The organism is Ulvibacter sp. 2305UL32-6, from assembly GCF_058148545.1.
On the sequence record NZ_JBYVKA010000002.1, the window covers coordinates 57,672 to 115,342 of the forward strand.

Annotated in this window: 48 protein-coding genes, 3 tRNA genes and 1 pseudogene (2 of these 52 cut by a window edge); 23 read left to right on the plus strand and 29 right to left on the minus strand. The window is 38.3% G+C overall.

Translation table 11 applies throughout. The features are described 5' to 3' along the window. Nucleotides 1-355: the 5' portion of a hypothetical protein gene (locus ACY2RU_RS06035; RefSeq protein WP_490137533.1), read on the minus strand. It extends 308 nt beyond the left edge of the window; 355 of the gene's 663 nt are visible here — the first part of the coding sequence; it begins with the start codon at nucleotides 353-355; its stop codon lies beyond the left edge, outside the window. A 144-nt stretch (nucleotides 356-499) separates the two neighbouring features. On the opposite strand from ACY2RU_RS06035, the gene ACY2RU_RS06040 reads away from it, so the two are divergent. The 6 genes and pseudogenes from ACY2RU_RS06040 (at nucleotide 500) to ACY2RU_RS06065 (ending at nucleotide 6,416) form a co-directional block, all read left to right on the plus strand. Beyond that, entirely contained in the window at nucleotides 500-1,927 is a 1,428-nt protein-coding gene (locus ACY2RU_RS06040; RefSeq protein ID WP_490137534.1) for an ATP-dependent DNA helicase, read from the plus strand. Between the two features lie 3 nt (nucleotides 1,928-1,930). Beyond that, a complete protein-coding gene (locus tag ACY2RU_RS06045; RefSeq protein ID WP_490137535.1) occupies nucleotides 1,931-2,509 on the plus strand; it encodes a DUF4126 domain-containing protein in 579 nt (192 codons plus the stop codon). Nucleotides 2,510-2,566: 57 nt separating this feature from the next. Beyond that, a pseudogene (gene kdsB / locus ACY2RU_RS06050) lies at nucleotides 2,567-3,277 on the plus strand (3-deoxy-manno-octulosonate cytidylyltransferase); the annotation flags it as partial. 45 nt (nucleotides 3,278-3,322) lie between these two features. Then, nucleotides 3,323-4,381, plus strand: coding sequence for an iron-containing alcohol dehydrogenase family protein (locus ACY2RU_RS06055; protein ID WP_490138275.1), 1,059 nt, complete (start codon nucleotides 3,323-3,325; stop codon nucleotides 4,379-4,381). Nucleotides 4,382-4,405: 24 nt separating this feature from the next. Next, entirely contained in the window at nucleotides 4,406-4,942 is a 537-nt protein-coding gene (locus tag ACY2RU_RS06060; protein ID WP_490137536.1) for a 1-acyl-sn-glycerol-3-phosphate acyltransferase, read from the plus strand. A gap of 58 nt (nucleotides 4,943-5,000) precedes the next feature. Further along, nucleotides 5,001-6,416: a choice-of-anchor B family protein gene (locus ACY2RU_RS06065; protein ID WP_490137537.1), complete on the plus strand. Its 1,416-nt coding sequence runs from the start codon at nucleotides 5,001-5,003 to the stop codon at nucleotides 6,414-6,416. A gap of 61 nt (nucleotides 6,417-6,477) precedes the next feature. Here the strand turns inward: ACY2RU_RS06065 and ACY2RU_RS06070 are convergent, their stop codons facing one another. From ACY2RU_RS06070 to gcvT, 5 genes are all read right to left on the minus strand, one after another. Beyond that, a complete protein-coding gene (locus tag ACY2RU_RS06070; RefSeq protein ID WP_490137538.1) occupies nucleotides 6,478-7,200 on the minus strand; it encodes a YebC/PmpR family DNA-binding transcriptional regulator in 723 nt (240 codons plus the stop codon). Between the two features lie 153 nt (nucleotides 7,201-7,353). Then, on the minus strand, nucleotides 7,354-7,638 hold the full coding sequence (locus ACY2RU_RS06075; protein WP_490137539.1) for a 4a-hydroxytetrahydrobiopterin dehydratase: 285 nt from the start codon (nucleotides 7,636-7,638) through the stop codon (nucleotides 7,354-7,356). Further along, entirely contained in the window at nucleotides 7,635-8,495 is an 861-nt protein-coding gene (locus ACY2RU_RS06080) for a sugar nucleotide-binding protein (protein WP_490137540.1), read from the minus strand. Before ACY2RU_RS06080 ends, ACY2RU_RS06075 begins: the two co-directional genes overlap by 4 nt. Before the next feature lie 15 nt (nucleotides 8,496-8,510). Further along, nucleotides 8,511-9,425: a glutaminase gene (locus ACY2RU_RS06085; protein WP_490137541.1), complete on the minus strand. Its 915-nt coding sequence runs from the start codon at nucleotides 9,423-9,425 to the stop codon at nucleotides 8,511-8,513. Between the two features lie 3 nt (nucleotides 9,426-9,428). Beyond that, nucleotides 9,429-10,514: a glycine cleavage system aminomethyltransferase GcvT gene (gene gcvT, locus ACY2RU_RS06090; RefSeq protein ID WP_490137542.1), complete on the minus strand. Its 1,086-nt coding sequence runs from the start codon at nucleotides 10,512-10,514 to the stop codon at nucleotides 9,429-9,431. Nucleotides 10,515-10,733: 219 nt separating this feature from the next. Here gcvT and ACY2RU_RS06095 point away from each other — a divergent pair, with 219 nt between their 5' ends. Further along, on the plus strand, nucleotides 10,734-12,266 hold the full coding sequence (locus ACY2RU_RS06095) for an NAD(P)H-hydrate dehydratase (RefSeq protein WP_490137543.1): 1,533 nt from the start codon (nucleotides 10,734-10,736) through the stop codon (nucleotides 12,264-12,266). Nucleotides 12,267-12,324: 58 nt separating this feature from the next. Here ACY2RU_RS06095 and ACY2RU_RS06100 read toward each other — a convergent pair whose 3' ends face one another. Next, nucleotides 12,325-13,683, minus strand: coding sequence for a TlpA family protein disulfide reductase (locus ACY2RU_RS06100; protein WP_490137544.1), 1,359 nt, complete (start codon nucleotides 13,681-13,683; stop codon nucleotides 12,325-12,327). A gap of 182 nt (nucleotides 13,684-13,865) precedes the next feature. On the opposite strand from ACY2RU_RS06100, the gene hutH reads away from it, so the two are divergent. Both hutH and ACY2RU_RS06110 read left to right on the plus strand, forming a co-directional pair. Continuing rightward, nucleotides 13,866-15,377 (plus strand): histidine ammonia-lyase, encoded by a 1,512-nt coding sequence (gene hutH, locus ACY2RU_RS06105; protein WP_490137545.1) that lies wholly within the window; start codon nucleotides 13,866-13,868, stop codon nucleotides 15,375-15,377. A gap of 9 nt (nucleotides 15,378-15,386) precedes the next feature. Beyond that, nucleotides 15,387-16,274 (plus strand): T9SS type A sorting domain-containing protein, encoded by an 888-nt coding sequence (locus ACY2RU_RS06110; protein WP_490137546.1) that lies wholly within the window; start codon nucleotides 15,387-15,389, stop codon nucleotides 16,272-16,274. On the opposite strand, the gene ACY2RU_RS06115 is transcribed toward ACY2RU_RS06110, so the two are convergent. From ACY2RU_RS06115 to ACY2RU_RS06125, 3 genes are all read right to left on the minus strand, one after another. Beyond that, on the minus strand, nucleotides 16,271-16,597 hold the full coding sequence (locus tag ACY2RU_RS06115) for a TraR/DksA family transcriptional regulator (protein ID WP_490137547.1): 327 nt from the start codon (nucleotides 16,595-16,597) through the stop codon (nucleotides 16,271-16,273). The two genes, ACY2RU_RS06110 and ACY2RU_RS06115, sit on opposite strands and share 4 nt — an antisense overlap. 3 nt (nucleotides 16,598-16,600) lie before the next feature. Next, a complete protein-coding gene (locus tag ACY2RU_RS06120; RefSeq protein ID WP_490137548.1) occupies nucleotides 16,601-16,984 on the minus strand; it encodes a hypothetical protein in 384 nt (127 codons plus the stop codon). Nucleotides 16,985-17,082: 98 nt separating this feature from the next. Then, on the minus strand, nucleotides 17,083-19,638 hold the full coding sequence (locus ACY2RU_RS06125; protein ID WP_490137549.1) for an ATP-dependent Clp protease ATP-binding subunit: 2,556 nt from the start codon (nucleotides 19,636-19,638) through the stop codon (nucleotides 17,083-17,085). Between the two features lie 259 nt (nucleotides 19,639-19,897). Between ACY2RU_RS06125 and gyrA the strand changes: the two genes are divergently transcribed. Next, nucleotides 19,898-22,456, plus strand: coding sequence for a DNA gyrase subunit A (gyrA, locus tag ACY2RU_RS06130; protein ID WP_490137550.1), 2,559 nt, complete (start codon nucleotides 19,898-19,900; stop codon nucleotides 22,454-22,456). A 14-nt stretch (nucleotides 22,457-22,470) separates the two neighbouring features. After that, nucleotides 22,471-23,739 carry a tetratricopeptide repeat protein gene (locus ACY2RU_RS06135; RefSeq protein ID WP_490137551.1) on the plus strand — a complete coding sequence of 423 codons (1,269 nt, stop codon included), beginning with the start codon at nucleotides 22,471-22,473 and terminating at the stop codon, nucleotides 23,737-23,739. A 103-nt stretch (nucleotides 23,740-23,842) separates the two neighbouring features. Here ACY2RU_RS06135 and ACY2RU_RS06140 read toward each other — a convergent pair whose 3' ends face one another. From ACY2RU_RS06140 to ACY2RU_RS06150, 3 genes are all read right to left on the minus strand, one after another. Continuing rightward, nucleotides 23,843-25,465, minus strand: a complete 1,623-nt coding sequence (locus tag ACY2RU_RS06140; protein WP_490137552.1) for a T9SS type A sorting domain-containing protein — start codon at nucleotides 25,463-25,465, stop codon at nucleotides 23,843-23,845. A gap of 239 nt (nucleotides 25,466-25,704) precedes the next feature. Beyond that, a complete protein-coding gene (locus ACY2RU_RS06145; RefSeq protein WP_490137553.1) occupies nucleotides 25,705-26,454 on the minus strand; it encodes a C40 family peptidase in 750 nt (249 codons plus the stop codon). 21 nt (nucleotides 26,455-26,475) lie between these two features. Continuing rightward, a complete protein-coding gene (locus ACY2RU_RS06150) occupies nucleotides 26,476-27,654 on the minus strand; it encodes an acetyl-CoA C-acyltransferase (protein ID WP_490137554.1) in 1,179 nt (392 codons plus the stop codon). 131 nt (nucleotides 27,655-27,785) lie between these two features. On the opposite strand from ACY2RU_RS06150, the gene ACY2RU_RS06155 reads away from it, so the two are divergent. The 6 genes from ACY2RU_RS06155 (at nucleotide 27,786) to ACY2RU_RS06180 (ending at nucleotide 32,423) form a co-directional block, all read left to right on the plus strand. Then, complete coding sequence (locus tag ACY2RU_RS06155) at nucleotides 27,786-29,831, plus strand: HD family phosphohydrolase (RefSeq protein WP_490137555.1); 2,046 nt, start codon at nucleotides 27,786-27,788, stop codon at nucleotides 29,829-29,831. 2 nt (nucleotides 29,832-29,833) lie between these two features. Then, a complete protein-coding gene (locus ACY2RU_RS06160) occupies nucleotides 29,834-30,076 on the plus strand; it encodes a CDGSH iron-sulfur domain-containing protein (protein ID WP_490137556.1) in 243 nt (80 codons plus the stop codon). 99 nt (nucleotides 30,077-30,175) lie between these two features. Next, on the plus strand, nucleotides 30,176-30,523 hold the full coding sequence (locus tag ACY2RU_RS06165) for a hypothetical protein (protein ID WP_490137557.1): 348 nt from the start codon (nucleotides 30,176-30,178) through the stop codon (nucleotides 30,521-30,523). Nucleotides 30,524-30,920: 397 nt separating this feature from the next. Then, complete coding sequence (locus ACY2RU_RS06170) at nucleotides 30,921-31,478, plus strand: REP-associated tyrosine transposase (protein ID WP_490137558.1); 558 nt, start codon at nucleotides 30,921-30,923, stop codon at nucleotides 31,476-31,478. Nucleotides 31,479-31,611: 133 nt separating this feature from the next. Beyond that, nucleotides 31,612-32,082, plus strand: coding sequence for a hypothetical protein (locus ACY2RU_RS06175; RefSeq protein WP_490137559.1), 471 nt, complete (start codon nucleotides 31,612-31,614; stop codon nucleotides 32,080-32,082). A gap of 2 nt (nucleotides 32,083-32,084) precedes the next feature. Then, nucleotides 32,085-32,423, plus strand: coding sequence for a hypothetical protein (locus ACY2RU_RS06180; RefSeq protein ID WP_490137560.1), 339 nt, complete (start codon nucleotides 32,085-32,087; stop codon nucleotides 32,421-32,423). A gap of 461 nt (nucleotides 32,424-32,884) precedes the next feature. Here the strand turns inward: ACY2RU_RS06180 and ACY2RU_RS06185 are convergent, their stop codons facing one another. The 8 genes from ACY2RU_RS06185 to ACY2RU_RS06220 form a co-directional block, all read right to left on the minus strand. Next, nucleotides 32,885-34,510, minus strand: coding sequence for a phage tail-like protein (locus ACY2RU_RS06185; protein ID WP_490137561.1), 1,626 nt, complete (start codon nucleotides 34,508-34,510; stop codon nucleotides 32,885-32,887). Nucleotides 34,511-34,514: 4 nt separating this feature from the next. Next, nucleotides 34,515-34,667 (minus strand): hypothetical protein, encoded by a 153-nt coding sequence (locus tag ACY2RU_RS06190; RefSeq protein WP_490137562.1) that lies wholly within the window; start codon nucleotides 34,665-34,667, stop codon nucleotides 34,515-34,517. Between the two features lie 119 nt (nucleotides 34,668-34,786). Beyond that, nucleotides 34,787-38,722: a hybrid sensor histidine kinase/response regulator transcription factor gene (locus ACY2RU_RS06195; protein WP_490137563.1), complete on the minus strand. Its 3,936-nt coding sequence runs from the start codon at nucleotides 38,720-38,722 to the stop codon at nucleotides 34,787-34,789. Between the two features lie 727 nt (nucleotides 38,723-39,449). Beyond that, nucleotides 39,450-39,523 (minus strand) — tRNA-Arg (locus ACY2RU_RS06200). An 81-nt stretch (nucleotides 39,524-39,604) separates the two neighbouring features. Beyond that, a tRNA-Pro gene (locus ACY2RU_RS06205) sits at nucleotides 39,605-39,679 on the minus strand. Between the two features lie 72 nt (nucleotides 39,680-39,751). Further along, nucleotides 39,752-39,835, minus strand: a tRNA-Ser gene (locus tag ACY2RU_RS06210). Between the two features lie 133 nt (nucleotides 39,836-39,968). Continuing rightward, a complete protein-coding gene (locus ACY2RU_RS06215) occupies nucleotides 39,969-41,171 on the minus strand; it encodes a class I SAM-dependent methyltransferase (protein ID WP_490137564.1) in 1,203 nt (400 codons plus the stop codon). Beyond that, on the minus strand, nucleotides 41,143-42,237 hold the full coding sequence (locus tag ACY2RU_RS06220) for an AI-2E family transporter (RefSeq protein ID WP_490137565.1): 1,095 nt from the start codon (nucleotides 42,235-42,237) through the stop codon (nucleotides 41,143-41,145). Before ACY2RU_RS06220 ends, ACY2RU_RS06215 begins: the two co-directional genes overlap by 29 nt. A gap of 159 nt (nucleotides 42,238-42,396) precedes the next feature. Between ACY2RU_RS06220 and ACY2RU_RS06225 the strand changes: the two genes are divergently transcribed. Beyond that, entirely contained in the window at nucleotides 42,397-42,549 is a 153-nt protein-coding gene (locus tag ACY2RU_RS06225; protein ID WP_490137566.1) for a hypothetical protein, read from the plus strand. A 3-nt stretch (nucleotides 42,550-42,552) separates the two neighbouring features. Here the strand turns inward: ACY2RU_RS06225 and ACY2RU_RS06230 are convergent, their stop codons facing one another. The 6 genes from ACY2RU_RS06230 to tsaD all read right to left on the minus strand — a co-directional run bounded on the left by ACY2RU_RS06230 (nucleotide 42,553) and on the right by tsaD (nucleotide 46,289). Further along, entirely contained in the window at nucleotides 42,553-43,050 is a 498-nt protein-coding gene (locus tag ACY2RU_RS06230; protein ID WP_490137567.1) for a TrmH family RNA methyltransferase, read from the minus strand. Then, the gene (locus ACY2RU_RS06235) at nucleotides 43,047-43,409 is read right to left on the minus strand and encodes a hypothetical protein (protein ID WP_490137568.1); all 363 of its coding nucleotides are present in this window, start codon (nucleotides 43,407-43,409) and stop codon (nucleotides 43,047-43,049) included. The genes ACY2RU_RS06230 and ACY2RU_RS06235 overlap by 4 nt, the downstream gene beginning before the upstream one ends. Continuing rightward, on the minus strand, nucleotides 43,399-44,043 hold the full coding sequence (locus ACY2RU_RS06240; RefSeq protein ID WP_490137569.1) for a DUF4159 domain-containing protein: 645 nt from the start codon (nucleotides 44,041-44,043) through the stop codon (nucleotides 43,399-43,401). The genes ACY2RU_RS06235 and ACY2RU_RS06240 overlap by 11 nt, the downstream gene beginning before the upstream one ends. Nucleotides 44,044-44,089: 46 nt before the next feature. Beyond that, nucleotides 44,090-44,371: a hypothetical protein gene (locus ACY2RU_RS06245; protein WP_490137570.1), complete on the minus strand. Its 282-nt coding sequence runs from the start codon at nucleotides 44,369-44,371 to the stop codon at nucleotides 44,090-44,092. A 123-nt stretch (nucleotides 44,372-44,494) separates the two neighbouring features. Then, nucleotides 44,495-45,214, minus strand: a complete 720-nt coding sequence (locus ACY2RU_RS06250) for a 16S rRNA (uracil(1498)-N(3))-methyltransferase (RefSeq protein ID WP_490137571.1) — start codon at nucleotides 45,212-45,214, stop codon at nucleotides 44,495-44,497. Between the two features lie 52 nt (nucleotides 45,215-45,266). Next, nucleotides 45,267-46,289, minus strand: coding sequence for a tRNA (adenosine(37)-N6)-threonylcarbamoyltransferase complex transferase subunit TsaD (tsaD, locus tag ACY2RU_RS06255; RefSeq protein ID WP_490137572.1), 1,023 nt, complete (start codon nucleotides 46,287-46,289; stop codon nucleotides 45,267-45,269). Nucleotides 46,290-46,401: 112 nt separating this feature from the next. Between tsaD and ACY2RU_RS06260 the strand changes: the two genes are divergently transcribed. Further along, complete coding sequence (locus ACY2RU_RS06260) at nucleotides 46,402-50,781, plus strand: translocation/assembly module TamB domain-containing protein (protein ID WP_490137573.1); 4,380 nt, start codon at nucleotides 46,402-46,404, stop codon at nucleotides 50,779-50,781. A gap of 50 nt (nucleotides 50,782-50,831) precedes the next feature. On the opposite strand, the gene ACY2RU_RS06265 is transcribed toward ACY2RU_RS06260, so the two are convergent. Further along, nucleotides 50,832-51,215, minus strand: coding sequence for a RidA family protein (locus tag ACY2RU_RS06265; RefSeq protein ID WP_490137574.1), 384 nt, complete (start codon nucleotides 51,213-51,215; stop codon nucleotides 50,832-50,834). Between the two features lie 21 nt (nucleotides 51,216-51,236). Then, entirely contained in the window at nucleotides 51,237-54,005 is a 2,769-nt protein-coding gene (locus ACY2RU_RS06270) for a putative LPS assembly protein LptD (RefSeq protein ID WP_490137575.1), read from the minus strand. 54 nt (nucleotides 54,006-54,059) lie between these two features. Here ACY2RU_RS06270 and ACY2RU_RS06275 point away from each other — a divergent pair, with 54 nt between their 5' ends. The 4 genes in view from ACY2RU_RS06275 to ACY2RU_RS06290 are tightly spaced (at most 55 nt apart) and all read left to right on the plus strand, a layout consistent with a single transcriptional unit that may run on beyond the window. Then, complete coding sequence (locus tag ACY2RU_RS06275; protein ID WP_490137576.1) at nucleotides 54,060-55,181, plus strand: N-acetylmuramoyl-L-alanine amidase family protein; 1,122 nt, start codon at nucleotides 54,060-54,062, stop codon at nucleotides 55,179-55,181. 55 nt (nucleotides 55,182-55,236) lie between these two features. Further along, nucleotides 55,237-56,187: an MlaD family protein gene (locus tag ACY2RU_RS06280; protein WP_490137577.1), complete on the plus strand. Its 951-nt coding sequence runs from the start codon at nucleotides 55,237-55,239 to the stop codon at nucleotides 56,185-56,187. Between the two features lie 3 nt (nucleotides 56,188-56,190). Beyond that, on the plus strand, nucleotides 56,191-57,513 hold the full coding sequence (locus ACY2RU_RS06285) for a 4Fe-4S dicluster domain-containing protein (protein WP_490137578.1): 1,323 nt from the start codon (nucleotides 56,191-56,193) through the stop codon (nucleotides 57,511-57,513). After that, a protein-coding gene (locus tag ACY2RU_RS06290; RefSeq protein ID WP_490137579.1) for an LNS2 domain-containing protein crosses the window boundary here: on the plus strand, nucleotides 57,513-57,671 show its beginning. 276 nt of this gene lie beyond the right edge of the window; the window shows 159 of its 435 coding nt (coding positions 1-159); the start codon lies at nucleotides 57,513-57,515; its stop codon lies beyond the right edge, outside the window. The genes ACY2RU_RS06285 and ACY2RU_RS06290 overlap by 1 nt, the downstream gene beginning before the upstream one ends.

Here is a 57,671-nt window from a genome sequence, read left to right on the forward strand (position 1 = left end):
CTTTTAGTGGAGTGAAACGCAGGGTATCAACAATAACGGCCTCTGTGATATATCCACCAGTCTGAGGATCTAAACCGTAAGCTTTATTCTTCTCTACGTCCGCATAGAATGTATCACGACGAGATGTAATGGCAAATTCTGCAGTATCTACAAAACGAACCAAACTTTCAAAATCTCCAGCAAAACCACCTACAATTTCCTGATGAGCCAATTGAGCGGCTTTAATATCTTTTAAATTTTTAATAATTTTAGCGTAACGAGCTTCCTTAATCTCATTAAACTTGATAGGCCCTGAAATAGAGTTCCAAAGTTTCCATCCTAAGAAAATGATAAGGATCCAAAGTACAATCTGCAATACAATTTTCATTACGTGAAGTTTATTTAGTGTATAATTCTAAAATTAGGTATATGACAAATCTACAATTTTTTTTTGTTCGTAAAAGTATAATCCGAAAAAATCCTAGCTATATTTAACCGCTAAAGTTTCACACGCCCCCTTATGGATGTTTCTCACTTTTATAGCCTACTCAAAGGCGATTTTCCGCATGTTCTAACCACAAAGCAGGACATAACCCTGCAATTGCTCGCTTCTTTTGTGCTAAGCGAAAAAAAAAATGACCTGTTTTTACTCAAAGGATATGCCGGTACAGGTAAAACTACTATTACAGGAACACTCGTAAAAAACCTTTGGAAAGCGCAACGTTCTTTCTCGCTATTGGCCCCCACAGGTCGCGCGGCTAAAGTGATTAGCAACTACAGCGGAAAAGAAGCTCACACCATTCATAAAAAGATCTACTTTCCGAAGGCAAAAAAAGGAGGAGGAATTTCATTTACACTCCAACCAAACAAGTCGCGAAATAAAATTTTTATTGTTGATGAGGCCTCTATGATCCCAGATATCAACACCGACGCAAAACTATTTGAAAATGGTTCCCTGCTAGATGACCTTATGCAATATGTCTACTCTGGGCACAATTGCAAACTCATGCTTATAGGGGATACTGCACAGCTGCCACCCATTAAATTAGATATTAGCCCCGCATTAGACAAACGTCTTTTAGAAAGTCATTATAACAAAGAAGTAATTGCAATTGAACTAGATGAAGTGGTGCGCCAGCAACAAGACAGTGGAATTCTAGTTAATGCCACCAAACTCCGCGAACAATTAGATTCTGGTTTTTACGATACTTTTTCTTTTTCTTCGGAAGCCTTTGATGATGTGATTCGCCCAGCAGACGGGATGGAGATCATGGATGCGATAACCGATAGCTATAGCGAATCTGGCGATGATGATGCCGTTTTTATCGTCCGCTCCAACAAACGTGCTAACCTATACAATCAAAACATCAGAAGTAGAGTGCTTTATCAAGAAGCCGAATTGGCTCCCGGTGACCGACTCATGGTCGTAAAAAATAACTACCATTGGGTTTCGGCCGAAAGTGAGGCGGGTTTTATCGCCAATGGTGATATTGTTGAAGTCTTAGAGATCTTTAGAATGGTTGAATTATACGGTTTCCGCTTTGCGGAAGTTCGTGTACAAATGGCAGATTATCCACGGATGAAAGCCTTTGAAACGGTTCTACTTTTAGATACGCTGTCTTCCGAAACACCATCCTTATCTTATGACGACTCCAATAAGCTTTATCAAGCCGTAATGGAAGATTATGCGCATGAGAAGTCAAAATATAAAAAGTTCCTTTCTGTAAAGAAAAATCGCTATTTCAATGCGCTACAAGTGAAATTCTCTTACGCAATTACTTGTCATAAGAGTCAGGGAGGCCAATGGAACACTGTATTTGTTGAACAGCCGTATTTACCAAACGGCATTGATAAAGATTATTTAAGATGGCTATATACGGCCATAACGCGCGCCAAAGAAAAGTTATATCTCATTGGATTTAAAGACTCCTTTTTTGTAGATTCGTAAGACATGGATTACGCAGAGATCATTATAAGTATATGTTTAGGAGTAGGGCTTGCCGCCGCTGTTGGCTTTAGAGTTTTTCTACCCTTACTCGTGCTCAGTTTGGCGGGATACTATGATGTAATTCCGCTCAACGAAAGCTGGGAGTGGGCGGGAAGCCTTACCGCAGTTGTTGTTATGGCAATTGCCACACTAATCGAGCTCTTTGGTTATTATATTCCTTGGGTAGATAATATATTAGATAGTATTGCCATTCCATTGGCAACTGTTGCAGGAACTGCTGTCATGGTTGCGACTGTTTCAGATTTAAGCCCTGTTGTTACCTGGGCACTTGCAATCATTGCTGGGGGAGGAACGGCAACCGCAATTAAGGGAAATGCTTCGGCTTTACGCCTTACTTCTTCTACCACTACAGGTGGATTAGCCAACCCAGTAGTTGCCACGGTAGAAACAGGAACTTCGGTCGTAATGTCAATAGCGTCCATATTTTTACCTGTACTCGCCTTTATCTTTGTGCTTGCTATTTTCTTCGGAATTTTTAAATTTTATAAAAAGCTTCGGAAAAAGAAGCCGCCAAGTGTATAATCTTATTATTTTTGGCACACTAACTTCAGAAAAACCACAACATTGAAAATAATAGCTATGATTCCTGCGCGTTACGGCGCATCTCGTTTTCCGGGGAAATTAATGCAAGATCTCGGCGGAAAGCCCGTGATTGTTCGCACCTATGAGGCTGCAAAAGCAACAAACTTATTCGACGAAGTATATGTGGTAACAGATAGTGCTATCATTTTTTCTGAAATTGAACTCTACGGCGGAAAGGCCATTATGAGCGTTAAGGAACACGACTGCGGAAGCGATCGTATTGCCGAAGCCGTTGAAAACATGGATGTTGACATTGTTGTCAATGTGCAAGGCGACGAACCTTTTACCAGTAAAGAAGGCCTAGAACAAGTATTAAAGGTCTTTAATGAACCCGATGCAGATAAAATTGATCTGGCTTCTTTAATGACTGAGATCCACGACTGGAAAGAAATTAGTGACCCTAACTGTGTAAAGGTTATCGTTGACAAAGACAGCTTTGCCATGTACTTTTCTCGTTCGCCAATACCATACCCAAGAGATAAGAACGCCGCCGTACAATACTACAAACACAAAGGAATTTACGCGTTTAGAAAACAAGCTTTAATGGATTTTTACCGCCTACCAATGCGTACCATGGAAGCTGCTGAAAAAATTGAATGTATTCGCTATCTCGAATACGGTAAAAATATTAAAATGGCGATTTCCAATACGCAGGGAATCGAGATCGATACTCCAGAAGACCTTATGAGAGCAAACAAAGTGCTAAAGGAAGAAAAGAAAGAAACCGTAAATAATAAATACCGAAATTTCCCTATGGTTCCCAAAGTAGTGTTTGGCCAGGGAAGTTTTGATCAGTTATCCTCAATACTAGCGCCGCAACGTAAAGACAAAGCGCCATTTATATTCTTAATAGATGATGTCTTTAAAGAAGACAAAGCATTTATGGATCGAATTAACTTGAGGTTTAATGACAAATTGATCTTTATTTCTGCGGAAGAAGAGCCCAAAACAATTCAAGTAGATCAGATCGTTAAAGATATTAAAGCCGAGTTTACCTATAAACCTTCTGGTATCATTGGTATTGGTGGCGGAACTGTACTCGATATGGCTAAGGCCGTCTCTATTATGTTGAACAACAAGGGTAGTGCAGCCGACTATCAAGGTTGGGATCTTGTAAAGAACAAGGCAGTCTATCACGTAGGAATCCCAACCATTTCTGGGACTGGCGCCGAAGTTTCCAGAACAACCGTACTTTCAGGACCCGTTAAGAAACTTGGTATAAATAGTGATTTTACACCTTTCGATCAAGTAATTTTAGATCCAGAACTTACAATAGGCGTTCCTAAAAATCAGTGGTTTTATACAGGAATGGATTGCTTTATTCATTGTGTAGAATCTCTTAATGGAACCTTCTTAAACGCTTTTAGTCAAAGCTATGGCGAAAAAGCATATGATCTTTGTCATGAGATCTTTGTTGAAGGAAATATCGATGAGGCAGAAGCCCGCGGAAAATTAATGATGGCATCTTGGCATGGAGGTATGAGCATTGCATACTCTCAAGTGGGCGTAGCCCACGCTATGAGCTATGGTCTCTCCTATGTTCTTGGTACAAAACACGGGATCGGGAACTGTATCGTTTTTGACCACTTGGAAGAGTTTTACCCCAATGATGTTGTATTGTTTAAAGAAATGGTAAAAAAACATGAGATCACAATTCCGAAGGGACTTTGTGCTAATCTTTCAGAAGAACAAATTAACACCATGATCGATATTGCCCTTAGCCTAGTTCCTCTTTGGGAGAATGCTTTAGGTGATGATTGGGAAAACATTATGACCCGCGAACGATTAAAGGAATTATATTTAAAGATGTAAGTTATTGCTTACTCAAACGCAAGTATGGGTTTCTCAAAATGGTTATTTACAAAAGTCTTAGGGTGGAAGATCGTTGGTGATTTTGCTCCCCAGATAAAGAAATCGGTTATCATTGCGGTTCCTCATACTAGTTGGCACGACTTCTATATTGGCGTATTTACGCGACGAATTACAAAGGTTCAAATCAATTGGGTTGGCAAAAAAGAGTTGTTTAAGTGGCCGTTTGGTTGGTATTTTAGATGGATGGGTGGCGCTCCCTTAGATCGTACGTCGGGTCAAAATAAAGTAGAGGCTATTGCTAAGGTTTTTGATAGTAAAGATGAATTTAGACTAACCTTAGCTCCCGAAGGCACTCGAAAAAAGGTAGACACATGGAAAACAGGTTTTTATTATATCGCTATGGCCGTTGGCGTGCCTATCATTCCCGTTGCTTTCGACTACCGTACTAAAACAGTACGTATTCATCCTCCATTTTATCCTACAGGAGACCTTGAAGCCGATTTAAAAGTGCTTCGGAAACTCTACAAAGGCGTCGTAGGTAAGGTGCCACAATATTCTTAAAAAATTGCAGCATAGGAAGTGCCATTGCTTTTTTGTATTTTTAAGAAAAATCCAAGCTATGCTCAAAATTGCACTCCCACTTGCCCTAATTATATCAAGTTTCGTATTTGGTCAAACCCCATGCGAAAATAATATGGCAGGATCTTTCCCATGCAGTGGATATGATTTAATATCGCAAATCCCCTTGTCTGTTATGAATTCGGTAAAAGCCAATGATTCCTGGGGCTGGACCGATTCACAAGATGGGAAAGAGTACGCGATCATTTGTTTGAACGAAGCAACATCATTTATAGATATCAGCGATCCGTTAAATCCAATTTATTTAGGGCAGCTACCGGGAAATGGCGTTCAGCAAACCACATGGAGAGATGCAAAAACATACAGCGACCATGTTTTTATTGTTAGCGAGGACGACGGACACGGTATGCAAGTTTTCGATCTCACGCGCTTACGAAATGTATCCAATCCGCCGCAAATCTTTACTACCGATGCGCTTTATACTGGCTTCGGAAGTGCTCATAACATTGCGATCAATGAAGACACAGGCTTTGCCTACGTTTTAGGCTCCGATGTTCTTAACGGAGGTCCGCATTTTATTAACATTCAAGACCCTATAAACCCAGTAGGAGTAGGCGATTATACCGCCGACGGCTATTCTCATGATGCACATATAGTAAGCTACAATGGTCCAGATGCCGACTATATTGGGCGTGAGATTCTCTTCGGAAGTAATGAAACTGAAATTGTTATTGAAGATGTAACCGATAAAGCGAACCCTATAACCATAGCAACCATTGGGTATTCAAACATAAATTACACACACCAAGGCTGGTTAACCGAAGATCAGCGATATTTTATTATGGGTGATGAAACTGATGAAATAAATATTGGTATTCCTTCCAGAACCATCGTTTTCGATTTTAATGATCTCGACAATCCCGTACAGCATTTCGAATATTCTGGCCCATCAGACGCTACAGATCACAACGGCTACGTAAAAGGAGACAAGTTCTATTTGGCCAATAATGCCGCAGGCTTACGGGTTCTTGATATTTCAAATATTGCAGGTGGAAGTATGACCGAAATAGGTCATTTTGATACATACCCAACAGACAATAATGCTGGGTTTAATGGATCTTGGAGTATTTATCCGTATTTCGAGAGCGGACATATAGTTATAAGCGATAGAGTGGAAGGTTTCCTATTAGTGAAGCCCAAAGAATTGGGTGTTTCAGATGACCTGAATAAAGTTAATTTTACTGTGTTGCCCAATCCAACTAGAGGCGCTGTACGCATATCAAATTCAGAAGAATTAATTGACGAAATAACGATCTCCGACCTGCTAGGAAAACAAGTTTTTACCAAAAGATTTTTGGGTGAATCTTCCGTAGAAATCAATATGAAGAACTACACTAATGGAATTTACATAATAACTGTAAATAAGACAACTAGCTATAAAATGGTAAAGCAATAGTTTAAATAAAAAAGCGCTGATATATTTATTATACCAGCGCTTTTTTTTGATGCTATGATTATTATTCTTCGGCAGTTTCTTCCATGGTGTGATATACGTTCTGTACATCATCATCTTCTTCCAATTTTTCAAGAAGTTTTTCAACATCTGCTACTTCCTCAGGAGATAATTTTTTAGTAACCTGTGGTATACGCTCAAATCCAGATGATAGGATCTCAATTTTGTTTTCTTCCAAATAAGACTGAATAGCACCAAAACTCTCAAATGGCGCATAGATCAACACACCATCTTCATCTTCGAAAATCTCTTCAACACCATGATCGATAAGTTCTAATTCAAGTTCCTCAAGCTCAAGTCCTTCGCCATTCACACGAAAATTACAAGTGTGATCAAACATAAAAACCACCGAACCAGAAGTACCCAAGCTACCATCTGTTTTATTGAAATAGGAACGTACATTGGCAACGGTACGAGTATTATTATCGGTTGCAGTTTCAATTAAAACAGCAATTCCGTGTTGTGCATAACCTTCAAAAAGGACCTCTTTATAATCACCCTGACTTTTATCACTGGCACGCTTAATTGCGCGCTCAACGTTGTCTTTGGGCATGTTAACGGCCTTAGCGTTTTGAATCACCGCACGTAATCGCGAATTGGAATCAGGATCGGGACCTCCTTCTTTTACCGCCATAACGATATCTTTACCAATACGTGTAAATGCTTTCGACATAGCCGACCAGCGTTTCATTTTTCTTGCTTTTCTAAATTCGAAAGCTCTTCCCATAATTCAATGCTATTTAATTAGGACCTTCCGAAGAAAGCCACTGTATATTCTCTTTAATGCGAGCCAAATATAAAAAAATCAAAGTTTCAAATCTCAAAAAATTGATATTGAATTTATTTCAGTTTAAATATTCTATATCTCCTTGCAGTTAGATTATTGACCGATAAGTTCTTCGATGACCCTCGCCAACTCGAAGTCTTTGTCGGTAACGCCACCCGCGTCGTGTGTTGAAAGAAAGATCTCTAGATCACCGTAAACATTGGTCCACTCTGGGTGATGGTTCATGCTTTCAGCTTCAAAGGCAATTCGTGTCATGGCAGAAAAGGCCTCCTTAAAGTTTTTAAATTCAAAACTTGTATGAATAGCATCTTCGTGAAAATGCCAACCTTCAAGGTCTTGTAGTTTATCGTTTACTTCAGCTTCTGTATACTTTTTCATAAGGCGTTTTTTAAGGTAGTTATTTCATCTTTTAAGGTACAGCTTTCAATGACTTCTGAAACTGTAATCTCATAGTTTTTTGGCAATGTATTATACTGCGGAAGAATAGCTAAATAACTATCCTCATTACGCTGATACACCCGTTGAAAGACCGGAGTTTCGTCTCCTAGGTTTTCTGAAATTTCTTTAAAAAGATCTTCGTGATGCACCATATCAGTGCTCGCCAAGTGGAAAACACCATCTAACAACTGATTGATTATATAATGAACTTGCTGTGCGATCTTATCGACAGTAGTAATACTTATTATCAAGTTTGGATACACTTCAAAGGCCGCTTGATGCTTCATAGCTTGCCGTAATTGCATGATTCGGGGAGAATTAACCCCTAACACCATGGGTAGTCGCAAAATTGCTAATTGGGCAGGTATGTGTTCTTTCAGCATTTTTTCTACTGAAAGTTTAAACTTACCATATTCACTTTCTGCTAAGGGTTTGTCAGTTTCATAGGAGGGAAGCTCAAACTTTCCATCAAACACATTCACACTAGATAAATATAACAACCTACAGTGATGATGTGTTTTTACATACTTCGCCATTGCTTTGTGGGCGTGAAATTGATCCTTATAATCACCTCGTAGCGCACTAATAATAACTGTTGGTTGTACTATTGATAGGATCTCGGTAATGTCGTCTTTAGCTACATCATACTTTCTAAAAACGTGATTTTCAGCATAAAAAGAATTATCACTAAAATAAGTCCCATAGATCTCAAAGTACGAATTGAGCTCTTTATAGAGAACATTCCCAATGAAGCCACTAGCACCTAAAATTAGTATCGTATCTTTTTGTTTGATCACAGGGTATATAACGCTCTAAAAAATAGAAGATTTTGTTTGTGTTGTAAATTGCTCCAAAGCGAGCATCCCAAGAAAAGAATTTCCTTTAGGATTAAGTCCGGGTGACCAGGTTGTAATAATAAAATCGTTAGGCATTAAAGCCACAATACCTCCGCCAACACCACTTTTACCTGGCAATCCCACTTCAAAGGCAAATTCGCCAGCTTCGTCATAAAAGCCGCAGGTAAGCATAATAGCATTTATTCTCTTTGCTTGTTTTGGAGTTAAACAATCTCTGTTTTGCAAACAGACTCCTTTATTAGCCAGCGGATAAAAAGCATTGGTGAGTTGTTGGCAGTTCATAGCGATCGAACATTGATGAAAGTAGAAATCTAAAACTTCTTCTACTGGGTTGTTTAGGTTTCCGAAGGACTTCAATAAATTAGCAATGGCGTAATTCTTAAAACCTGTCGCCTTTTCTGAAGCCGCTACCTTTTCATCAAACATAATCGTTTGGTCGTTGGCAAGATCCCGAACATATTGTAAAAAATCATGCTTAGGATCCTTTAATATGGAAACCAGACAATCTGCAATAACAATGGCGCCACTGTTTATTAAAGGATTTCGCGGAATTCCCTCTTCCCGCTCCAATAAGGATATATGATTGAAGGGATTGCCAGAGGGTTCAACATCTACACGTTTCCAGAGATCGTTCCCTACATTTGAAAATGCAAGAGCCAGCGAAAAGACCTTTGAAATACTCTGAATTGAAAAACGTGTAGAAATATCGCCTATGGCGTAGTTCTCTCCGTGAATACAATTTAAATAGATGCCAAAATTGTTTTTATCAACATTGGCTAATTCTGGGATGTACGAAGCCACTTCACCCGTGTTTTGCACCAAGAGAAGATCTGCGTGAATATCCTGTAAGATTTTTTGATAGTTGCTCATGCGCTATTCCCCTTTATAGAAAGGGAGCTTTACAACAGTTGCAGGAACAGCATTTTTTCTAATTTGGATATGAATTTGAGTTCCTGGATCTTTAAATATGCTTGGCACATAGCCTAGTCCAATACCTTTCCCAACAGACGGCGCCATGGTACCGCTTGTTACGCGACCGATCTTTTTACCGCTGCCATCGACAATATCATAGCCTTGACGTGGAATTCCGCGATCATTAAGTTCAAAAGCAATTAATCGGTTTTCAGCGCCGTGTTCTTTTTCTTTTTTAAGGTTTTCAGAATTGGTAAAGTCTTTTGTAAATTTAGTAACCCAGCCCAAACCAGCTTCAATAGGAGAAGTAGTATCGTCAATATCATTTCCGTAGAGACAGTAACCCATCTCCAAACGTAGTGTATCACGAGCGGCAAGACCAATAGGTTTAATTCCGTAATCGGCTCCAGCCTCCATAACTTTGTTCCAAACTTGTTCTACTTCCGAATTCTTACAATAAATTTCGAAACCACCACTTCCAGTATAACCAGTTGCGCTTATGATAACGTTGTCAATTCCTGCAAAATCTGACACTTTAAAGGTATAAAATCGTATCGCCGAAAGATCTTCCGAAGTCAGTGACTGCATAGCTTCAACAGCTTTAGGACCTTGAATTGCCAATAGTGAATAGTTTTCAGAGATATCGCGCATTTCAGCACCAACATCGTTTTTACTTTCGATCCAAGCCCAGTCTTTGGTAATATTTGACGCATTCACCACTAAAAGCCATTTTTCCGCCTCTATTCGATATACAATAAGGTCATCTACAATTCCGCCATCATCATTCGGCAAATAGCTATACTGTGCTTGTCCGTCAACCAATTTAGATGCGTCATTACTTGTTACCTTTTGAATCAAAGCCAAGGCGTTGGGGCCTAAGATCAAAAATTCTCCCATATGTGATACATCAAAAACACCCACACTTTTCCTAACCGTTTCGTGCTCAGCATTAACTCCTTCGTAAGAAACCGGCATGTTATAACCAGCAAATGGAACCATTTTCGCCCCTAGGGCATTATGAACGTGTGATAAGGCAGTGTCTTTCATAGTATTTTCCGTAGCACGGAAGCTTTTAATTAAACATGATTTTAGATGCACAAAGGTACTATTATATCAAAAGCTTCCGAAAAAATGATCGTTGTTTTTATTATTCCTTCGGAAGCAGGTCCTGAAACAATACCATTCTAAACGAACCTAATTTGTATCTTTACGCAGTAATCATTTAATTATTCGTTTTTTTCAACCAATCATTAAAATCGCCCTCCATTGAAGATATTTTCTACCCAACAGCTCTACGAAGCAGACCGCACTACTGAAGAAAAACAACAAATTAGCTCGATCGATCTGATGGAACGAGCAGGAATTCAAATTTTTGGTTGGCTGCATCAAAAAATGAACGGAGCACAAGTACCTATTCATATTTTTTGTGGAATTGGCAATAATGGTGGCGACGGACTCGTAGTGGGGCGTCTGCTTATTGAGCATGGTTACAACGTACATGTATATATAGCAAACTTTACCGATAAGCGTTCTAAATGTTTTTTGATCAATTATGATCGAATTAAGAACACAACCAAGAATTGGCCTATTTTAATGACTTCGGCAGCAGATTTTCCTGAGATCAATCCAGAAGACATCATTATTGACGCCTTGTTTGGTATTGGTCTAAACCGTCCCGCCGAAGGTTGGGTCAAAGACTTGATTCTCTATATTAACAAGGAAAAAGCGTTTACGCTTTCTATCGATCTACCAAGCGGATTGTTTGCTAATTCACCAACAACCGACTTTGAAGCGATCGTAAAAGCAAATCATACGCTTGCATTTCAAACCCCAAAACTTGCCTTTTTTCTTCCAGAAACTGGCAAATACGTACCTTATTTTGAAGTTTTAGATATTGGCTTGGACCCCGAATACATAGCTAAAACACCACCTTTGGCACAATTAATTGGGAAAACTGAAGCCCAACAATTTTATCGGCCGCGTAAAAAATACGATCACAAGGGGACCTATGGCCACGCACTTATTGTGGCAGGAAGCTACGGAAAAATGGGCGCAGCCATACTTTCAGCGAAGGCTGCATTACGTGTGGGTGCAGGTATGGTGAGTGTTTTTACTTCGGAAGCAGGCTATAACATCCTACAAACCGCGTTACCGGAAGCCATGGTGATCACTGATAAGGAAGACGATATGATCACAGATATCGATTTTGACATAGAGCCGTCGGTTATCGGAATTGGTATGGGAATTGGAACCGCTTCCGAAACTGTTTCGGCTTTAAAAAAATTATTAAAAACTGTAAAAACGCCTTTATTATTAGACGCAGATGCACTCTATATCCTTTCGAAACACAACGACCTTTTAGAGTTTCTTCCGAAGCAATCTGTACTCACACCACATCCTGGCGAGTTAAAACGCTTATTGGGTGATTGGGAAAATGACTACGACAAGTTAGAGAAAGCGAAAGCATTTTCAGAAAAATACGAAGCTGTTCTTGTACTCAAAGGGGCAAATACCATTGTTGTCTTCGGAAAACAGCTTTACATTAATACTTCAGGGAATCCCGGAATGGCTACCGCAGGAAGTGGTGACGTACTCTCTGGTATGATCTCAGGGCTGTTATCACAAGGATACGACCCATTGCTTGCGTCGGTTTTTGGGGTTTATCTTCATGGCAGTGCAGGCGATGTAGTAGTGCAACAAATAGGTCTTGAAGCCTTGATCGCAGGTGATATTGTTGATGCTATTGGAGATGCTTATTTCGAATTATTCGCCAAACCAGCAGTAGAACAACCTCAATAAAAAACCCGCCAAAATGAAATTTCATCATGGCGGGCCTTTTAAATCAGTTATAGCTATCTTAGATCAACTCGTCTAGCATTTTACGCAATTCTGGATCTGATGGTCTGGGAGCATCAGAAGAAACGATATTACCTTGTGGATCGATCAATATAAAACGAGGAATGCCATTGATACCGTAATCGGTTATAAATTTCGATTTCCAAGCGCTATCAGCCAAGAGCTGAATACCGCCCAATTCTTTTTCCGGGATCATTTTCTTCCATTTTTCGTGATCGCGTTCTTCATCGATCGAGATACTTACAAATTCAATATTTTTATTGTGATAGTCGGCTTCAACTTGTTTTAGTGATGGGATCTCTTTAATACAGGGTCCGCACCAGGTAGCCCAAACATCGATATAGACGAATTTTCCCTTGAGGTCTTCAAGGCTTGTTGTTCCGCCTTTAAAATTTTGGTAAGCAAAAGTAGGAGAGGGCTTCCCTTTTGTAAGTGTAGCGAGCATCTCATAACGTTTGGTGATTGCCTCTAAGTTCTTTGGATCGGGATTACTTTCTTTATAGATGGTATATGCCATATCAAGACTTTCATCGGCTTTTAATCCGTAACGCAATGATTGTTGCATCACTTGATCTTTTGCATAGCCATCGGGTAAAGTGCTGTCTGCCAATTTTAAATAAGCTACAGTACTATTTTGCGTAGTGTCCTTAGTGGCTAATCGAGCGAAATGAGTACTAATCATTCGTTGATATCCTGTAGAATTTCGAAAAGCCGTAGTGTCACTATAATTTACTCCCTTTAAACCATCGTAAAATCCTTGAGAAACAGTGAAATCAGCATTTTTCGTAAGATACTTATGGTATTCAGGATACATCTCCATATTTGCTGTATGTGTGTATTGAAGTTCTTTTTCCTCGCAATCAACAAACGATTTGTTTGTAATATTTGCATTTTTAAGCAAATCTTGTAGCCCGTTATTCAAGGTTTCCACTTTTTCAATGAAAGTAGCTTCATCAGAGCTAAAGACATCTTCAAAATCGGCATTTTGTTCATCGTAAAGATATTTTGCTGCGAGATAATTATTTTCCGCACTGAGATCTCCCGTAAAACTTAAAGTTTCATCAAATTCCATGGCATCCAGATCAACATGTAAATTTTTTCCTTTTTCAAGATAAACTGTTGCACGTTCTCTATTTATAAAGAGTTCATAATAACCATCGGTTGGAATTGCAATGGTGTCGGTAAAGACTCCTCCCACGGCAATGGGAACTTCTTTACTAAAATCATGTCCGCGTAACACAGCTTTCTCGGCAACACTATTTTTCAAATTAGCACTTAGAACAGTGTATTCTGCCTTTTTTTCTTCGGTTGCACACGAAGCTAAAACCGCTACTACAAGGACATATAATATTTTTTTCATGGGTCAATTTTTAAGGAATTAAAGGTACTATGATTATTATGTGATAACGTTAAAATTTTTACAAAAGATGCATAGCGGCTACTATTTTTAGTGCTTCCAACTATTCGGTCGAAGAAGACGCTTTCAATTCACAGAACTTTCAATTTTTTATTGGTATTTTTGAAGAATAACCACAATATCTCATGCAGGAAACTCATTATATTAGTTCTGAGATCCTTGACCTTAAAACGATCAAAGATTGCTTAGAAATGAATAAACTATTGGCCCTTTCCGAAGAAGCCATCCTCAATATTAATAAGTCGCACAACTATCTTTCAGAAAAAGTGATCACCAATGTTTCGCCTATTTATGGTATAAACACAGGGTTTGGATCACTTTGTAATGTTAAAATATCAAACGAAAATCTTTCCAAGTTGCAGGAAAACTTGGTGATGTCGCATGCTTGTGGCACTGGTGAGTTCGTTCCAAAACCTATTATAAAACTGATGCTTTTGTTAAAAATACAGTCGCTCAGTTATGGTTATAGCGGAGTCCAACTGGAGACTGTGCAACGTCTTATTGATTTTTATAATAATAATATTTTGCCTGTAGTGTACAATCAAGGTAGTTTAGGAGCTTCTGGCGACTTGGCACCATTGGCGCATTTATCACTACCACTTCTAGGGAAAGGCGAGGTATTTATTGAGGATACCATATTTTCTTCGGAAGAAATCCTTAAAAAATACAATTGGGAGCCAATCGTGTTAAAAGCTAAAGAAGGTTTGGCTTTACTCAATGGAACTCAATTTATGAGTGCTTACGGAATTTATATTTTGATCAAAAGCCATAAGCTTTCGTATATGGCCGATTTTATTGGGTCACTATCTATTGATGCTTTTGACTGTAATATGAGTCCGTATGATCCCCTCGTGCATTTGGTGCGACCTCACCGCGGGCAAGTTAAAACGGCCGAGCGCATTGTGGAATTTCTTGAGGGTAGTGAATTAGGGGCTTCAGAAAAGAAAAATGTTCAGGATCCCTATTCTTTCCGATGTATTCCACAAGTACACGGTGCTAGTAAAGACACTATTATTTTTGTTTCTAAAACGTTTAAAACCGAAATTAATTCGGTTACCGACAATCCGAATATTTTTGTTGCTGAAGACAAGATCATTTCGGGTGGAAACTTTCACGGGCAACCTCTTGCTTTGGGTTTAGATTATTTGGGTATCGCTTTATCTGAGTTGGGTAATATTAGTGAACGAAGAACCTATCAGTTGGTATCCGGACTTCGGGACCTTCCGGCGTTTTTAGTAAACAATTCTGGCCTTAATAGTGGTTTTATGATTCCACAGTACACCGCTGCAAGCATTGTAAGCCAGAATAAACAACTTGCTACGCCAGCTTCAGTTGATTCTATTGTTTCGTCAAATGGGCAAGAAGATCATGTGAGTATGGGTGCTAATGCGGCAACCAAATGTTTGCGTATAGTTGAAAACATTGAGACCATACTAGCCATCGAATTATTAAACGCGTCTCAAGCAATGGAATTCAGAAGACCAAAAAAGACTTCTCCCTTATTGGAAGCTTTGCTTGAAAGTTTTAGAAAAGTTGTACCTTTTGTAGCGGAAGATCGCCTTTTAGCAAATGATATTCACGCTTCAATTGCTTTTATACAGAGTTTTAGTATTGATGACGAGCTACTTTTTAATTAAAACAGAGCTATGAGATCACTATTTGTTATTTTCAGTATTTCCTTGTGTAGTTTCTCGCTATTTGGTCAAGACTATAAACCTATGCTTAGTGACGGTAACGAATGGCAATTCTTAACCTGTTTTCAAGGAAATTGCGCGGTTATTGATCTTTATTTTACCGACGGAGATACGCTTGTAAATAATAAAACACATAAAATTTTAGATGGTTATCATTACATTTCACGTTCGTTTTTATTACGAGAGGTTGTTGAAGATAAACAAGTCTTTTTAACAACCATTGTTAACGGTGTGATGCGCGAGTATTTATTATATGACTTTTCTTTGAGTGTAGGTGATGAGATGGATATGAAGAATCCGTATTCGCCTTTTCCAGAAGATGGCGGAATGTTTACACTAACCGATATTGTAGAGCTACCCCTAGAAAACGGAGAACTTTATAAACACTATTACTTTTCACCATCTCCCGGGAATACACAAAGCGATTGGCGCGCTGTTTGGATTGAAGGCGTTGGCTCGCTCTCTTTGGTAACTGCTCCTGGTGGAGAACCAAACTACGATGAAGTAGGGGCAGTAACATGTTCTTTTGCCAATGGAGAACACATTTACGCTAATTATGAGCGCATTAGTGGATGCGATGAGCAGTTAGACGTTGCTATGAACTCACCGAGCTCTCCCATAGATTATGTCGTAGAGAAGTATTCAATTGATTTTAAAAATGTATCGGACGTAGAGGAAATTAGTATCTACGATCTACATGGCAGATTAGTTTCTTCGGAAGAAAATGATCATCAAGAACGGTTTAGCATGCCCACAGCACACTTAAAAAAGGATATGTATATAATAATTGCGCGTGATACTTTTCAGCAAAAAACAATCTTTAAAGTCATTCTTCATTAACGAGCGCAGTGAACACAACTAATGGCACAAGGCATTAATAGTATTCGTCCGAGTGGAATCTCCTTATTACATTTTATACACATACCAAAATCTACATCATCCAGTTTGGTCAATGCAATTTTTAGGTTATTCAATTTTAGAGAAGCCTTTTTAAGTGCAGATTCATTTACAGAACGGTTATTAATAGCGTCCATACGAGAAACTCTACCAATGGCATTTTCTGGGGCAATGGGTTTAGAGAGCTCTTTGTATTTTTCGACTAAGTTTGCGGTAGTTAAAATTTCCGCTTCGATCCTCGCCTTTATTTCGACTTTGTTATCCATACATTATTTAGACAATTCCTTAAGAATAGTATTTGCCCATTGTATGGCGTCGCCTAATGTTTCAAAAATTTCAAAGGGTTTATTGTAGAATTGTTTTTCAAACTTAGCTCCATCGCGTTGCATTTCTGAACTTGCAACAACTGCAAAAGCTGATAGATTTTTAATTTTTACTGTTCCTAAATAGGTAAGGGGATTAACCGCATAAGAATTGACCCGATTGGTTATGTATACCAAAGGAGTCTCTGCAAAGTGTTTTTGAATAACTTCTTCTAATACTTGATTGTGTTCTGGTTCTACCGATTCACCTTCACGAATCTGATTGATTAGAAACTCGTCAAAAACAAATAACTCGCTGATGCCAATATCGTAATAATGAAACATTCCCATAGTTCGGTTTGTATTAAAGCGGGGAATATTAAAAATACAGGATTTTATTCAATTATTAAAAGATAGCTTCATGAATTAGAAGGTACAAAGCAAAAAGGCTACGATTCCGTAGCCTTTTTTTGTTTTTTGATCTTGATAGTGAGTTCATTCGTTTTCTCATCGAGATCCATTGTGATAGTATCTCCTTCTTGTAGATTCGAATTGATGATCTCTTCAGCAAGTGCATCTTCAATATACTTCTGAATAGCCCGCTTTAATGGTCTAGCACCGTAATCTTTATCAAAACCTTTATCGGCGATATAGTCTTTTGCTTTATCTGAAAGTTTTAGGGTATAACCTAAATCGGTAATTCGAGCAAAAAGCTTTTCGAGTTCAATATCAATGATTTTATGAATATCGTCACGATCTAGTGTATTAAAGACCATAACATCATCAACACGGTTCAAAAATTCTGGAGCAAAAGCTTTCTTTAAGGCATTTTCAATAATTCCTTTTGAAGTAGCGTCTGCCTGACTTGTTTTTGCTGAAGTTCCAAATCCAACTCCTTGTCCGAAATCCTTCAATTTACGCGCACCAATATTGGAGGTCATAATAATGATCGTATTTCTAAAATCTATCTTTCTGCCAAGGCTATCGGTGATATGCCCGTCATCTAAAACCTGTAAAAGAATATTAAACACATCGGGATGTGCTTTTTCTATCTCATCCAGCAGTACTACAGAGTAAGGCTTACGTCTAATTTTTTCAGTTAGCTGACCACCTTCTTCATAGCCTACGTATCCAGGAGGTGCACCTACTAATCTCGAAATAGCAAATTTCTCCATATACTCACTCATATCGATACGGATCAGCGCATTTTCAGAATCAAATAGCTCACGTGCCAGCACTTTTGCTAATTGCGTTTTACCAACACCTGTTTGTCCTAAGAAAATAAACGATCCGATCGGTTTATTCGGATCTTTAAGCCCGGCCCGATTTCGTTGAATTGCCTTTACAACTTTAGAAACAGCTTCATCTTGACCAATAACTTTTCCTTTGATCAGCTCTGGTAATTCGGCTAGCTTGTTACTTTCGGTTTGCGCAATACGATTTACGGGAACTCCCGTCATCATTGATATTACTTCGGCAACATTGTCTTCACTTACCACTTCTTTATGGAGCTTTGATTCGGTTTCCCAAGCTTCTTGCGCAACTGCAAGTTCCTTTTCTAGGTTCTTTTCATCATCGCGTAATTTTGCAGCTTCTTCGTATTTCTGCTTCTTTACAACACTATTTTTTAATTCACGCACATCTTCCAGCTGTCCTTCAAGTTCTAATATCCTTTCGGGAACGTTAATATTGGTGATATGAACGCGCGAACCTGCTTCGTCTAGAGCATCAATGGCTTTATCTGGAAGGAAGCGCTCGGTCATATACCTATTGGTAAGCTTAACACAAGCTTCGATTGCTTCGTCGGTATAGCTCACATTGTGATGTGCTTCATATTTATCTTTGATATTCTGAAGGATCTCAATAGTTTCTTCTACAGAAGTTGGCTCAACGAGTACCTTCTGAAAACGTCTTTCAAGCGCTCCGTCTTTTTCTATATACTGTCTGTATTCATCCAGAGTAGTAGCACCTATACATTGAATTTCACCACGCGCTAAGGCAGGTTTAAACATGTTTGAAGCGTCTAATGAACCAGTGGCGCCACCAGCACCAACAATAGTATGGATCTCATCAATAAAGAGAATAATATCATCGTTTTTTTCTAGTTCATTCATTACCGCTTTCATGCGCTCTTCAAATTGCCCACGATACTTTGTACCGGCAACAAGGCTCGCTAAATCGAGGGTAACTACTCGTTTATCGTATAAAATCCTAGAGACCTTACGTTGAATGATTCGCAGTGCGAGTCCTTCAGCAATAGCTGATTTACCAACACCGGGCTCACCAATGAGCAAGGGGTTATTCTTTTTTCTTCTACTTAAGATCTGAGAAACACGCTGAATTTCTTTTTCGCGTCCTACTACTGGATCCAGTTTACCTTCTTCGGCCATAACGGTAAGGTCACGTCCGAAGTTATCTAAAACTGGAGTCTTAGATTTTTTATTCGTTTTACCTGAGGCACCCGAAAAAAGATTGTCTTTATTTTCTTCTTCGGAAGCTGCCGAATCGTCATCCCCAGGGAATGACTCAGCACTAGGTGTGTCTATATAATCGTCGTCGTTTGCAATCATAAGTTTAAATTGGTCCTTAACACCGTCATAATCTACTTTCATCTTATTGAGCAATTTGGTAGTGGGGTCGTTCTCATTCCGAAGAATACACAACAATAAATGTGCTGTGTTGATCGACGAACTTTGAAACAACTTAGCTTCCAAAAAGGTCGTTTTTAATGCACGTTCTGCCTGACGCGTAAGGTGTAGGTTCTTTTTATCATTTGAAGCCGTTCCAGAACTTGGATTGGCCGGGCTTAGTATTTCTACTTTTCTACGTAAGTGGTTAAGATCAATATCAAGTGCATTCAAGATCGTGACCGCTTTACCACTACCATCACGAAGCAACCCTAACATCAAGTGTTCGGTTCCTATAAAATCGTGACCTAATCGTAAGGCCTCTTCCTTGCTGTATGCAATTACATCTTTAACTCTGGGGGAAAAATTATCATCCATATAGTTTGATTCCTGTAGGTCTAAATTAAACAATTTTATACTGAATAAGGCAAAAACTATACCCCATTGTGACGCAACCGAGTAAAAGGACAAAAAAAGTATTGAAAATCAAAGCCTCAAGCCTTATAGTTATTAAGATTCAATTATAAAATATTGTTAATAAATTAGTGGATAACAGCATGCTATTAAAAGGTCAAAACCTTCAAAAAAATGTATCTTGCTTCATTAGTTTTATAATGACAATAAAAGTATTTATTTTATGACTGAAGGTGAAAAAGTAATCCCTATCAACATTGAAGATGAAATGAAATCGGCATACATCGATTATTCGATGTCGGTTATTGTTTCCCGTGCACTTCCGGACGTTCGTGACGGTTTAAAACCAGTACACCGAAGAGTTTTATTCGGTATGCACGAGCTCGGAATTAGAGCCACAGGAGCCCATAAAAAATCAGCGAGAATCGTAGGTGAGGTTCTCGGTAAGTATCACCCACACGGTGATACTTCAGTATATGATGCCATGGTACGTATGGCACAACATTGGAGTCTGCGCTATTTACTTGTAGATGGTCAAGGGAACTTCGGTTCTGTTGATGGTGACAGTCCGGCAGCAATGCGTTATACGGAAGCCCGTATGCAGAAGATCTCGGAAGACATGTTGGCAGACATCGACAAAGAAACTGTTGATCATCAGTTAAATTTTGATGATACCCTTCACGAACCAACCGTATTACCAACACGGGTTCCCGGTTTACTTATTAATGGAGCCTCAGGGATTGCAGTGGGGATGGCCACCAATATGCCACCACACAACTTAACGGAAGTAGTTGACGGAACCATCGCTTATATCGAAAACAACGATATTGAGATCGATGAGCTTATGCAGTATGTAAAAGCACCCGATTTTCCTACTGGCGGCGTAATCTACGGCTATGATGGAGTAAAGGAAGCCTTTCATACAGGTCGCGGACGTGTGGTTATGCGTGCGAAAGCTTCTTTTGAAGAAGTAAATGGTCGAGAGTGTATCATCGTTCATGAAATTCCATATCAGGTGAATAAAGCCGATATGATCAAAAAAACGGCCGATCTTGTAAATGATAAGAAAATTGAAGGTATTGCAAACATTCGTGATGAAAGTGATCGTAACGGAATGCGCATTGTATACATTCTGAAACGTGACGCTATTCCAAATATCGTTTTAAATACCTTATATAAATATACAGCACTTCAGTCGAGCTTTAGCGTGAATAATATTGCGCTTGTTAAAGGAAGACCACAAATGCTCAATTTAAAGCAACTCATTAAGTATTTTGTTGAGCACCGTCATGAAGTAGTTGTTCGTAGAACCGAATATCTTCTTCGGAAAGCAAAAGAACGCGCCCATATCTTAGAAGGTTTGATCATTGCTTCCGATAATATTGACGAGGTAATTCGTCTTATTAGAGCCTCTGCCAATGCAGACGAAGCTAGAGAAGCACTTGTTAAAGCGTTTGACCTTTCTGAGATACAAGCAAAAGCCATCGTAGAAATGCGACTGCGCCAATTAACCGGTCTGGAGCAAGACAAGTTGCGTTCAGAATACGAAGAGTTAATGAAAACGATCGCAGACTACGAAGACATTCTTGCTAGCAAGGAACGTAGAATGGCTATTATTAAGGAAGAACTTGAAGAAATTAGAGCAAAATACGGAGATGAGCGTCGCTCAACGATCGAATATGCTGGTGGTGATGTAAGTATAACCGATCTTATCCCAGATGAGCAGGTTGTTATTACTATTTCACATGCGGGTTATATTAAGCGTACTTCACTTACCGAATACAAAACCCAAAATAGAGGTGGAGTAGGGCAAAAAGCTTCTGCAACACGGAATGAAGATTTCCTTGAGCATTTATTTGTTGGTACCAATCACCAATATATGCTTTTCTTTACTCAAAAAGGTAAATGTTTCTGGATGCGAGTATTTGAAATTCCAGAAGGAAGTAAATCATCTAAAGGTCGCGCTATTCAAAACTTGATCAATATCGAGCCTGATGATAAGGTTAAAGCCTTTATCTGTACACAAGATCTAAAAGATGAAGATTACATCAATAGTAATTATGTGATCATGGCTACCAAAAAGGGACAGGTTAAAAAAACACCTTTAGAACAATATTCTCGTCCAAGAACTAACGGTATCAATGCCATTACTATTCGTGAAGATGACGAATTATTAGAAGCTAAACTTACCACCGGAAACAGTCAGGTGATGCTGGCAGTAAAAAGTGGAAAGGCCATACGATTTGAAGAAAGCAAAACACGTCCGATGGGTAGAAACGCTTCGGGAGTTCGCGGTATTACTTTAGCCGATGAAAATGATGAAGTAATAGGAATGATCGCTGTTGAAGATCAAGAATCAAATATCTTAGTTGTTTCAGAAAATGGCTACGGAAAACGCTCAGACCTTGATGATTACCGCATCACAAATAGAGGCGGAAAAGGTGTTAAAACCATTAACGTAACTGAAAAAACCGGTAATTTAGTCGCTATAAAGAATGTAACCGATCAAGATGATCTGATGATCATCAATAAATCTGGAATCGCCATACGTATGGCCGTTGCTGATCTACGAGTAATGGGTCGAGCTACTCAAGGTGTTCGTCTTATCAAAGTACGAGGAGAAGATAGCATTGCAGCCGTTGCCAAAGTGATGAGTGAAGATGAAGAGGTGATCCTCGATGAAGATGGTAATCCAATCGTTGAATCAACCGAGAGTACAGAATCTGAAGATCATGGCACGTCTCTTGATAATGATGACACCGAAACGCAAACAGAAGAATAATTAAAACCATTACAATGAAAAAACAATTAGTAATAGCAGGAGCGATGTTACTTTCAATCGTAGGCTTCGCGCAAAAAAAGGAAATTAAAAAAGCCGAAAAAGCACTTACCTCTGGTAATGCTACGGAGGCCATTTCTCTTCTCAATCAGGCAGAAGGACTTATAGCCGCAGCCGACGGAACTATCCAAGCGCAGTATTATGTAGTAAAAGCTGAAGCCCTGCTTAAAAATGCGGGAGACGATCTTAGCAAATTAAAAATGGTGGCAGATGTTATTGGTAAAGCTCGTGGTGTCAAAGAATCAAGCAAATTTGAAGCTCGACTAGCCGATGTAGCTCAAAACACGAAAGCCGCTTTAGTAAATAGTGCGATCAAAGATCAAAACACTAAAAACTATACCGCTGCATCCGAAAAATTGCATGCCAGTTATATGATGAGCAAAGCCGACACAGCCTATTTATACTATGCTGCAGGTAATGCGGTTAATGCTAAAGATTATGATAAAGCAAAGCAATATTACAAAGAACTTGTTGATTTAGGATTTACTGGTCAGAAAGATGAATATGTTGCTACTAATAAAGAAACTGGTGAAGTAGAAGCTTTTGGAAATGCTACCGAGCGTGACCTTATGGTGCAGAGCGGAAGTTATATAAAGCCAGAAATTCGTAAAACGGAATCTCTATCGGGTGACATTCTAAAGAACCTTACGCTTATTTACATTGAGCAAGGTCAAGAGGATGAAGCGATGAAAGTGATGAAAAGTGCGCGTGATCAAAATCCTACAGATGCAACCTTAATTCGTTCTGAAGCTGAAATGGTATACCGTATGGGAGATCTTGACCGCTACAATCAATTAATGAGTGAACTAGTAGCAACAGACCCGCAAAACCCTGAATTGTACTTTAACTTAGGTGTGGCTAGTGCCGAATTGAAAAATTACGAAAAGGCAGAACAGTATTACGATAAAGCCATAAGTTTAGATCCTAATTACGCATCAGCATTGATCAATATGTCAGTTTTAAAACTTGCTAAGGAAAAAGAGATCGTTGATGAAATGAACAATCTAGGAAATTCGCGTGCAGATAATGCGCGCTATGACGAACTAAAGGGAATTAGAAAAGCTCTTTATATGGAAGCCATGCCTTATTTAGAGAAGGCTGCTGGCTTGCGCCCAGACAACATTGAAATCCTGAGAACCTTGATGAATATTTATACACAAGTAGGCGACGATGTTAAATTTAAAGCAATAAAGGCCAGGGTACAGACGATGGAAGGTGGTCAATAGCTTTTATCCTTCGAAACAAAAAATCCCGATAGTGTGTTACTAACGGGATTTTTTGTTTTCAGAAACATAGCATTTGAAAACCGTCATTTTGGTTGAAACAGTATTATTCCTTTAGTAAAGACATAACTTGTCTCGCAGTTCCATTTTCCAGAACAACAAAATATATTTTCTCATTCAAACTAAATGCCTCTAAGTTAAACTGTTTTACATGAGACCCTTTTACTAATAATTCTTCCAAAAGCTTAGCTTCCAATTGACCATTACTATTGAAAACAGTGATTTTAGTTATTGACTCTGAATCTTCTACTTTGAATTTAATTTCTAGTAAGCCTCTACTTGGATTAGGTGATAGAACCATTGCTAAGTCTGAATCTTTCATTTCATTTAGATCTAATAGTGTCTTATTAGTTGTTCCAAAATCTGTAGTAAATTCCATGTGATAATCAGGCCATGCTCCAAATTGATAGATAAAAGGATGATTTCTTATGGCTGTATATACGCGATATGTAGCACCATTTCTCAAAGTTCCATTTACCTTATAGGGAGTCAAATCTAATGTTCTAGACTTTTGACCAGGCGTATAAATAATATTCGTTGGATCGTTAACATTAGCAATCCAAAATATATACTTCCAATCATAAGGTAATCCAACATTGGGTATCGTGGCCGGTATCCAATTTGCAGAGAGTGTCAAATTATTATTAGTGATAATTGTTCCCGATGCTGGAGAAACTACTTTTATATATTTTTTTTTCAACTTGAAATCATCATATATGGTTAAATCGTCCCAGTAAATTTCGATACGTTCATCTAACATGGTATTTGATGGATTAAAAAAGTTAACGACACGTTCGTGAACATAAAGATCAATAGGATCCAAATGAGTGAGACCGTCTGGTGTTGATGCACCAGGGTAATGTGTTGCAATAGTCAAATCATGAACTAAAGAACCATTAAGCTTAATTCGAAATTTTCCTTGACCTACGTCTCCTTCTTTAAAATAAAACTCTACAGTGTTCCAATCTCCAATCGGAATTTCATGTAGGGAATCTATATAAGTTGCACTATGCGCACCAGTCATTCGGTCAATGACGTATACTGTAAAATTCAATGTAGGGTTGATGCCAGAATTGTTTCTTTCCTGAATGACGAGATTAATTTGATAATGATCATTCGCATTAGACCAAGTTGCATCATTATTGAATTGAGCAAAAGTAATATCTCCACCTTCTAACTCATAACTAGAATCATCTAGAATGTCTTGAAAAGCATCGGGTAAATAGAATTTAACTGAATACCTCAATTCTTCAAAACCAGTTCCGTCCAAATTCCAGTTTTCAATATTGTTGTTCGTCCATGAAGGCTGAACCCTAGCGGTATAGAAAGATCCTCTATCCATATAAGCTTCATTAACCCATGTATATAAAACAGAATTGATTGAATTCTCTGGATCTGTTACTATTTGCGCATTACGCTGCGTAGCCTTTCCACCAACGATAGGGCATCCAAATCCATTATGACCTATACCAAATCCAGTAAAGTTACCTAAATCTGGATCTTTAATTATTTCTGTACCCCAATCACTTCTATAAGGTGATGTTGGCTCATCCCCACTAATCAAAGTATGATTGTAATTTGGATTGATAGGGCTAAAAGGAGAGCACTCTGCTGCTACTCCTTGAGTCAAAACCGTGTTTTCAAACCCATTTTGAAACCATATCCCCATACCTTCGTAATCATTTTTTGTAAGTAATTGTGTGAAAGCTAAATTCGAGCTTAAAGTCAATGCTATGACCATTATTGTTTTTTTCATAATAAATAATCTTAGTTAATAAAATGGTGAACTTAAATTTGATCCTGCTTATTGATTTAAGATGGATTAAATAAAAGAGAGAAATTGTCTACGGTAAAAAAGCGTGAGGATGAGCTTTTAATTGCTTAAAGCTACTAAAAAAACCTGATGTTTTATGCTATACGTTTAATAACACGTAATTTGTGGGTATGAGCGCGTTTTTCATAATTGAAGATCCCACTGTGATCTAAACGGTCAATTCTTACTTTTCCATGCGCATGAATGATATAGTTATCTTCCATGATAATTCCAACATGGGTAATTTGACCTTCTGCATTATCGAAGAAAGCCAGGTCTCCTGGTTCGCTCTCTTCAATAAAACTCAATGCCTCTCCCTGGGTTGCTTGCTGACTGGCATCACGCTGTAAAGTGTATCCGTTAAGCTTGTATACCATTTGAGTAAAACCACTACAATCAATGCCAAAAGGTGTTTTACCACCCCAAAAATAGGGTACATTAAGATAGAGTAGGGCTGTGTTTATAAGCTGCTCCTTCGGAAGTTTTCCCGAGATCGCCTTTCCTTCAAATACATGATTTAAAACAGAACATGAAGATACATTCGCTCCCATCGGAATGGTTATTAATTGTTCCTCTTCCGTAGCTATAAAGTCAACAAGATCGGTACTTAACTGCACTGTAGTACTTTTAAGCAAATGATATTCTTCTTCAGAAATAAATTCAAACTGCTTATTATCGATCCAACCTTCATATTTATCAAAACCCAAACGAATCCGACTCCAGTTCTTTCGCTCTTCAAGCACTTTCATATACTCCCCATAGAGCACCTGCGTCACCATTTCACTAGTGTCTGCAGGCTCGAGGCGCAAAGGAACAATGCTCATTGGGCAAATACCGTATTTCATTTTTTGATGTGTTTGAAAGGTTTAGTTTCTTTCAATCACCATCGCAGAAGCTCCGCCACCACCATTACAGATCGCTGCAGCGCCAATTTTTGCGTCGTTTTGCTCAAGTATATTTAATAAGGTAATTACAATACGTACACCGCTACAACCCAGTGGGTGTCCTAAAGAAACAGCACCACCATTAACGTTAGTATTTTTATCTGTGAGGCCTAGGATCTTCATATTAGCAAGTCCAACAACCGCAAAAGCCTCGTTAAATTCAAAATAATCAACATCTTCCTGAGAAATACCGGCCTTAGCCAATGCCTTGGGAAGCGCTTTTGATGGGGCCGTAGTAAACCATTCTGGCTCGTGAGCAGCATCTGCATATCCAGTAATCGTAGCGAGAACTTTAAGACCCAATTCTTTCGCCTTTTCTTCACTCATCATGATCACAGCACCAGCACCATCATTGATAGTTGAAGCGTTCGCTGCTGTAACTGTTCCATCTTTTGAAAAAGCCGCACGCAAACTCGGGATTTTATCCATCCGCACATTCTTAAATTCTTCATCCTCACTAACAACAACAGGTTCTCCGCGACGTTGTGGCACTGAAACAGGAACTACCTCGTTATCAAATTTACCTTCACTCCATGCTTTTGCTGATCTTTCGTACGACTGAATAGCAAAAACATCTTGGTCCTCACGTGAAAATTCATATTTAGCCGCACAAGCATCTGCACAAACACCCATAGCATTTTGGTCATATGCATCTACCAAACCATCTTTCTGCATTCCATCAATGAGAGTAGCCGGACCAAATTTTGTACCGTTGCGCATATGTAAGTAATGTGGAATATTGCTCATGCTTTCCATTCCTCCCGCAACAACAATATCTGCATCTCCTAGCGCAATGGCTTGGGCTGCATTCATCATCGCTTTCATTCCAGAAGCACACACTTTATTAACCGTAGTACAAGGTACCGTATTAGGAATACCAGCACCTAGCGCTGCCTGACGAGCAGGCGCTTGGCCTACACCAGCTTGCACCACATTTCCCATAAAAACTTCCTGAACTAATGAGGGGTCAAGATTGATCTTATCTAAGGCTCCTTTAATGGCTGTACTTCCTAATTGGGTTGCAGAAACAGAAGAAAGACTTCCCATAAAACTTCCAATAGGGGTTCGGGCCGCAGCGACAATAACAACTTTTTTGCTCATAGAATATGTGATTTTCGGTTATAAAAAGTGGTGCAAATTTACATATTTATAATCATATTATCAATCTTTACTTCTATAGCTTTTGGGATTAGTCAAAGGTTATTAATACCTTTACTACTACAATAGTATCTATGAAAAACCTATTTGCAATTCTTGCGAAAAACCAATCGATCATCTACAAGGTCTTTCTGTTTATAAGTGCCACATTTTTAATTATTTACCTTCTCCCAAAGGGCGGGCAATTCAAGTATAATTTTCAAAAAGGAAAGCCTTGGCAATACGAAAACTTATATGCACCATTTAGTTTTACCATTAAAAAGAGCCCAGAAACGCTTGAAAAAGAACTGGAAGAGATAAAAGCCAATGCCATACCGTATTTTGATTATGATGAGAACGAGGCAAACGACAGCAAAGCACGCTTTACCGACCTCTTAAAGAATGCTTATGTAGATAGTCTTTTTGTTTTTTCTGAAAGTAAATTCAAACGACTTGGGACTTCAATCTTGGACGATATATATAAAAATGGCGTTTCTGAAAATATTTATCCATATGCAGATGATCAGCTAGTCTATTTAAAATCTGGTAATGAGATCACTGAGATCAGCTACGGACAATTTTTTAAAAAGGACGCGCTTCCAAAGAAAATAGAAAGAACAATTTCTGCCGAAGTAGCAGAGAATGACGTCCTTTTACTGGAAAAACTTCTTAAACGAGCCGTAAATGGCAATGTTGTTCTCAACAGTAAGCTAACCGAGTCATCTCTCGAAAGTCAGATAAAATCGATCAATCCCAACCGCGGGATCATTGAAAAAGGCGGCCGAATCGTTGCTAAGGGGGAGGTAGTAGAAGGGGAGACCTATCAAGTTTTAGAATCTCTCAAATCTGAATACGAATCGCAGGTTTGGAGCAAATCAAATTATCTCTGGCTTATCATTGGCTATTCGCTGCTAGTGATGTTGGTCTTTTTAATGCTCTTTTTATTCCTGAAAAAGTACCGCCCCGAAATTTTTAACAACAACACCAAGGTGACCTTTATCTTCTTCAATATTTTCCTGATGGTGTTTCTTACAACCATGGTGGTGAAATTTGATGCCAAGTACGTCTATCTCGTTCCATTATGCATTTTACCGCTCATCTTGAAAGCGTTCTTTGATCCGCGACTAGGTTTATTTGTTCATGTACTAACCGTACTGTTATTAGGTTTTATCGTACCCAATAGTTTTGAATTTATGTTTTTACAGACCATTGCGGGTATTGTAACAATTCTAACCGTTTCTGAATTGTATAAACGTGCAAACCTATTTATTTCTGTAGGACAGATCACAGGTATTTATATCATAGGCTACTTCGCCTTTTTCTTAATTCAAGAAGGAAACATTCAAGCCATTGGCTGGCAACATTTTGGCTACTTCGTTGGTTGCGGATTATTTACACTATTTGCACACCCGTTGATCTATTTTTATGAAAAGATATTCGGACTCGTATCGGATGTATCTTTGTTAGAGCTTACTGATACCAACTCAAAATTACTTAAAGAGCTATCAAATAAGGCTCCAGGTACTTTTCATCATTCGCTGAATGTCGCCAATTTGGCCGAAGCTGCGGCCAATGAAATAGGTGCAAACGCTATGCTTGTACGTGTGGGTGCCCTTTACCACGATATTGGTAAAATGACAAATCCTACTATGTTTACTGAAAATCAAGTGAATTCGGTCAATTCTCATAACGAATTAGACCCCAAGGAAAGTGCCCGCATCATTGTTGGCCACGTACTTGATGGGATCGAAATTGCTCGTAAGAACAATATCCCTGATCGTGTAATAGACTTTATACGAACCCACCACGGAACTAGCGTGGTCTATTACTTTTATAAAAAAGAATTAGAACAACAGGGGGAAGCAGACAAAGCCGATTTCCAATATCCGGGACCTATACCATTTTCAAAAGAAACGGCAATTTTAATGATGGCAGACAGTACGGAAGCCGCTAGTAAAAGCTTAAAAAACCCAACATCTACCAAGATCGATGCCTTTGTTGAAAAGATCATTGACGGTCAAATGGAGCAAGGGCAATTTCTCAATGCAAATATTACCTTTAAAGAAATACAAACCATTAAGAAAGTACTAAAACGAAAATTAAATAACATCTACCACTTACGCGTAGAATACCCAGAATAACTATGGAATACGATAATAAAAGAGGTGGAGACGCACCAATAGCTTGCGATTTAGTGGAAGGCAAAAAATACAGATGGTGTACCTGCGGCCACAGTGAAAATCAGCCGTTTTGTGATGGTAAACACAATGCCAATAACGGTTCCCCAAATATGCTTTTTGAAGCTACAGAAACAAAGACGGCCTATTTGTGTACCTGCAAACAAACGAAGAATCCTCCGTTCTGCGATGGGTCGCATACGTCTTAATTAATGAAATCACGAGCGAGACGCTCGCGCCAGCGATGGGAAATTGAAAAAGCAGATACCTCTTGGAATAAACTTTTTGAAACTTTAAAACTATAGATTATGGAATTACTAATTAAGGTCTTTAAAATTGTGTGCTGGACACCTTATTTTTATATTATACTTTTTTACTCGTATGTTTTAAGAGCTTCTATTTCCTTAGGTCATGTACCTTCTTATAACAATCCTGATCCAAGTATTCTTGACTTTGTTTATCATCATAAATTAATTTCAATAACTTTTGACATAAGTTTTTATGGATCATTATTAGGTTCTATAATTCTACTTTTATTGTTAATTTTAAGAAAAATAAAAACATTACGTACGAGCTTAGTTATCTTTTTAGTTGGTGTTATTATTATTTTATTTAATTTATTCATTGACCCATTTTTTGAGTGGTATGTAGACTAATAAGTTTAAATCCCCCGCTAGCGCTAGTGTCTTATACAACAATAGGACAAACCACAATAGATCCTGCTCGTATTTGATACAAAATATTTTATACGAACCAAACTTTCGGTTTTTCCTGCTTTCGGGCATGGGTTGAGGCCCCCGCTGGCGCGAGCGTCTCGCTCGTGCTTTACACAACAGTGGCATTAAAAACATTCTCTTTTTTCCTACCTTAGCTTGAATGAGTAGAAAGTACCCCCCGCTAGCGCGAGCGTCTCGCTCGTGCTAAATCAAACGAACCACAGTAGCACTCTATTCTGTTCAGTATACACATTATTAACAAAAAATAATATTCGCAATTCATGAATTGAAACCGCTACTATTAGAAACCTGAATTTAGTTTATGTAGCTTTAATTTATGAGTAGAAAATACAAGTTCCATAATCCTAGTGCGGCCTATTTTGTGTCTTTTGCTGCCGTAAACTGGATTGATGTATTTACGAGAGAAGCCTATTCAAAAATTATCATTGACAGTCTTACATACTGTCGCGAAAATAAAAATAGTGCGCTATTTGCTTATTGTATTATGCCTAGCCACATCCATCTATTATTTCGGTCTGATGATGAAAATCCATCTGGGTTTATGAGAGACTTTAAAGGATTTACTTCAAAAACAATATTGAATGCCATTGAACAAAACCCACAAGAAAGCAGAAGAGAATGGTTGCTATTACATTTTGCCAGCGCTGCCAAGAAAAACAGCAATGCCAAGCAGTACCAATTTTGGCAACAAAATAATAACCCTATTGAACTATGGAGCACTCCAGTAATAAAGCAGAAATTTGATTATATCCACAATAATCCAGTCGCAGCCGGGTTTGTAGTAGAACCGTGGGACTGGAAGTACAGCAGTGCAAGAAATTATGCAGAACTAGATGCTATGATGGAAATTGATGATATCGGGTTTTTAGGTTAGAGCTGCTATATAAGGATCATTATAGCACGAGCGAGACGCTCGCGCCAGCGATTGAAAATATTTAGGAAATAATAGTGAAGGTGCAACAGGAAAAGCAATAGTTATAGATAATGAAGCTGATTTTAAAGAAGGAATGGATCATGATGAATTATTAGAATCAGGTAACGGTACTGAACTCGATAAATATAGTGAAGGCATAGATATTACTGACAAAACTTGGGCAGAAATTGAGAAAGCAGGTGGTAAAAAAATGACTCCATCAGTCATAAATAATAGTGAAGGTATTTCATATGCCAAGCCTGAAGAAGGTGATGTACCATTAGAAATAGGATCTAATAAAAGCTTATACGCAGATATAGATGGTTTGGCAACGATCAAATATAAAAATGCAGTATTTAAAGTTGTAACTGGAACTAATAACATTGTTGTGGATTCTGACGGGTCAGTTAACGCAGCTAAACATCCTATCGCCGTTGACGGTTGGATAGCAAAAAATTCTTGGTTCTATAGAAACGGAGGTCTTTTTAGAACTCCTCCACTCAATAATGGTGATTGGGACAAACTATATAAAGCAGCAAGTAAAATCGGCAAAAAGATTTTATAATTATGAAAAACTATATCCTATACTTTGTATTTCTTATAATGCCTAATATTGAGCACTTAGCGAGATTATTTTTTCACTTAAAAAAAGAAGAGAATTTTTGGATAGAATCTACATTAAGCGCGATACATTCTAGTGGTATTATCTTATTTTTTGAATTATTGGTTTTTATTTTCTTAATTTATACTATTATTAAAATAGTAAAAAAAAGAAATGGAAAGTCTAAAATAGTTTTGGTTATTACACTTTTTCTTGTAGGTCAAATTTTATTTTATTTAGGATGGGTTTCACCGCTTTACGATTATTTATTAGATAGAGGTATATATGCATTTTCTATTTTATAAAAATTCCCGTCACCAGAGCGAGCTGCCTGTACCGTTCTTCAAACGGTAGGCTCGTGTCTATCACAACAGTGGTATTAAAACAATAGTTATTTTACTAACATGCTTGATTAGTAAAATTAATTTCAAAGATGGTCAAAATATCCTCCCGCTAGCGCGAGCGTCTCGCTCGTGACTTCCATAACACTAAAGCCTGCTAGCGGAGCCTCTAGGCTTATACGTGACGAAAAAAAGGGTTTCGATGAGCTGATGACAATCTTTAGTTTTCCTGCTTTCGGGCAGGCCCGCCCGAACGTATCTTTTCGGTACGGGCAGGGATAGTAGTGAAAATCCTGCCGACGGCAGATTGTAGCGGATAGCCCGGTCCAGACCAAACGAAGTGCGTTGTCTGGAGCCCGCCAAAAAAAAACACCCTACAGCATAAACCGTAGGATGTCCTTGGGGAATCAACTAGGTAGCTATAGCTAGTTGACCTTTACTAAAGAAATTGTTGATGTTCCCGAGCCAATACCTCCTGCTATTTGTGGAACAGGCGTAGAGCCACCCCACGTCATAAGATATCTAAATTGCACCGTATCACCTGAATTAAGCGATAAGTGGAAGTTTGATGGAAATGTTTGAGCGTAGCTGGTACTGACCAATGCACCATTTTGAAGATTGGTTTGATCTGCAATGGCTCCATTGACATAAACGCGAAAGATCATGATCATATCAGTGGCTGGCGACGCGCTAAAAAGAATAGAAATATTTGATATCATCTGGTAAATTCCATCTTCGGGAACAGTATAGGTTCCTGTTCCTGGCACATAAGCACCTCCACCAACATTAAATAATTCTGTATCAAACGTAAAGGTATTGATCGTAGGAAAACTTGCGTAGCTTGTAATACTCGTACTATTTATTAATTTTAAAGCTACTGTGTTGCTGCTTCCACCATTTTGCCAACTTACCGCCCCTAAACCATCGGTTTGCAATACTTGCCCTGCGGTTCCATCAGACGAAGGTAATGCATAGCCACCGCTTCCTGGAACGTTAACCTGCATGGCGCCATTGACACGTAAAAGGTCTGCGGCAAAGTCTCCCCAAAGCAACGGATTGGACGTATTGGAATTATCAATAAAGAGCTGATTGTTATAGTTTAAACCGCTTCCTGCAAGATATCCTATCGCTACATTTCCAAAGTTGGTGCTTAAACTCGCGGGTCTTCCAGCATTATGACCAATGTATACATTATTGCTTCCGTTAATATTTGCTCCGGCTCCAGATCCTAGTACCGTATTGTCATTCCCTACCACATTATGCAACATAGCTCCATGTCCTACAGCCGTATTTCCTGCGCCCGTCGTGTTGCCTCCTAAGGCGTATCTTCCGAAGGCATTATTAAAGAACCCTGTGGTGTTATTCTGAAGCGTTTGCGAGCCAACACCCACATTTTGAGCGCCCGTTGTATTGGCATACAGGGATGAAAAGCCAATAGCAATATTATCACTTGCCGAAGAATTTGTAAATAAACTGCGAAAACCGATCGCTATATTTCCGTTGGCAGTATTATTAAATAGGGTTTCGGTTCCAATACCGATATTAGAAAAACCTGAGATATTACTCTCTTGAGATTGATATCCAATGGCGATATTATCGTCTCCGGTTATACTAGAGGCTAACGCCTCAAACCCGATGCCAACACTCTGATTATCGGCTTGATCATCGTTTAATCCCGCATTTATTCCTAAGAAAATAGAAGAACCGTTGTTACTACCATCGTTGTCGCTTCTACCGTCACTTAATTCATTGATTGCTTTTGCGCCACCCAAAACAAGCCAGGTAGTCGTGTTTTGATCCCAATAATAAAACCCACGGCTCACCGCGCCAGCTCCCGTGGCATAGATCATCATGCCGTCCTGAGCTGCAGTTGGAGTAGTAGCTGGAAAATCATCAATACGGGGAATCAAGATGCCGTCTGTATTTAAGGGGGCTGCTACATTTGTTGCCGAAATGTCTAGAGTGGCTTGTGGATTTGTATTGCCAACACCAACTTGAGCAAAAAGGGTTGTTGCAGTAAAAAGCATGCATAGTACAAAAATTGTTTTCATATCCTTATGATTTATGTATTTGAATAGTTTTGATCACCTTGTCTTTTTGGACAAAATGAAAGCTGTATGATCCACATTTTAGGTGGTCAATGTTCAAATAAATCTCTGGGGTCAACGGATCTATTTCACCAACATATGCTGCTTTTGGCTTTGTCATAGGTTTTACTGAAATAATCGAAAAAAGGATGAAATAACTTCTACAAATCAAAAGTATGAGATTCGTAGAAAGGGGTGTATCAATATTGTAACACGCTAACAATCAAATGTAACATGACGTCAATTTTGGTCACTTGCGTACTCTGCAGGTGTTTTGTTGTAGACTTCTTTAAAACACTTGGTAAAATAGGAGGGCGTATTAAAGCCAACGCTATAGGCAACTTCGGAAATAGTCATTCCCGAATTTTCTAGCAGTGGAAGCGAAGCCTTTAAACGCTCTATTCTTATAAATTCGGATGTGCTCAAATTGGTAAGTGCCTTTAACTTACGATGCAGCTGCATACGACTCATCCCCAAGGCATCAGAAAAGGTCTCACTTTTAAACTCGGGGTCGGTAATATGTTTATCGATAACTTGCTGAAGTTGTTCTAAGAACTGTTCGTCATATGAGGTAAAGGCGATCTCTTTCGGACTTAAATACAGATGCTGACTGTATTTTTTCCGAAGTTCTAATCGGGATAGCAATTTATTAGTCACCTTTTGTTTCAGTATTTCAGCATTAAATGGCTTGGTGATATAATCGTCGGCTTTACTTTGTAGGCCTTCTAAAATAGCAGTATCGCCAATCTTTGCTGTGAGTAAAAAGATAGGAATATGACTCGTTCTTGTATCCTTTTTTAGCTCATTACACATTTCAACACCATCTTTCACAGGCATCATCACATCACTAATAATTAGGTCTGGAATGTGTTCAATGGCCATTTTAACAGCCTCCAATCCATTTACAGCCTCTAGGATGGTTGCATTTTCTGAAAAAAGTGAAACTATGTATTTTCTGATCTCCAAATTGTCCTCTACAATAAGAAGAACTGGTATTTCTTCAGAGTTTATCTCAAAGATCTCTGGAGTGGGAGCAGTCACAAAGTCGTATTCATTTTTTTTGGGAACGACCAAATTAGCATTATACTTTTCTTTGGCAATGGGTAAAATAGCGGTAAACACAATAGTCTTAGCCGATTTTCGAGTTGCTTCAATGCTTCCCTTTGAAAGTGTCACTAGCTCTTTGATCAATGCCAGTCCTACGCCAACGCCCTGCGTATTTTTATCGGCCTGAAAAAAGCGAACGAACAGTTTTTCCATGTCTTTGGAAGAAAGCGTTTGATTATCATTTTCTACTTCAATATGAAGATAGTCGTGTCTTTTTTCCGCAGTAAACACAATCGCTGAATTTTCTGGCGCATATTTTACTGCATTCGACAATAAATTAGAGACAACTTTTTCAAGCACGTCTTTGTCGTACCACGCATTGTTGATCGCATCTAAGCGACTAATTATATCGATTCCTTTTTCCTTGGCCTGTAAGGTAAAGGCTTCTAATATTTGTGTAATTTGAGGCGTGAGGTCTTGCTGTGTCACATGCAAGGAAACCGAACCTTCTTCCAGTTTTGAGAGATCGAGAAGTTGATTGACCAATCGCAACATACGCTGTGAACTTCCTTCTATAACCTGAAGAGCCTTCTTGTCATTAGTGGTTAATCCGCTTTTACTAATAAGTTGTTGTACGGGGCCAGAAATAAGCGTTAAAGGGGTTCTAAATTCATGTGAGATATTGGTGTATAATTTTGATTTAAGTTCATCTAGCTTCTTTAAACGTTCTGTCTCTTCATGTTCTAGACGTAATTGCAACTGCATTTGCCAACGAGACTTTAGATAATGATAGACCACAAATATTGCAGTAAGCGCTAGCAGAACGTATATAATCTTTGCCCAAATATTGAAATACCAGGGCGCTTTTATTGTAAATGAATAGGTGGCAGGGATATCGCTCCAAACTTCATCATAATTACTAGAAACAACTTTAAATGTATAGTCACCAGGTGGAAGTTTTGCATAATGCGCAAAATTTGTTGTGGTAGCTTTCGACCAAACATTATCGTAATTTTCTAAAAGATATTTATAGTTGTTGCGTTCTGGTTGCGAGAAATGGAGACCAGCAAAGGTGAATGAAATATTATTTTGATTATAGGAATAGGAGGCATTTTGTATTAAAGGAAAGGTTTCATTAAAGATTTCTAATCCGGTAATATCTGTTTTGGGCTTAGAAGTATTAAAATGAATGTTTTTTGGCTGAAACCAATTCATCCCTTTTAAGCCTCCAAAATATAAGGTTCCGTCTTGATCTTTGAAATGGGCTCCTGTATTAAACTCAAAAGACTGCAGACCGTCGTACATATCATAATTGACTACCGTTGGCTTCATTTGTTGATCAATAGAAAATTTAGAGAGTCCGCGATTAGAGCTAAGCCAAAAATTGCCAGAGTCATCGGGCAGAATACCATAGATCACATTATTTGGCAGTCCGTCGGAAGTTGTAAAGTGGTGAATTTCTTCCGAAGCCACATCAAAAGCATACAGCCCTTGCCCGTTGGTACCGATCCAAAGTAACCCAGACTCATAATACAGCGATTTAATGTTTTGGAAAGGCTTTTGATCGAAACGCTCAAAGGTTTCCGAAGCGATTGAAAAACGATTAATTCCGTTTGCCTCGGTGGCGATCCATAATTCACCAGGCTCACCGTCTATGATCGCACGTATGGTGTTACTAGAAATACTTTTTGGATCTTCGCTTGTTTGAAACTGTTTGAGGCTGCCTACTTCCGTATTAAACGCTATAAGACCATCATCTCCCGTACCCAACCAAATTTGCTCATTCTGATCTTTGTGAATGGTCCAAATAGTACTTGCTTCTAAAGCAGGCTTTGTAGTGGGATTATAATTGGTAATCTTACCATTTTTGAGCATGCTAAGACCAACATCTTGAAATCCCATATACAACACGTGCTTATCGCTTAAAAGGCTCATGATCCTATTCGACGGAATTTTATAGGGTGGAGCTGCATCCTCTGTATAGGCGCTATATTTCCCTTGTGCAGGTGTATAAGCTGTAAGTCCTTTTCCTGAAGTACCGATCCAAATGGTGTGATCATCGGTTACGGTAATAGCTCTTACCACGTCAATATTGGCAAAACTGGGCGTTTGGTAATTGGTGAGAACATTGAATTTATTGAGATTTTCATCAAAATAGCTTAACCCCGCGCCGTCGGTTCCAAGCCAGATAGTTCCTGTATAGTCTTGATATATACAGAGAATGTCGTTATAGTGAATGGCCGTTGGATTGAGAGATTCTGGTGTAAAATGAACAATTTCTTCTGAAGAAAAATCAAGCAAATAAGCACCATCTCCGTAGGTGCCAACCCACAAACGATCTTTGCTATCAACCAATAAGCTTTCAATATTGAGATCTGCAGGAAGGCTTTTTGAACTGCCAAACCCAAGAAATGGCTCTAAATAATCATCTTGTTCTGTTTTTTTAAAGAGCCCATGACCAAAACTCCCCACCCACAAAGTTTGATCTTCGGTAGTTGCAATACTACTAAAGTTGATTAACGAGTTTGTCTTTTTAGGAGCAATAGACGTATAAAGTGGTGTGTTTGGAGGAAAGAGATATACGTCTTCGGAAGTGGCGACTACTGTATTTCCGTTGTATTCTGAAATAGCATAGACATCTTTTCGAATATCTTTGCTATGAAAAACTTGTAGTGTATCGGACGCCTCAATCTTGTAGAGCCCATTTCCGAAGGTACCGATCCACATCTTATCATAAGAATCCCGAAAAATACTTCCTGCGTTGATAAATTCAGGAATTACAGTAAATGCATTGTTGGTTCTATCTAGCTTTTGGAGTATTCCATTAATTGTTATAATGTAGATCTCATTATTTTTATCAACGAAGACTTTACCTAATCTACTATAAGTATCACGTGTAATATCTTCAAAAAAGGCTTGATATTGAATAAATTGCTTTCCGTCATATTTATTGAGCCCATCCTGAGTTGCAAACCATAAATAGCCCGTACTGTCTTGTTCAATACTAACCACACTATTCTGTGAGAGTCCGTCATTGACCGAAAGATGATTAAAGGAGATCTGTCTTTGTTGCTGGGCGAACGAAGCTAGCGTTGCAATAAAGATCGAAAGGGTGATATATTTTTTCATTGACAGTAGCAAAAAACACTAAAGTTAAGAAAAAGGAGGGAAGTGCTGTTCTTTTTTTCTTTTCCTTCAAACCTTAAAAGCAAAGCTTGCGATTTTAAAAGGATTACTTCGTGATCCTGAGTAGGCTCCCGCTTGAAAATGAAAAGTCCATCACGCTTATCGCGTGATTCTTTTTTTCCCTTCAGACCTTTAAAACCAAAGCTTGCTATTTTAAAAGGATTACTTCGTGATCCTGAGTAGGTTCCCGCCTGAAAATGAAAAGTCCATCACGCTTGTCGCGTGATTCTTTTTTCCTCTTCAAACCTTAAAAACCAAGCTTGCGATTTTAAAAGGATTAGCTACGCTGATCCTGATTGGGCCCCCGCATGAAAATGAAAAGTCCATCACGCTTGTCGCGTGATTCTTTTTTCCCCTTCAGACCTTAAAAACCAAGCTTGCTATTTTAAAAAGATTACTTCGTGATCCTGAGTAGGTTCCCGCTTGAAAATGAAAAGTCCATCACGCTTGTCGCGTGATTCTTTTTTTTCCTTCAGACCTTAAAAACCAAAGCTTGCTATTTTAAAAGGATTACTTCGTGATCCTGAGTAGACTCCCGCTTGAAAATGAAAAGTCTATCACGCTTGTCGCGTGATTCTTTTTTTGTTTTCCTCCGAAACACTAAGACTGCGTCTTCGTTTCTCTGGAAAACAAAAAAGTCTGCACATTTGTGCAGACTTTTCGAGTTAAGTGAGCCCGACAGGATTCGAACCTGTGACCGCCTCCTTAGAAGGGAGGTGCTCTATCCAGCTGAGCTACGAGCCCGTAGTTATAATTTAAACCTGTTTTGACAACTACGAAATCAAAACATGTAAACAAAAAAACCGAACTCACGTTCGGTTTTTGTCGGGGTGGCAGGATTCGAACCTGCGACCTCCTGCTCCCAAAGCAGGCGCGATGACCGGGCTACGCTACACCCCGAAAATTCTGTTTGACAAAAGTAAAACAAATTTTCTTTTAAATGCGTTGAAAGGTAATTTATCAACACTTTTGCGGAGAGACCGGGACTCGAACCCGGGCAGCACTTACGCGCTGACAGATTAGCAATCTGCTCCGTTACCACTCCGGCACCTCTCCAATATTTTATGAACGTGTTCTTCTAAAATGCGAGTGCAAATGTATGTCTTCAATCCTTATAACGCAAACAAATTATAGGCTTTTTTATCGCTTTTTTGCAGAGTAAAGAATTTCAACCCTTTAGCTTTTCGTTTTAAGCCTTTTTACACAGCAATACAATCTTGTTATCTTCCAAGTCGGTGGTAAAAAACAGATATTGGTCGCCACCTTCCTTTAATTTCCATTTTTTTCGCAGTTCTGCAACTGACATTGGGAAATTTCTAGTACTCACATGAATTCTCCCTGACAAACCCAGCTGCTTTATCGCTTTTTTTGAATAGGGCAGTTGCTGTTCTATTTTAAATCTTCTGCCTGGAAATTCGATTAAGGTGTTACTTGTATACAAATGACTATTTATATGTAGTTTGCCTAAATCGAATACCTTTGATACCTGCTGAAATGCCCCACTTTTCATGATAGCCGCATTTGGTTCATACAAATAAGATAATGGCAGGCTATAAGAGGCTTCCGTGGTATCATTCCAATCAAAATCAAATAATTGCAGCCCATCCTTGGTGTGATTTACAGTTTTGATAAGTAAATTATCGCCTCCGTCTTTTTTTATTAACCAAATCAATTCTTTGACTTCGTTATCAATAGCAACAATGTGTATTTCAAAGACATGAGACAATTCACTCAATCCCACAGAAATATCTAACATGGGAGAAGTTTTTAGCATCAAAGTATCACAATGCAATAAAAGCTTGTCTAATTGCTCAGGAATGTTTGGTGCGCAATCTGACAAAAAGAAAACTTTACCTTTTGAGGCATGTCTTCGCGAGGGATCGACATAGATCACATCAAAATGTTGTTGCATGGCATACTTGAGTCCGTTGCCAGCAATCACTTCTATATTGTTTGCTTTTAGCTGTTTAAAATTGTGTTCTGCAATTGCAGAAAGCGAAGTGTTTTCTTCACAATGCACAACCCTGTCAATCTGATTAGAAAAATAATAGCTATCTACACCAAAACCTCCTGTAATATCAATAAGTGATTTGGCTCGAACAAGCGCTGTTTTATATTTGGCTGTAATTTCGGAAGAGGTTTGTTCAATATTGAGTTTTGGCGGATAATAGATCCCTTCCGAAGAAAACCAAAGTGGCAACTTTTTTTCGGCTTTTCGCCTACTTTCAATTTGCTGAATGACGTCTTTAGTTGTGACTCCTTCAAAGGAAGTTCCGCGTAGTGCTAAGGTAGATATTGATTCAGAAAAATTTATTATAAATTCCTGAATTTTAGGCTTTAATATATTATTATTGAAAGTGATACTACAAGTTTTTAGTAAGACGTTTAACAATTTTGTATTCAGATAAAAATTCTTTAGCGATCACTTTTACGGCGGTATATGTGGGTACAGCTAGAATCATTCCTGGAATTCCAAATAGATAACCTCCAACCAAAATGGCTATAAATATTTCTAATGGATGCGAGCGCACACTCTTTCCGAATATGACGGGTTGGGTGATCAAATTGTCAAATAGTTGAGCAAGACAATAACCAATAAATACATAGATTAGAACGGGGAGAAGTTCTGACGAAAAGTCGGCTGCCAAATTATTGGAAATAACAATAAGCAGCATCAGTCCGCCAGCGATCAACGGTCCTAAATAAGGAACTATGTTTAAAAAAGCACATATAAGTGCAATAGCTATGGCATTTTCGATTCCAAAGACCAGTAACAGCACAGAATAAAACAAGGTGAGAATTAAGATTTGAAACAAGAGTCCGCGGAAATACCTCGAAAGAAGCAGTTTAGTCTTATTTAGTACAAGTATAAATCGTTTTTCGCGTCCGGGCTTTGCAAAAGCGGTAACCACCATAGGAATCATCTTGTCATCCTTTAATAGAAAAAAGGAAATAAACAAGACAGCAAAAAGTCCAATAACCGTTGCAGCAATACTTCCGAAGAAAATATCAATAAAATCGGGAATGGCTTCCATATTAAAATTAGAAACAAATTGTGTTCGCTTTATTGCCTCAAATAAGTTAATCTTTTCTACCCCGAGGTAGTCTGAAGCCTGCATACTCAACTCATTCAGATCACTCTTAACCAATTCAAAATCGATCTCTGCTATATTTTTACTCTGCTCTACAATGATAGGAACAAAGATCCAAAAGAGCATTCCTATCGTTGCAATCACCATAGATAGAGTGGTAAGTGCTGCTAATGTTCTTGAGAATTTAAGTTTGTCCTTTAAAAATACCATTATTGGCCTCCCAATTAAAGAAACTACCGCGGCAATTCCTATATAAAGGATAAGTGCCTGTATTTGATACAAAAACCAACACAGCATAAGCACGCCCACTATAACAGCGACGGCTTTTAAAATACCTAGAGCAATTGCTTTTGATTCTTTTTTCACGTAGTAAATATAGTATAATAGCTAGTTATCAATATTAATATTTTCACAATCATTTCGCCTATAATATTATAATAAAGGGACGTTAAATTAACCTTAAACTCAAGCAAACAACAAGTGAGTAACAAGTTGATTTTGTATCTTGAAAAGAAAAAACAAATTATGATTGTTAAAGACCCAGAAAACGAAACGGAAGAATATCTTTTACAGGACAACAAAAAAACACGTGTTGGCGCAGGTTTTATTATAATCGTTTTAATTGTATTGATTGCCGCGGTTATTGGTACCTATTATTTTATAGGTTTCCCAGAATAAAAACTACAGAGTTAGTGCATACAAGGCAATGGCAGTTGCTTGAATGACATTCATACTGCTATTGCGTCCGAACATTTCAATATGTACTGCGGGTGTTAAAGCTAATACTTCTGCTGAAATTCCACGGCGTTCGTTACCAATGACCAAAACGAGGCCCGCATCAGTTTCGGTTGTAAATGTATTGATAGGAATGCTATCACTAGTGATCTCGAGAGCTACAACTTGACAGCCTTTTTGCTTAAATTGGTTGATTTCTTGCATTATATCTTCGGAAGAACGATACGGTATAGAAGCAATGGTATTACGCGCTGTGCGCTTTAATCGGTTGCTGGATACATCAATGGTTGCATTACAGAAAATGATCTCTTTTATTCCGAAGGCATCTCCCAAACGAAACAAAGCTCCAATATTTGCCGGACTACCGAGTCCGTCACAAATAATAGTAATCTCCTTTCTCCTTTCTGAAAACGGCGTAGAGCGATGCGTGTGCTGCTCATTCATTTTTTTAGCCTTCTTGTTAGAACCGCTTTATTAAATTGGCTCGCTTTTTTTTGCGCCTCAAAGTAGATCCATATAGGTAAAGACACTGTTATTACTGCTATAAAACCGAAATAGAAGACCAACAAGGTAAGAACAATAGCTAGGGCAATACATAACCAAAGCACATATTTGGCAGGCTCAGCGTGAAGCCGATTTAAATGTTTCTTTTCGAACGTACCACAGTGGTCACAGTTTCTGGCAATTTCATCAGATCCAAGTTCACGTTCTAGATCAAATCTATTAGTTGTTTTGGTTTTAATATAGTTGTCTTTTTTACAAGAAGAACAATAATAACTTATAATCATAAGGCTAATTTTCAAAAACGTAGGTTACAATATTGGCTCCCATACGCAAAGCTTTAAGGCGTACTTCTTGTGGATCATTATGAACTTCGGGATCTTCCCAGCCATCTCCCAGATCACTTTCAAATGTGTACAATAGCACCAAACGGTCTTCATTGTAGAAGCCAAAGGCCTGTGGTCTGGCATTTTCGTGCTCGTGGATCTTAGGCAAGCCTTGTGGAAACGCGAATTTGTGATTAAAAATAGGATGATTTCCAGGTAATTCCTTTAGCTGTTTTTCTGGAAATATTTTAATGAGTTCTTTTCGAATGTATTCATCCATACCATAATTGTCATCAATATGCAAAAAACCACCACTTAGTAGATAGGTTCGAATGTTTTCTGCTTCTTCCGAAGTAAAAAAAACATTTCCGTGACCGGTCATATGAATAAACGGGTAATCAAAGAGATCTATACTCTCTGGTGTTACCGTTGCCGTTTTTTCATTTATTGTTGTATTTGCTTGTTCGTTGCAAAACTTCGCTAAATTGGATAGGGCAGTAGGATTGCTATACCAATCGCCGCCGCCGCCATATTGCAGCACAGCAATTTCTTGACCAAAAGAATTGGCCTTTAGAAAAAAAAGAAAAATTAAAAATAGGATTGAGCGCATACTGTTTCAAAAATACAAAACAGAATATACAACCTAGTACTTTAGACTAAATTTTATTAAAAATGCCACGACCAAGCTCATGTGTGAAATCCAACCAATCTGCTTCGATTGCGATGGCATGTTTTGTGGTGTGTACTAACTCTAAACTAAATGCTTCTACAGAATCTATCGCATCAATAACTTCAATATTATTGGTAATAGAATCGACTGAAGACGTTATAGTTCTTCCGTATTTAAGGGCTGAAATAGACATAAAATGGGGTTCAATGATAACAATTTGGGGTTCATTGGGGAATGATAAGACAAAACTATAGAATACAAACGACAAATAGACACTTGAAATGTTAAATTATGGTTATTTAGCCGATAATTAACTCTTATTTTCGATGAAATGCACCTTTTTACCTATTAGCAACGCTATAATACGTATTTATCCGACTAAAATAACGGACTAGTATAAGTCTTCGTTTACAAAAGCAACGCTATGACATGCAACAATTGCCGCTGTTTCGGTTCGTAGTCGGCTATCGCCTAAACTAATGGGTTTATAACCAAGATGTAGCGCCTTTTTTATTTCTGAAGCGGAAAAATCTCCTTCAGGTCCTATTAAAATTAAAACCGATTCTTTCGGTTTGAGGACCGATTTTAAAGATTGTTTTTGATCATCCTCGCAATGCGCGATATAACTTTGTTGTTGCGGATTTACTTCCGAAGATAAAAAAGTATTTAAGGAAATAGCTGGGTTTAATACGGGTAAATAGGCTTTAATCGACTGCTTCATGGCGCTAATAATGATCTTTTCATAACGTTCTGGTCTAATGACTTTGCGTTCGCTGTGATCACAGATAATTGGTGTAATTTCACTTACGCCTATTTCAGTGGCTTTTTCGAGAAACCATTCATAGCGATCATTTAACTTTGTGGGAGCAACGGCTAAATGTAAATGATAATGTAGTTGCGGCTGCAATTCAGAAGATATTATTTCCGCCACACATTGTTTAGGACTCACTAAAACAAGACGAGCCTTAAAAAAATAACCCTGACCATTCGTTAAGTCTAATAAATCACCCTCATGTTTACGCAATACTTTGCCAATATGCCGACTCTCTTCTTTATCAAAAAGCACTTGTTTGTCGGTTGGGGCTATATTTTTATTATAAAATAGATTCAAAATAATGAATTAGTGAGTTAATGGATTAATTTTGGAGTATCGTCTGCTTTATTTAAAGTTTCATTCGGGCTTTAGCAACAACATCATTTTCTGCAAACAGTTTTTCTTTAAATTTTAATTCGCCTACCATCGCGATCATTGCGGCATTATCGGTACAATATTCAAATTTTGGGATATGAGATTTCCAGCCATATCGTTTTTCGGCATCTTTTAAAGCAGCTCTAATTCCGCTATTTGCCGAAACACCGCCTCCTATGGCAATTTCCTTGATACCGGTTGCTTTTACCGCGTTTTTTAGTTTATCAATTAAATAAGATACAATAGTGTATTGCAAACTTGCACAGATATCTTCCAGGTTCTCTTTGACAAAATCGGGATTTTTTTCGGTTTCACGTTGTACAAAATATAGCACTGCTGTTTTTAAGCCACTAAAACTGAAATCCATTGGTTTTACTTTGGGCTTTGTAAAAGGAAATCTCTTCGGGTCACCTTTCTGGGCATATTTATCAATCAACGGACCTCCAGGATAGGGGAGTCCGAGTATTTTTGCCGATTTATCAAAAGCTTCCCCAACAGCATCATCAATTGTTTCTCCAATAATTTCCATATCAAAAAAGTGATTCACCTTTACAATTTGAGTATGCCCTCCACTAATTGTGAGTGCAAGAAATGGAAAGTTAGGAGCTGTTTGTCCTTCGGCTTTAATAAAATGAGCCAAAATATGTGCTTGCATGTGGTTTACAGCGATCAATGGAATACCCAATCCCATAGCCAAAGACTTTGAAAATGAGGCTCCTACAAGCAACGATCCCATTAATCCTGGACCCCTTGTAAAAGCTATGGCACTTAGCTGTTTTTTATCGATATTTGCCTTGAGCAACGCTTGATGAATTACCGGAACTATGTTTTGCTGATGCGCACGAGAAGCCAACTCGGGGACAACTCCGCCGTATTCTTCATGAATTGATTGTGTTGCAACAACATTAGAAAGTACAACACCGTTGTTGATTACGGCTGCCGCTGTGTCGTCACAGGATGATTCAATTCCAAGGATATAACAATTAGTTTTGTTCACGGTAAAATAGGCATATTAATTGGTAGTAAAATTAAAACATTAAAAGCGTATCAAAAAATTAAGAAAAATAATAGTTCGAACCTTCGCAATCATCGTCTTGCTGCTTGTGCTTATGGTTATTATTCTTTCTATTCCGAAGGTACAAACATACATTGCTACAAAGGTAACAACCGATCTAAACGAAACCTACGGAACCGACATCAATATTGAACGTTTAGGTCTCAATTGGAAGGGTGAAGTTGATATTAGAGAGATCTATATTGAAGACCATCATCAAGATACTCTTATTTATGCCGAGCAACTTCAAACTAACATTCTAAGCTTTAGAAATTTAATTGCTGGTGATCTTGGTTTTGGAAATATCGACCTAAGCCACGCTAAACTTTATGTTAAGACATATAAAGGAGAGGAAGATGATAATTTGAACATTTTTGCCGAAAAATTTAATACAGGCGAACCAAGTGGTAATGTTTTTTCTCTCTTCGGAAATGATCTTCGCTTAACCGATAGCCATGTTCGCATTTCTGATGAAAATCAAGAAGACCCCATTTTAGTAGAGCTTACAGACGTAAATCTTCAGGCAGACGACTTTAAGATCACAGGTCCTGATGTAGAAGCTCAATTGGAAGAATTCAGTACAAAAACCGACTTCGGCTTTGATATAAAAAACCTAAAAGGAGGCATTTTATATACACTTGAAAAGTTAGAATTAAGTGACATCACCTTAGAAACTGAAGCTTCAACCATTAATGGAACCGTTATATTGAATCACGGAGCCACTGGCTTTGGTGATTTTAACAATACTGTTGAGATCATAGCCGATCTAAAAAACACGCAAATAGCCACAAATGACCTCAATACCTTATATAATGAATTTGGACCGGATCAGATCATTTCAGTTGATGGTAATTTTAAAGGAACTTTAAACAATTTTGATTTTGAAAACGTCATCCTGAATACGGGTGATTCGCGTATTACAGGAGATTTCACCTTTATAAACTTATTAGACAAAGAAAAGCTTTACGATATCCAGCTTAAAAATCACAACATCAATACCAGCTATTACGAGCTGCGTAGATTTATGCCGCGTGTGCTCGGTAATATCTTACCTGAACAAATAAAACCTCTTGGAACAGTCACTTTTGTAGGTACTACGCGTATCAACGGACCAGAATTAACAACGAACACTGTTTTAAGAAGTGCTATTGGAAATGTAACAGCCAATGCAAAACTGGGTAATCTCGACGATATTGAAAATGCCTACTACGAAGGAAACATTAAACTTGATCAGTTTAACCTAGGAAAGATAGTAGGCACTACTTCTCTGGGAAAAACAACAGCCGATCTTAATTTAAAAGGCCGCGGTTTTACTCAAAACACAGTAAATACAGAGGTTAATGGCTCTATCACTGTTTTTAACTTTGAAGGCTACAATTATCAAAAAATAAAGGTTTCAGGTAACCTCCGAAATCCATTATTTAATGGTAATTTAACCATAGATGACCCCAATTTAAAGCTCGATTTTACTGGTTTGATCGACGCTTCAAAACAGTTTAATCAATACGATTTTGAGGCAAATGTTGAATATGCCGAACTAAACAAATTAAACTTGTTTAAACGAGACAGCGTATCTGTTTTCTCTGGTAAGGTCATTATGGATATGGACGGAACGAGCATAGATGATGCCGTAGGGACAATTAAATTTAATAATACATTTTATCAAAATGAAGCAGACGATTTTTTCTTTGCTGATTTCTTAATTTTGTCGTCTTTTGAAAATGAACTTCGAACCATAGAAATTAAATCTCCAGATATCATCAATGGTAAGATCTCTGGAAATTTTTTGATAGAGGATATTCCAAATTTGTTTCAGAACGGTATTGGAAGTATTTACACAAATTATATTCCTTCGGAAGTAACTACCAATCAGTTTATCGACTATAACTTCACTGTTTACAATAAGGTTGTGGACCTCTTTGTTCCAGACCTGCAACTGGGTGAAAACACTCAGATCAAAGGTTCCGTTTCTTCAGATGAATCAAAATTCAAACTAGACTTTCGCTCTCCTGAAATATTACTTTTTAAAAATTACTTAGGAAAGGTGAATGTGCAGGTAGATAATAACAACCCGCTCTATAATACGTATGTTTCTGTAGATTCAATTTATACGGGTGTATATGAAGTTGTAGATTTCAGTTTGATCAATAAAACACTTCATGACACACTGTATATTCGATCTGAATTTAAAGGAGGGACGCGCAAAGAAGATCTTTTCAACTTGTCGCTCTATCACACGATTAATCAAAATGGGAAGTCGGTAGTAGGTGTTAAAAAATCTGATATTACCTATAAGGACAAGGTTTGGTATATCAATGAAAACAACAATCAACAAAACAAGGTCGTTTTTGATGACAAATTTAAGAGCATTCGTATCGATTCGCTAGTGTTAAGCCATGAAAATGAGCTCATTCAATTAGCAGGAGCACTTTCCGATTCCACTTATAAAAATGTAAAAGTTCGATTTAAAGACGTAAATCTGGGCAATATTACCCCGTATGTAGATAGCTTGCGACTTACTGGAAATATTAACGGAAGTTTAGACCTGCTTCAAAAAAACGGCCTTTATTATCCAAATGCGGCTTTGTTTGTAGATGAAGTGATCATTAATGAAGTTCCTTTTGGAGATCTTGATATTAAAGTGCGCGGTAATAGCGATCTAACGAAATACGATATTAACACAACACTGACCAATAAAGATATTAAATCTATTAACGCAGTTGGTAAAATTGATGTTTCCCCTAAAAATCCAACCATTGATCTAAATGTAGATCTTAATGAATTCAACATGCAAGCGTTTAGTCCGTTTGGCGGTGACGTGATCACAGATATTCGAGGCTTTATAACAGGCTCCGCAAAGGTTTCGGGAGACTATAGATCTCCAGATATTAAAGGGCGTTTTGACCTTCAGAATAGCGGCTTAAAGGTTCCCTATCTGAATACAGATTTCAATTTAAACGATGGAACGCAATTGGTTGTTACCAAAGATAAAATTGCCGTTCTAAAAACCACTATTACTGATACTAAATATGACACTGAAGGTACATTTGAAGGTTTTGCAACGCATAAAAATTTTGGCGACTGGGAACTCGATCTGGCCATAGAGACCGATCGTTTATTAGTGCTCGATACTCCGCCTGAAGAAGATGCTTTATACTACGGAACTGCCTTTATTAGTGGTACCGCCAATATTGCAGGACCTATAGATGAACTCGTCGTTGATGTTGTTGCTACCACCGAAAGAGGTACCACATTTAAAATTCCGATTAGCGACACCGAATCTATTGGTGATGATTCCTTTATTCACTTTTTATCTCCGGAAGAAAAACGCGCGCGTATTAGTGGAGAACAGGTTGTAACAGAAGAGATCAAAGGATTATCGCTAAATTTTGAACTCGATATTAACGAAAATGCCGAAGTGGAAGTAGTGGTTGATCAAGTGAATAATTCAACACTTACAGGACGCGGAGCTGGAATTTTGCTTTTGGAGATCAATACATTGGGGAAATTTAGAATGTGGGGTGACTTTTTGGTGATTGAAGGAATATATGATTTTAGGTATGGCGGACTCATACAAAGAAAGATAGCAGTGGAATCTGGGGGAAGTATTGTGTGGGAAGGTAGTCCAGAACGAGCCATTCTCAACTTAAGCGCTGTTTACAAAACAGAAGCAAATCCGTCGATCTTACTAGACAACCCATCATTTAACAGGGATATCCCAGTAAATGTCTATGTTGATCTTACAGGCGAACTGATTCAGCCAGACCTTAAGTTTAGAGTCGATTTTCCGCGGGTAAGTTCTATTGTAAAGAGTGAGTTAGATTTTAAACTTCAAAACGAAGAAGAACGACAAAAACAAGCTTTATTCCTGGTTGCTAATAACTCCTTTGTAAATGATAACTATGAAGGAGCTGGTACTTTTGGAAGCAGTTTACTTGCCGATCGTGTTTCGGGTCTCGTAAATCAACTCTTCGCCGATGAAGATAATAAGTTTAAGGTAGGTTTAGATTACCAAACGGGGAGTAAATCACCCAATCAAGAGACCTCAGATAGGGTAGGGATCACTTTTTCAACAAAAGTTAGCGAACGTGTTCTTATCAACGGAAAAGTGGGAGTACCTGTTGGCGGAGCGAGCGAATCTGCTATTGCCGGCGACCTAGAAGTGCAATGGCTGATCAATGAAGACGGAAGTCTGCGGATGAAATTCTTCAATAGACAGGGAGATATTCAATTTATTGGAGAAGATCAAATCTTTGAACAAGGAGCAGGGGTTTCATATTCGGTAGATTTTGATACCATGAAAGAATTAATGCAGCGCTTATTCAATAAGAAGCTAACCCGTGCCAAAGAGGAAGAAATTCCTGTGCTGCCAGATGATAATAGTTTCCCGGTAAATTTTAACAAGGACGGCGTAAAACAAGACGATGACAATTAGAGGTACGTTTATTTGTACTTCCTGAGCAAACAAAGGAACCGTTTTATGAGTTACAAAGCCGCGATCATTGAGATCTCCACATTTACATATTTAGGTAAATTGGCTACTTCTACCGTTTCTCTTGCTGGAGCTGTAGCCTCATCAAAATAGGTACTGTAAACCTTATTGATAGCAGCGAAATCTTCCATATCTGCAATAAAAATAGATGTTTTAAGCACGTTTTCGAAAGTCATACCTGCTTCAGAAAGGACTGCTTTTAAGTTTTTCATCACTTGTTCGGTTTCTTCGGAAACAGTTCCGTTTATCAACTCACTAGTTGCAGGATCAATAGCGATCTGGCCGGAAGTAAATAACATATTTCCCTTTAATACAGCCTGACTATATGCTCCGATTGGTGCAGGCGCTTTTGATGTATTGATGATCTTTTTTGACATAATTTTCAGAAATATAAATTGTTATAAGCCTTGATCTGGCTCTCTTCGTTTATCATACTTGATATCGCTTAACACAGACGATTTAATTCCGACGTAAAAATACCAGGATGTATTAAACGCTCCAATTGGCGTCCAGTTAAAAGACATTTTCCAGCTTTCCAGATCCCGTTGAAAACGAAATTGTGTTGACGTGATCCCTTTTTGTTTAAAATCATAACCCGACGACATCCCAACGGTCCAACGCGGTGAGAGCTCTAAGTTAGAGCTAAACATAAGCGACTGCGATGATATTTCATTTTGTCGCCTGCTGTTCTCATAAGTTATAGTGTAGGCCAGTCGAAGTGTCCATGGAATATCATAGTCGTACCAATTACGGGTTCTAACTTCTTTATCATCATCTTCCTTGTAAATATCACCATCGTCAATATTGGTTGCTTCCCCAAAAAGATCGTCTTTTCGTCCTCCATTCCTAAAAGTTTCATCGTCAGATTCGCCGCCTTTTCCTTCAAAATCTTTACTTGAAAAACTATAGTTAACACTTACGTTAGCCCGTTCAAAACGAAATAAACTTCCGCCATTTTCAATGTTGAAAACATCAATGCGTTGGTTGCTATTGTCTAAGGCGTAAGGATCTAAAGTTCCGCTAAAATTAAAATCTAATTTAGGCACTATGGGAATGCTTCCTGTAAATTGCAACGGACTCCATTGCAATGAATCACCTGCGAGATTATAGGCTGTTCTAAAGTTTAAATTGTTTAATAAAGTAACATTCTTTGCCTCGGTCGCGGTGGTGTCTTTGTCGCGTACTTTGGCTTCAAAGGTATTACTCAGCGCCATAGATATACTACTAGAAAATGTACGCCCAGGAGCACCAAATAAGCTATTTTCAAAGCGTGAATACTGAATTAACTCATCACTCACATCTGGGTCTGCAGCTTGTGCTGCTGGAATCGTATAGGAATCGTAAAACTCATCAAAAGCTGGATTAACACTGTAACCTACCGAAGGCCGAACCACATGACGTATCTTTTGGATCTTTTTATCATCACCAAAATTAAAAATACCGTAGAGGGTAGTTCCTAGACTTGTTGAAAAATTATAGGTTCTATAGGCATCAAATCCACTAATTGTATCTGTAACAACACCGCCAGTACCGCCGTCGAGAGTTTCGTCATATTCTCTGCTGATGGTCTTTCCAACCCAAGTTTCTTGATAGGTTGTTCCTGCGGAAGCGCTTAAATAATTAAAGATCTTAAAGTTGGTTGTAACCGGAATGGTGTGCCTCGCGCCAATTTCAGCAGCTCGGAACATTTCAGGCTTAAAAAATAAGGAATCCTGAATGGTAAACTGATTTCTAGCACTTACATCGTATTGAAAGTTGATATTCTCTATAATTCCTTTCTTAACACCGTCTTTAGGGGCAAACGGAAAGATCCTAGAAACACTTGCATTAATATTAGGCAAAGACATGGTTATTTGCTCTGTATTGGTGTTTTGGGTGTGCGTTCCTGCGATCGTAAAATTTACTGAAGGCTCTCCATCAAAGGTCTTTGAATAGGAAACTGACGAATTAAGTGTGTTTACCAAAGCACTTGCGTTGTTGGTTTGGTTAACCGACTGCCTAAAATAGGTGCTACTTCCTAGATTCACAGAGGCTGCAAAACGCGAACTGGGATTCGATTTTGGGTCTTGATTATGGCTCCATCGAATATTGTAAACAGAACTTTGCTCAAAATTTGGAAAGCCGCGTTCACTAGTAAGAAGGCTTTCATAACGCAAACTTACATTTCCACTAAAACGATAACGCGCGGCGTATGCAGATTCTGCTCTAAGTCCATAACTACCATTGGTGTAATAATCGCCCAAGAGGGTTAAATCTAAATAATCATTGATCGCAAAATAATAACCCCCATTTTGAAAAAAGAAACCGCGATTACTATTCTCACCTATAGTAGGAATAATAAAGCCGGAGGTGCGATCTTCAGTTAACGGGAAAAACGCAAACGGGAGCCCAATAGGAGTTGGCACATCGGCTATATACATATTGGTAAGACCTGTAACGATCTTCTTTTTAGGAACAAATTTCGCTTTTCGTGTATAGAAATAATATTCAGGGTCATCAATATTCGTTGAAGTAGTAAATTTTACATTCCGAAGAAAAACAACCGAATCATTAATTTTTTTTGTGACTTCAGCTATTACCTTAAACCCGTTTTGCTCTGTACGTGAGTTATACACAAGCGCTTTTTCAGTTTTTTGATTAAAGCGAATTGAATCGGGTCTTACTTCATTAGCACCTTGCACAAAAACAGGAGACTGGCTATAAACGCCCATACTGTCTATTCCCTTGGCGTAAACCTCATTCTTTTCATTGTCTATAATGATCAATCCTGCGTCAATACGTACATCGCCGTAAATTACATAGGCCTTGTTGTATAAATATACCTTGTTTTCCTTTCGATCGAGGTACACATAGTCTTCTCCGTAATAATCAACAATATTATCAAGCACTTCTGGCGCTAGCTTTACCGTATCCTTTTTTACCGTATCGGTGATTTTTTCATTCTTTTCTGAAAGAATTTGGTCGAAAGAAACATTTTTGATTTCCGTAGTATCAACAGCGGGCAGGTCTACTTCATTTTTTGGCGGAATATCTTGTGAATACACTAGGCTGCTGCTTATTAACAAGCAGATGGTGATAACTAAGTAAGATTGTTTTAATGTCTGCAATGTCCCGAACCTAATAATTTGTAGTTTTGGCTTAGTTTTTGAAAGTCCAAAAGTAAGCATATTTTTTATGCCATATTTTTAAAATATCAAATTTCAACCTACGTTATACCTGTTATGACAACGAATAAAAAATTACTTTTCTTACTACCCGTTTGTATCTTTTTACTTTCGGCTTTTACTATTGGCCAAAATGATACCACAAAACCCTTTATAGTCGTACTCGATGCTGGGCATGGTGGTAAAGACTCAGGAAACCGAGGTAATGGCTTCTACGAGAAAGACATTGTTTTAGACGTGACGTTACAAGTTGGTAAGCTTTTAGAGAAACATCCAGACATCAAAGTTGTATATACGCGAAAAACCGATGTTTTTATCGAACTGTATGACCGAGGGCCTATTGCCAATAAAATTGATGCTGACATCTTTGTATCAATACATTGCGATTCACACAATACGCAAGCATATGGTGCAGGGACCTTTGTAATGGGTGTCGATAAATCTGGTAAAAACTTAGAAACTGCCAAGAAAGAAAATGAAGTGATCTTTTTAGAAGATAATTACGAAGAAAAATATGCTGGCTTTGATCCTACGTCGCCTGAATCACTTATCGGACTCACTTTAATACAGGAAGAATACCTTGATCAAAGTATTATGCTGGCTGGTCTTATCCAAAATAATATGGTCAATAACCTAAAACGTAAAGATCGCAGTGTACGTTCGGCGCCCTTCTGGGTGTTACACAGTTCGTATATGCCAAGCGTACTGATTGAATTAGGATTTCTTACCAATAATAGTGAGGGGCCATATATCAACTCAAAAAAAGGCAGAAAAGAATTAGCACAGGAAATTGCAAAGGGCATCATTACTTATAAAGAGAACATTTCATTGGCTACTGAAGATGCGCAAAACCCAGTGATCACGGAAGCTGAAATAGAAAATGCCATAAATACCACTGAAGAAAAGATCTACGAAGGCATTACATTTAAAGTGCAATTGGCAGCGAGTAGTAAAAAACTGGATCCCAAGCCTCAAAATTTTAAAGGTTTAAAAGAAATTAGCCGCGATACCGAAAACAAGCTGTATAAATATTTCTACGGAAGTACCAATGATTACAATAAAATTCAATTGATGAAGACCTTCGCACAAGAGAAAGGGTACAGCTCAGCTTTCATTGTAGCTTATAAGGATGGTAAAAAGTTAAATCTTTCGAAAGTGTTGCAATCAGGCAATAATTAATGTCTCTATTCACTATATTTATTGTTAAATTTGACATTATAAAAAAAGGAGCCTTTTGAGACTTACTAAAGAAGTAAAAACCGGAATTCTTGCCATTGGAGCGATCTTATTGTTCATTTTTGGGTATAACTACTTAAAAGGCACTAATCTCTTAGAAAAACATAGAACTTTCTACGTTAAATATTCAAATGTTGAAGGTTTAGCCAAAGCGGCACCCGTAACCATCAATGGTTTAAAAGTTGGTAAAGTTCAGGATATAAAATTTATTGGTAATAGTGGTGGCCTCGTCGTAGAGTTCACCGTTGAAAATGATTTTGAATTTTCAAAAAACAGCCTTGTCCGTATATACAGCAGTGGATTAATAGGCGGAAAATCGGTTGGTATCTTTCCCGAATACGATGTAAAAAACATTGCAAAAACTGGAGATACACTACGTGGCGAAATTGAACAAGGTATGCTTGACGCAGTTACAGCACGTTTGGGCCCATTAGAAGCCAAGGTCAATAATACACTTGCCACGGTTGACACCTTGTTGCTGAGTATGACAGCTGTAATTGATGAAGAAGCACGTAAAGATCTACAACGAGCCCTTAAAAATATTGCAGATGCCTCGGCGTCATTCAAAGGAATTACTCGCAAAACTGATGTGCTACTTGGGGATAATCAAGAAAAATTAAACCGAACCTTCGACAACCTAGATGTCACTTCTCAAAATTTTGCACGCCTGTCCGATTCACTAGCTCAAATTGACACTGGAAAAATGGTAGCGCAGATAGAAGACGCTACTAAAAACCTGAATGCTATTATGGCAGGGATTGAAAACGGTGAAGGAAGCATTGGAAAATTACTTAAAGACGAAGCGATGTACGAGAATTTAGAGGGAGCTTCTCGTCAACTCGAAGAATTATTACAGGATCTTAAATTGAACCCGAAACGCTATGTGCATTTTTCGCTCTTTGGAAAACGAGACAAAGGCTATAAAGAACCTGAGGATCCTAATAAATAAGGCATGCAATATCTACCAAACATAATTTTTCTTGTAGCCCTTGCCGCAGGTATTGGCTACTTTACAAAAAATATTCGAAAGGTTATCCGAAATATCAAGCTCGGAAAACCAGTTGATGCAACAGACCATAAGGGTGAACGCATGGGTAATGTGTTTCGCATTGCGTTAGGACAGTCAAAAATGGTCGTGAGACCCGTTGCTGGCTTTCTACACATTATTGTCTATGTAGGTTTTATCGTGATCAATATTGAAGTAGTTGAGATCATTATCGACGGACTCTTCGGAACGCACCGTATCTTTTCATCTTTGGGCGTGGTGTACAACGTCCTTATTGGAACCTTTGAAATTCTCGCATTACTTGTTCTCATAGGTGTTATCATCTTTTGGACACGAAGAAATATTCAGAAAATAAAAAGATTTTGGTCAAAGGAAATGACCGGTTGGCCAAAGAAGGATGGTAATTTCATTCTTTATTTCGAAATGGTACTCATGGTATTGTTTCTTACTATGAACGCAGCCGACCTACAACTTCAAAATTTGGGTGCAGCTCATTATACCGTAGCAGGTTCGTTTCCTGTTAGTCAGTATATCGCACCTTTGTTTTCTGGTCTTTCCGAAGCAACCCTTATCATTATTGAGCGTAGCGCATGGTGGATTCATATTTTGGGTATTCTCGTTTTCTTAAATTATTTATACTTTTCGAAACACCTTCATATCATGTTGGCTTTTCCCAATGTTTACTTCGGAAAATTAACACCTAAAGGCCAGTTTAAAAATAATGATGCGGTTACTGCGGAAGTAAAAATGATGATGGACCCAAATGTAGATCCATTCGCAGCGCCACCAGAAGGTGCCGAAGCTCCCGCAAAATTTGGAGCGAGTGATGTTATAGACTTAACACAAATTCAACTCCTTAACGCCTATACGTGTACCGAGTGTGGTAGATGTACCAGCGAATGTCCAGCCAATCAAACGGGTAAAAAATTATCCCCGCGCAAGATCATGATGGACACACGGGATCGTTTAGAAGAAATTGGTAAGAATATAGATAAAAACGGAACGTTTAAACCCGACGGGAAGCAATTGCTTGACGATTATATTTCACGCGAGGAGCTTTGGGCATGTACAACTTGTAACGCCTGTGTTGAAGCTTGTCCTGTGAGCATTGATCCGCTGTCCATTATTATGGATATGAGACAATATCTCGTCATGGAACAATCGGCAGCCCCAAATGAATTAAATGTTACCATGACCAATATCGAAAACAATGGAGCACCCTGGCCATTTAACCAAATGGATAGATTAAACTGGAAGAACGAAGCATAATGAAAAAAGAGGACGTAGAAGAATTATTACATAAAAAGGTAGAGGAAGGATCTCATGTGAGTCCTATTTTACCAAAAGGAATTAAAAATTACCTTATTGACATTGACGGAACCATCACTGAAGACGTCCCAAATGAGGAACCAGAACGCATGGCAACT

Coding starts and splice junctions, on each gene's coding strand:
- ACY2RU_RS06040 (WP_490137534.1), top strand. CDS start 500: ATGGATGTTTCTCACTTTTATAGCCTACTCAAAGGCGATTTTCCGCAT.
- ACY2RU_RS06045 (WP_490137535.1), top strand. CDS start 1,931: ATGGATTACGCAGAGATCATTATAAGTATATGTTTAGGAGTAGGGCTT.
- ACY2RU_RS06055 (WP_490138275.1), top strand. CDS start 3,323: ATGGTTCCCAAAGTAGTGTTTGGCCAGGGAAGTTTTGATCAGTTATCC.
- ACY2RU_RS06060 (WP_490137536.1), top strand. CDS start 4,406: ATGGGTTTCTCAAAATGGTTATTTACAAAAGTCTTAGGGTGGAAGATC.
- ACY2RU_RS06065 (WP_490137537.1), top strand. CDS start 5,001: ATGCTCAAAATTGCACTCCCACTTGCCCTAATTATATCAAGTTTCGTA.
- ACY2RU_RS06070 (WP_490137538.1), bottom strand. CDS start 7,200: ATGGGAAGAGCTTTCGAATTTAGAAAAGCAAGAAAAATGAAACGCTGG.
- ACY2RU_RS06075 (WP_490137539.1), bottom strand. CDS start 7,638: ATGAAAAAGTATACAGAAGCTGAAGTAAACGATAAACTACAAGACCTT.
- ACY2RU_RS06085 (WP_490137541.1), bottom strand. CDS start 9,425: ATGAGCAACTATCAAAAAATCTTACAGGATATTCACGCAGATCTTCTC.
- gcvT (WP_490137542.1), bottom strand. CDS start 10,514: ATGAAAGACACTGCCTTATCACACGTTCATAATGCCCTAGGGGCGAAA.
- ACY2RU_RS06100 (WP_490137544.1), bottom strand. CDS start 13,683: ATGAAAAAAATATTATATGTCCTTGTAGTAGCGGTTTTAGCTTCGTGT.
- hutH (WP_490137545.1), top strand. CDS start 13,866: ATGCAGGAAACTCATTATATTAGTTCTGAGATCCTTGACCTTAAAACG.
- ACY2RU_RS06110 (WP_490137546.1), top strand. CDS start 15,387: ATGAGATCACTATTTGTTATTTTCAGTATTTCCTTGTGTAGTTTCTCG.
- ACY2RU_RS06115 (WP_490137547.1), bottom strand. CDS start 16,597: ATGGATAACAAAGTCGAAATAAAGGCGAGGATCGAAGCGGAAATTTTA.
- ACY2RU_RS06120 (WP_490137548.1), bottom strand. CDS start 16,984: ATGGGAATGTTTCATTATTACGATATTGGCATCAGCGAGTTATTTGTT.
- ACY2RU_RS06125 (WP_490137549.1), bottom strand. CDS start 19,638: ATGGATGATAATTTTTCCCCCAGAGTTAAAGATGTAATTGCATACAGC.
- gyrA (WP_490137550.1), top strand. CDS start 19,898: ATGACTGAAGGTGAAAAAGTAATCCCTATCAACATTGAAGATGAAATG.
- ACY2RU_RS06135 (WP_490137551.1), top strand. CDS start 22,471: ATGAAAAAACAATTAGTAATAGCAGGAGCGATGTTACTTTCAATCGTA.
- ACY2RU_RS06140 (WP_490137552.1), bottom strand. CDS start 25,465: ATGGGGATATGGTTTCAAAATGGGTTTGAAAACACGGTTTTGACTCAA.
- ACY2RU_RS06145 (WP_490137553.1), bottom strand. CDS start 26,454: ATGAAATACGGTATTTGCCCAATGAGCATTGTTCCTTTGCGCCTCGAG.
- ACY2RU_RS06150 (WP_490137554.1), bottom strand. CDS start 27,654: ATGAGCAAAAAAGTTGTTATTGTCGCTGCGGCCCGAACCCCTATTGGA.
- ACY2RU_RS06155 (WP_490137555.1), top strand. CDS start 27,786: ATGAAAAACCTATTTGCAATTCTTGCGAAAAACCAATCGATCATCTAC.
- ACY2RU_RS06160 (WP_490137556.1), top strand. CDS start 29,834: ATGGAATACGATAATAAAAGAGGTGGAGACGCACCAATAGCTTGCGAT.
- ACY2RU_RS06165 (WP_490137557.1), top strand. CDS start 30,176: ATGGAATTACTAATTAAGGTCTTTAAAATTGTGTGCTGGACACCTTAT.
- ACY2RU_RS06170 (WP_490137558.1), top strand. CDS start 30,921: ATGAGTAGAAAATACAAGTTCCATAATCCTAGTGCGGCCTATTTTGTG.
- ACY2RU_RS06175 (WP_490137559.1), top strand. CDS start 31,612: ATGGATCATGATGAATTATTAGAATCAGGTAACGGTACTGAACTCGAT.
- ACY2RU_RS06180 (WP_490137560.1), top strand. CDS start 32,085: ATGAAAAACTATATCCTATACTTTGTATTTCTTATAATGCCTAATATT.
- ACY2RU_RS06185 (WP_490137561.1), bottom strand. CDS start 34,510: ATGAAAACAATTTTTGTACTATGCATGCTTTTTACTGCAACAACCCTT.
- ACY2RU_RS06190 (WP_490137562.1), bottom strand. CDS start 34,667: ATGACAAAGCCAAAAGCAGCATATGTTGGTGAAATAGATCCGTTGACC.
- ACY2RU_RS06195 (WP_490137563.1), bottom strand. CDS start 38,722: ATGAAAAAATATATCACCCTTTCGATCTTTATTGCAACGCTAGCTTCG.
- ACY2RU_RS06225 (WP_490137566.1), top strand. CDS start 42,397: ATGATTGTTAAAGACCCAGAAAACGAAACGGAAGAATATCTTTTACAG.
- ACY2RU_RS06230 (WP_490137567.1), bottom strand. CDS start 43,050: ATGAATGAGCAGCACACGCATCGCTCTACGCCGTTTTCAGAAAGGAGA.
- ACY2RU_RS06240 (WP_490137569.1), bottom strand. CDS start 44,043: ATGCGCTCAATCCTATTTTTAATTTTTCTTTTTTTTCTAAAGGCCAAT.
- ACY2RU_RS06260 (WP_490137573.1), top strand. CDS start 46,402: ATGGTTATTATTCTTTCTATTCCGAAGGTACAAACATACATTGCTACA.
- ACY2RU_RS06265 (WP_490137574.1), bottom strand. CDS start 51,215: ATGTCAAAAAAGATCATCAATACATCAAAAGCGCCTGCACCAATCGGA.
- ACY2RU_RS06270 (WP_490137575.1), bottom strand. CDS start 54,005: ATGCTTACTTTTGGACTTTCAAAAACTAAGCCAAAACTACAAATTATT.
- ACY2RU_RS06275 (WP_490137576.1), top strand. CDS start 54,060: ATGACAACGAATAAAAAATTACTTTTCTTACTACCCGTTTGTATCTTT.
- ACY2RU_RS06285 (WP_490137578.1), top strand. CDS start 56,191: ATGCAATATCTACCAAACATAATTTTTCTTGTAGCCCTTGCCGCAGGT.